Source organism: Nocardia sp. NPDC059177 (genome assembly GCF_042755165.1).
In the GTDB taxonomy this organism is placed as follows: Bacteria; Actinomycetota; Actinomycetes; order Mycobacteriales; family Mycobacteriaceae; genus Nocardia.
Window position 1 is genome coordinate 1 of record NZ_JBHZBX010000028.1, and the last position, 55797, is coordinate 55797.

62 protein-coding genes and 1 pseudogene are annotated in these 55797 nt (G+C 67.5%); 28 read left to right on the plus strand and 35 right to left on the minus strand.

The annotated features are described in order from the left end of the window. Window positions 1–237 precede the first annotated feature (237 nt). Genes ACFXK0_RS26205 through ACFXK0_RS26215 form a run of 3 tightly spaced genes read left to right on the plus strand, consistent with a single transcriptional unit; the run spans window position 238 to window position 2857 of the window. Window positions 238–1128, plus strand: a complete 891-nt coding sequence (locus ACFXK0_RS26205; RefSeq protein ID WP_379413599.1) for a metal ABC transporter solute-binding protein, Zn/Mn family — start codon at window positions 238–240, stop codon at window positions 1126–1128. An 11-nt stretch (window positions 1129–1139) separates the two neighbouring features. Further along, a complete protein-coding gene (locus ACFXK0_RS26210; protein WP_379413520.1) occupies window positions 1140–1976 on the plus strand; it encodes a metal ABC transporter ATP-binding protein in 837 nt (278 codons plus the stop codon). Then, window positions 1973–2857 carry a metal ABC transporter permease gene (locus ACFXK0_RS26215; protein ID WP_379413601.1) on the plus strand — a complete coding sequence of 295 codons (885 nt, stop codon included), beginning with the start codon at window positions 1973–1975 and terminating at the stop codon, window positions 2855–2857. The genes ACFXK0_RS26210 and ACFXK0_RS26215 overlap by 4 nt, the downstream gene beginning before the upstream one ends. On the opposite strand, the gene ACFXK0_RS26220 is transcribed toward ACFXK0_RS26215, so the two are convergent. After that, the gene (locus ACFXK0_RS26220; RefSeq protein WP_379413521.1) at window positions 2854–3870 is read right to left on the minus strand and encodes an Rpn family recombination-promoting nuclease/putative transposase; all 1017 of its coding nucleotides are present in this window, start codon (window positions 3868–3870) and stop codon (window positions 2854–2856) included. The two genes, ACFXK0_RS26215 and ACFXK0_RS26220, sit on opposite strands and share 4 nt — an antisense overlap. Before the next feature lie 758 nt (window positions 3871–4628). On the opposite strand from ACFXK0_RS26220, the gene ACFXK0_RS26225 reads away from it, so the two are divergent. The 11 genes and pseudogenes from ACFXK0_RS26225 to ACFXK0_RS26275 all read left to right on the plus strand — a co-directional run bounded on the left by ACFXK0_RS26225 (window position 4629) and on the right by ACFXK0_RS26275 (window position 13974). Further along, complete coding sequence (locus tag ACFXK0_RS26225; protein WP_379413523.1) at window positions 4629–5411, plus strand: hypothetical protein; 783 nt, start codon at window positions 4629–4631, stop codon at window positions 5409–5411. A 68-nt stretch (window positions 5412–5479) separates the two neighbouring features. Then, a complete protein-coding gene (locus tag ACFXK0_RS26230; RefSeq protein WP_379413524.1) occupies window positions 5480–6091 on the plus strand; it encodes a DUF3558 domain-containing protein in 612 nt (203 codons plus the stop codon). Between the two features lie 42 nt (window positions 6092–6133). Further along, window positions 6134–6556, plus strand: coding sequence for a hypothetical protein (locus ACFXK0_RS26235; protein WP_379413525.1), 423 nt, complete (start codon window positions 6134–6136; stop codon window positions 6554–6556). Next, window positions 6556–7788, plus strand: a complete 1233-nt coding sequence (locus ACFXK0_RS26240; protein WP_379413526.1) for a hypothetical protein — start codon at window positions 6556–6558, stop codon at window positions 7786–7788. The genes ACFXK0_RS26235 and ACFXK0_RS26240 overlap by 1 nt, the downstream gene beginning before the upstream one ends. Next, window positions 7785–8558 carry an ESX secretion-associated protein EspG gene (locus ACFXK0_RS26245; RefSeq protein ID WP_379413527.1) on the plus strand — a complete coding sequence of 258 codons (774 nt, stop codon included), beginning with the start codon at window positions 7785–7787 and terminating at the stop codon, window positions 8556–8558. The genes ACFXK0_RS26240 and ACFXK0_RS26245 overlap by 4 nt, the downstream gene beginning before the upstream one ends. 822 nt (window positions 8559–9380) lie before the next feature. Beyond that, window positions 9381–9710 carry a hypothetical protein gene (locus ACFXK0_RS26250; protein ID WP_379413528.1) on the plus strand — a complete coding sequence of 110 codons (330 nt, stop codon included), beginning with the start codon at window positions 9381–9383 and terminating at the stop codon, window positions 9708–9710. Between the two features lie 14 nt (window positions 9711–9724). Continuing rightward, window positions 9725–10504, plus strand: a complete 780-nt coding sequence (locus tag ACFXK0_RS26255; RefSeq protein WP_379413530.1) for a hypothetical protein — start codon at window positions 9725–9727, stop codon at window positions 10502–10504. Window positions 10505–10532: 28 nt separating this feature from the next. Continuing rightward, entirely contained in the window at window positions 10533–11105 is a 573-nt protein-coding gene (locus tag ACFXK0_RS26260; RefSeq protein ID WP_379413531.1) for a hypothetical protein, read from the plus strand. 113 nt (window positions 11106–11218) lie between these two features. Next, complete coding sequence (locus tag ACFXK0_RS26265) at window positions 11219–11797, plus strand: hypothetical protein (protein ID WP_379413532.1); 579 nt, start codon at window positions 11219–11221, stop codon at window positions 11795–11797. A 136-nt stretch (window positions 11798–11933) separates the two neighbouring features. Beyond that, window positions 11934–13104 (plus strand): annotated as a pseudogene (locus ACFXK0_RS26270) (acyl-CoA dehydrogenase family protein). Window positions 13105–13167: 63 nt separating this feature from the next. Beyond that, the gene (locus ACFXK0_RS26275; protein WP_379413534.1) at window positions 13168–13974 is read left to right on the plus strand and encodes an enoyl-CoA hydratase/isomerase family protein; all 807 of its coding nucleotides are present in this window, start codon (window positions 13168–13170) and stop codon (window positions 13972–13974) included. Here the strand turns inward: ACFXK0_RS26275 and ACFXK0_RS26280 are convergent, their stop codons facing one another. From ACFXK0_RS26280 to carD, 6 genes are all read right to left on the minus strand, one after another. Continuing rightward, window positions 13975–14253, minus strand: coding sequence for a DUF4190 domain-containing protein (locus tag ACFXK0_RS26280; RefSeq protein ID WP_379413536.1), 279 nt, complete (start codon window positions 14251–14253; stop codon window positions 13975–13977). Window positions 14254–14486: 233 nt separating this feature from the next. Continuing rightward, window positions 14487–15470, minus strand: a complete 984-nt coding sequence (gene rlmB, locus ACFXK0_RS26285) for a 23S rRNA (guanosine(2251)-2'-O)-methyltransferase RlmB (RefSeq protein ID WP_379413537.1) — start codon at window positions 15468–15470, stop codon at window positions 14487–14489. Beyond that, window positions 15470–16873: a cysteine--tRNA ligase gene (cysS, locus tag ACFXK0_RS26290; RefSeq protein ID WP_379413538.1), complete on the minus strand. Its 1404-nt coding sequence runs from the start codon at window positions 16871–16873 to the stop codon at window positions 15470–15472. Before cysS ends, rlmB begins: the two co-directional genes overlap by 1 nt. 99 nt (window positions 16874–16972) lie before the next feature. Continuing rightward, entirely contained in the window at window positions 16973–17446 is a 474-nt protein-coding gene (gene ispF, locus ACFXK0_RS26295) for a 2-C-methyl-D-erythritol 2,4-cyclodiphosphate synthase (RefSeq protein ID WP_379413539.1), read from the minus strand. Then, window positions 17443–18231 (minus strand): 2-C-methyl-D-erythritol 4-phosphate cytidylyltransferase, encoded by a 789-nt coding sequence (gene ispD, locus ACFXK0_RS26300; RefSeq protein ID WP_379413540.1) that lies wholly within the window; start codon window positions 18229–18231, stop codon window positions 17443–17445. Before ispD ends, ispF begins: the two co-directional genes overlap by 4 nt. A gap of 4 nt (window positions 18232–18235) precedes the next feature. Beyond that, on the minus strand, window positions 18236–18724 hold the full coding sequence (carD, locus tag ACFXK0_RS26305) for an RNA polymerase-binding transcription factor CarD (RefSeq protein ID WP_019044685.1): 489 nt from the start codon (window positions 18722–18724) through the stop codon (window positions 18236–18238). Between the two features lie 352 nt (window positions 18725–19076). On the opposite strand from carD, the gene ACFXK0_RS26310 reads away from it, so the two are divergent. After that, window positions 19077–19793: a hypothetical protein gene (locus ACFXK0_RS26310; protein WP_379413542.1), complete on the plus strand. Its 717-nt coding sequence runs from the start codon at window positions 19077–19079 to the stop codon at window positions 19791–19793. 81 nt (window positions 19794–19874) lie between these two features. Further along, complete coding sequence (gene radA, locus ACFXK0_RS26315; protein ID WP_379413544.1) at window positions 19875–21275, plus strand: DNA repair protein RadA; 1401 nt, start codon at window positions 19875–19877, stop codon at window positions 21273–21275. A gap of 144 nt (window positions 21276–21419) precedes the next feature. Here the strand turns inward: radA and ACFXK0_RS26320 are convergent, their stop codons facing one another. Both ACFXK0_RS26320 and ACFXK0_RS26325 read right to left on the minus strand, forming a co-directional pair. Then, the gene (locus ACFXK0_RS26320) at window positions 21420–22106 is read right to left on the minus strand and encodes a hypothetical protein (protein WP_379413545.1); all 687 of its coding nucleotides are present in this window, start codon (window positions 22104–22106) and stop codon (window positions 21420–21422) included. Between the two features lie 84 nt (window positions 22107–22190). After that, window positions 22191–22814, minus strand: a complete 624-nt coding sequence (locus ACFXK0_RS26325; RefSeq protein ID WP_379413546.1) for a carbonic anhydrase — start codon at window positions 22812–22814, stop codon at window positions 22191–22193. Window positions 22815–22904: 90 nt separating this feature from the next. On the opposite strand from ACFXK0_RS26325, the gene ACFXK0_RS26330 reads away from it, so the two are divergent. After that, window positions 22905–23774 carry an A/G-specific adenine glycosylase gene (locus ACFXK0_RS26330; RefSeq protein WP_379413548.1) on the plus strand — a complete coding sequence of 290 codons (870 nt, stop codon included), beginning with the start codon at window positions 22905–22907 and terminating at the stop codon, window positions 23772–23774. A 309-nt stretch (window positions 23775–24083) separates the two neighbouring features. On the opposite strand, the gene ACFXK0_RS26335 is transcribed toward ACFXK0_RS26330, so the two are convergent. Beyond that, complete coding sequence (locus tag ACFXK0_RS26335) at window positions 24084–24827, minus strand: alpha/beta fold hydrolase (RefSeq protein WP_379413549.1); 744 nt, start codon at window positions 24825–24827, stop codon at window positions 24084–24086. Between the two features lie 140 nt (window positions 24828–24967). On the opposite strand from ACFXK0_RS26335, the gene ACFXK0_RS26340 reads away from it, so the two are divergent. The 4 genes from ACFXK0_RS26340 (at window position 24968) to ACFXK0_RS26355 (ending at window position 26987) form a co-directional block, all read left to right on the plus strand. Then, window positions 24968–25291 (plus strand): antibiotic biosynthesis monooxygenase family protein, encoded by a 324-nt coding sequence (locus ACFXK0_RS26340; RefSeq protein WP_379413550.1) that lies wholly within the window; start codon window positions 24968–24970, stop codon window positions 25289–25291. A 224-nt stretch (window positions 25292–25515) separates the two neighbouring features. Beyond that, window positions 25516–25716 carry a CbtB-domain containing protein gene (locus tag ACFXK0_RS26345; RefSeq protein ID WP_019044677.1) on the plus strand — a complete coding sequence of 67 codons (201 nt, stop codon included), beginning with the start codon at window positions 25516–25518 and terminating at the stop codon, window positions 25714–25716. Beyond that, on the plus strand, window positions 25707–26495 hold the full coding sequence (locus tag ACFXK0_RS26350) for a CbtA family protein (protein ID WP_379413552.1): 789 nt from the start codon (window positions 25707–25709) through the stop codon (window positions 26493–26495). The genes ACFXK0_RS26345 and ACFXK0_RS26350 overlap by 10 nt, the downstream gene beginning before the upstream one ends. A gap of 36 nt (window positions 26496–26531) precedes the next feature. Beyond that, entirely contained in the window at window positions 26532–26987 is a 456-nt protein-coding gene (locus ACFXK0_RS26355; protein ID WP_379413553.1) for a hypothetical protein, read from the plus strand. A gap of 85 nt (window positions 26988–27072) precedes the next feature. Here the strand turns inward: ACFXK0_RS26355 and ACFXK0_RS26360 are convergent, their stop codons facing one another. The 4 genes from ACFXK0_RS26360 to ACFXK0_RS26375 form a co-directional block, all read right to left on the minus strand. Then, window positions 27073–27510, minus strand: coding sequence for an OsmC family peroxiredoxin (locus ACFXK0_RS26360; RefSeq protein WP_379413555.1), 438 nt, complete (start codon window positions 27508–27510; stop codon window positions 27073–27075). A gap of 49 nt (window positions 27511–27559) precedes the next feature. Further along, complete coding sequence (locus ACFXK0_RS26365; protein WP_379413557.1) at window positions 27560–28006, minus strand: SRPBCC domain-containing protein; 447 nt, start codon at window positions 28004–28006, stop codon at window positions 27560–27562. A 189-nt stretch (window positions 28007–28195) separates the two neighbouring features. Then, window positions 28196–29056: an ABC transporter permease gene (locus tag ACFXK0_RS26370; protein WP_379413558.1), complete on the minus strand. Its 861-nt coding sequence runs from the start codon at window positions 29054–29056 to the stop codon at window positions 28196–28198. Continuing rightward, window positions 29053–29946, minus strand: a complete 894-nt coding sequence (locus ACFXK0_RS26375; protein ID WP_379413560.1) for an ABC transporter ATP-binding protein — start codon at window positions 29944–29946, stop codon at window positions 29053–29055. The genes ACFXK0_RS26370 and ACFXK0_RS26375 overlap by 4 nt, the downstream gene beginning before the upstream one ends. A gap of 244 nt (window positions 29947–30190) precedes the next feature. Between ACFXK0_RS26375 and ACFXK0_RS26380 the strand changes: the two genes are divergently transcribed. Then, the gene (locus ACFXK0_RS26380) at window positions 30191–31627 is read left to right on the plus strand and encodes a sensor histidine kinase (RefSeq protein ID WP_379413562.1); all 1437 of its coding nucleotides are present in this window, start codon (window positions 30191–30193) and stop codon (window positions 31625–31627) included. Between the two features lie 63 nt (window positions 31628–31690). Next, on the plus strand, window positions 31691–32371 hold the full coding sequence (locus ACFXK0_RS26385) for a response regulator (RefSeq protein ID WP_379413563.1): 681 nt from the start codon (window positions 31691–31693) through the stop codon (window positions 32369–32371). Between the two features lie 15 nt (window positions 32372–32386). On the opposite strand, the gene ACFXK0_RS26390 is transcribed toward ACFXK0_RS26385, so the two are convergent. Further along, the gene (locus tag ACFXK0_RS26390) at window positions 32387–33031 is read right to left on the minus strand and encodes a VWA domain-containing protein (RefSeq protein ID WP_379413565.1); all 645 of its coding nucleotides are present in this window, start codon (window positions 33029–33031) and stop codon (window positions 32387–32389) included. 323 nt (window positions 33032–33354) lie between these two features. Here ACFXK0_RS26390 and ACFXK0_RS26395 point away from each other — a divergent pair, with 323 nt between their 5' ends. The 3 genes from ACFXK0_RS26395 (at window position 33355) to ACFXK0_RS26405 (ending at window position 34677) form a co-directional block, all read left to right on the plus strand. Further along, on the plus strand, window positions 33355–33819 hold the full coding sequence (locus tag ACFXK0_RS26395; RefSeq protein WP_379413566.1) for a YfbM family protein: 465 nt from the start codon (window positions 33355–33357) through the stop codon (window positions 33817–33819). A 146-nt stretch (window positions 33820–33965) separates the two neighbouring features. Further along, window positions 33966–34169, plus strand: coding sequence for a hypothetical protein (locus tag ACFXK0_RS26400; protein ID WP_379413567.1), 204 nt, complete (start codon window positions 33966–33968; stop codon window positions 34167–34169). 127 nt (window positions 34170–34296) lie between these two features. Next, on the plus strand, window positions 34297–34677 hold the full coding sequence (locus ACFXK0_RS26405) for a DUF1877 family protein (protein WP_379413568.1): 381 nt from the start codon (window positions 34297–34299) through the stop codon (window positions 34675–34677). 67 nt (window positions 34678–34744) lie between these two features. Here the strand turns inward: ACFXK0_RS26405 and ACFXK0_RS26410 are convergent, their stop codons facing one another. The 19 genes from ACFXK0_RS26410 to ftsH all read right to left on the minus strand — a co-directional run bounded on the left by ACFXK0_RS26410 (window position 34745) and on the right by ftsH (window position 53170). Beyond that, entirely contained in the window at window positions 34745–37315 is a 2571-nt protein-coding gene (locus ACFXK0_RS26410) for an ATP-dependent Clp protease ATP-binding subunit (RefSeq protein ID WP_379413570.1), read from the minus strand. A gap of 281 nt (window positions 37316–37596) precedes the next feature. Continuing rightward, window positions 37597–38544, minus strand: coding sequence for an esterase/lipase family protein (locus tag ACFXK0_RS26415; RefSeq protein WP_379413571.1), 948 nt, complete (start codon window positions 38542–38544; stop codon window positions 37597–37599). An 80-nt stretch (window positions 38545–38624) separates the two neighbouring features. Next, window positions 38625–39191 carry a DUF1772 domain-containing protein gene (locus ACFXK0_RS26420; protein ID WP_379413573.1) on the minus strand — a complete coding sequence of 189 codons (567 nt, stop codon included), beginning with the start codon at window positions 39189–39191 and terminating at the stop codon, window positions 38625–38627. A gap of 126 nt (window positions 39192–39317) precedes the next feature. Next, the gene (locus ACFXK0_RS26425; protein ID WP_379413574.1) at window positions 39318–39941 is read right to left on the minus strand and encodes an FHA domain-containing protein; all 624 of its coding nucleotides are present in this window, start codon (window positions 39939–39941) and stop codon (window positions 39318–39320) included. A gap of 191 nt (window positions 39942–40132) precedes the next feature. Then, window positions 40133–40495 carry an Lsr2 family protein gene (locus ACFXK0_RS26430; RefSeq protein ID WP_379413576.1) on the minus strand — a complete coding sequence of 121 codons (363 nt, stop codon included), beginning with the start codon at window positions 40493–40495 and terminating at the stop codon, window positions 40133–40135. 115 nt (window positions 40496–40610) lie between these two features. Next, window positions 40611–42077, minus strand: coding sequence for a lysine--tRNA ligase (gene lysS / locus ACFXK0_RS26435; protein ID WP_379413603.1), 1467 nt, complete (start codon window positions 42075–42077; stop codon window positions 40611–40613). A 117-nt stretch (window positions 42078–42194) separates the two neighbouring features. Beyond that, window positions 42195–42626: a rhodanese-like domain-containing protein gene (locus tag ACFXK0_RS26440; RefSeq protein ID WP_379413577.1), complete on the minus strand. Its 432-nt coding sequence runs from the start codon at window positions 42624–42626 to the stop codon at window positions 42195–42197. Then, on the minus strand, window positions 42626–43222 hold the full coding sequence (locus tag ACFXK0_RS26445; protein ID WP_379413578.1) for a cysteine dioxygenase: 597 nt from the start codon (window positions 43220–43222) through the stop codon (window positions 42626–42628). Before ACFXK0_RS26445 ends, ACFXK0_RS26440 begins: the two co-directional genes overlap by 1 nt. A 158-nt stretch (window positions 43223–43380) precedes the next feature. Next, complete coding sequence (locus ACFXK0_RS26450) at window positions 43381–44163, minus strand: type III pantothenate kinase (RefSeq protein ID WP_379413579.1); 783 nt, start codon at window positions 44161–44163, stop codon at window positions 43381–43383. A 20-nt stretch (window positions 44164–44183) separates the two neighbouring features. Then, on the minus strand, window positions 44184–44603 hold the full coding sequence (gene panD / locus ACFXK0_RS26455) for an aspartate 1-decarboxylase (protein ID WP_379413581.1): 420 nt from the start codon (window positions 44601–44603) through the stop codon (window positions 44184–44186). Window positions 44604–44617: 14 nt separating this feature from the next. Continuing rightward, complete coding sequence (panC, locus tag ACFXK0_RS26460; RefSeq protein WP_379413583.1) at window positions 44618–45574, minus strand: pantoate--beta-alanine ligase; 957 nt, start codon at window positions 45572–45574, stop codon at window positions 44618–44620. After that, complete coding sequence (locus tag ACFXK0_RS26465) at window positions 45574–46488, minus strand: Rossmann-like and DUF2520 domain-containing protein (protein WP_379413585.1); 915 nt, start codon at window positions 46486–46488, stop codon at window positions 45574–45576. Before ACFXK0_RS26465 ends, panC begins: the two co-directional genes overlap by 1 nt. Before the next feature lie 156 nt (window positions 46489–46644). Further along, entirely contained in the window at window positions 46645–47736 is a 1092-nt protein-coding gene (locus ACFXK0_RS26470; protein WP_379413586.1) for a DUF6779 domain-containing protein, read from the minus strand. 68 nt (window positions 47737–47804) lie between these two features. Further along, on the minus strand, window positions 47805–48278 hold the full coding sequence (locus ACFXK0_RS26475) for a DUF3180 domain-containing protein (protein WP_379413587.1): 474 nt from the start codon (window positions 48276–48278) through the stop codon (window positions 47805–47807). Further along, complete coding sequence (gene folK / locus ACFXK0_RS26480; protein ID WP_379413589.1) at window positions 48272–48811, minus strand: 2-amino-4-hydroxy-6-hydroxymethyldihydropteridine diphosphokinase; 540 nt, start codon at window positions 48809–48811, stop codon at window positions 48272–48274. Before folK ends, ACFXK0_RS26475 begins: the two co-directional genes overlap by 7 nt. Then, complete coding sequence (folB, locus tag ACFXK0_RS26485; protein WP_379413590.1) at window positions 48808–49230, minus strand: dihydroneopterin aldolase; 423 nt, start codon at window positions 49228–49230, stop codon at window positions 48808–48810. The genes folK and folB overlap by 4 nt, the downstream gene beginning before the upstream one ends. Continuing rightward, complete coding sequence (gene folP / locus ACFXK0_RS26490; RefSeq protein WP_379413591.1) at window positions 49227–50093, minus strand: dihydropteroate synthase; 867 nt, start codon at window positions 50091–50093, stop codon at window positions 49227–49229. The genes folB and folP overlap by 4 nt, the downstream gene beginning before the upstream one ends. Continuing rightward, the gene (gene folE / locus ACFXK0_RS26495; protein WP_379413604.1) at window positions 50090–50680 is read right to left on the minus strand and encodes a GTP cyclohydrolase I FolE; all 591 of its coding nucleotides are present in this window, start codon (window positions 50678–50680) and stop codon (window positions 50090–50092) included. The genes folP and folE overlap by 4 nt, the downstream gene beginning before the upstream one ends. Window positions 50681–50815: 135 nt before the next feature. Further along, on the minus strand, window positions 50816–53170 hold the full coding sequence (ftsH, locus tag ACFXK0_RS26500) for an ATP-dependent zinc metalloprotease FtsH (RefSeq protein WP_379413593.1): 2355 nt from the start codon (window positions 53168–53170) through the stop codon (window positions 50816–50818). Window positions 53171–53395: 225 nt separating this feature from the next. Here ftsH and ACFXK0_RS26505 point away from each other — a divergent pair, with 225 nt between their 5' ends. Then, on the plus strand, window positions 53396–54382 hold the full coding sequence (locus ACFXK0_RS26505; RefSeq protein ID WP_379413595.1) for a hypothetical protein: 987 nt from the start codon (window positions 53396–53398) through the stop codon (window positions 54380–54382). A gap of 3 nt (window positions 54383–54385) precedes the next feature. On the opposite strand, the gene ACFXK0_RS26510 is transcribed toward ACFXK0_RS26505, so the two are convergent. Then, window positions 54386–55243, minus strand: a complete 858-nt coding sequence (locus ACFXK0_RS26510) for a DUF1266 domain-containing protein (RefSeq protein ID WP_379413596.1) — start codon at window positions 55241–55243, stop codon at window positions 54386–54388. Between the two features lie 124 nt (window positions 55244–55367). Here ACFXK0_RS26510 and ACFXK0_RS26515 point away from each other — a divergent pair, with 124 nt between their 5' ends. Beyond that, a complete protein-coding gene (locus tag ACFXK0_RS26515; protein ID WP_379413598.1) occupies window positions 55368–55643 on the plus strand; it encodes a DUF2277 domain-containing protein in 276 nt (91 codons plus the stop codon). Window positions 55644–55797 lie beyond the last annotated feature (154 nt).

A 55797-nucleotide genomic window follows, 5' to 3' on the forward strand; every position in this document is an offset into this window, starting at 1 on the left:
TGGTTCGGCGCCTTTTGTTAGGCGACTATGTACAAATAACCGGCGCCTAACCGGCGGCCCCCAGGGGCCGCGACCTCGAGCGCGCCAGCGCTCCAAAAACACAGCGTTCACCGTCCTGGGACGCCAAACAATCAATCCCCGCCATCAACCCCAACCCACACCTGCTAATCTAAAACGGTAACGGTTTCCATTATGATCTAGGGCACACGTGCCTCGATAACAAGCACGGCCAGGAGCATCCGCGTGACCTCTCGATTCGCCCGCCACTGCGCAGTCCTCACCGCAGGACTAGCCACCGCGGCCGCCCTCACCGCCTGCGGCTCCCCCACCGAAGACGACGGCACCGTCTCGATCGTCGCCTCCACCAACGTCTGGGGCTCAGTAGCAAGCGCCGTAGCAGGCCCAGACGCACAGGTCACCTCGATCATCAGCGACCCAGCCGCCGACCCACACTCCTTCGAAACCTCCGCCACCGACACCGCCAAGATCACCGACGCCGACCTGGTCGTATTCAACGGCGGCCACTACGACGAGTTCATCGAGAAGGCCATCGACGGCAAAGACAAACGCACCGTCGAAGCGTTCGAGCAGCGCACGGACAAGAACGACGACAACGAACACCTCTGGTACGACATCCCCACCGTCGCCGCCGTAGCCGACCAGATCGCCACCCAACTGGGCGAGGTCGACACCGCCCACGCCGCCGCGTACACCGAGCGCGCGACCACCTTCAAGAACCAGCTGATCGGCATCAGCACCATCACCGTCGCCATCGCCACCCAGCATCCGAACGCGCCGGTCGCCCAGTCCGAGCCGCTCGCGCACTACCTGCTGGTCGCCGCGACCGCGCAGGACAAGACCCCGCACGAGTTCCAGGAAGCCATCGAGCAGGAGACCGACCCGGCCCCCGCCGCCGTCGCCGCGACCCGCGATCTGATCAGCGAGAAGCAGGTCAAGGCCCTGATCTACAACATCCAGACCCAGGACAAGATCACCCAGGACCTGCGCGCGACCGCGCAGGCCGCGGGCATCCCGGTCGTCGAGGTGACCGAGACGCTGCCCGACGGCGTCGATTACGTCCAGTGGCAGACCGCCAACGCCAAGGCACTAGCCGCGGCCCTGCGCTGAGGACACCACCGATGACCGAGATCACCGTCGCCACGCCCGCGCGTTCCGAAACCGCCGAGGCGGCCATCCGGCTGCGCGCGGCGACGCTGTCCTTCGGTGATCGGACCCTGTGGCGCGATCTCGATCTCACCGTCGCCCCCGGCGAGTTCATCGCCGTGCTCGGCCCCAACGGCTCCGGCAAGACCTCGCTGCTGCGGATACTGCTCGGCAGGCTGGGGCTGACCTCCGGTGCCGCCGAGGTCGCGGGCAGGCAGGCCGGTGTCGGCAATCCGGCCATCGGCTATGTGCCACAGCAGAAGACGATCGACGCCGGCGTGCAGTTGCGCGGGGTCGACCTGGTCGGGCTCGGCGTCGACGGGCATCGATGGGGGCTGGGCTGGCGTGGCCGTCGCGAGCGGGCACGCAAGGTCGAGGCGGCCGTCGCCGCGGTCGGCGCGCAGCGTTTCGCGCATGCCCCGCTGGAGAGTCTGTCCGGTGGTGAACAGCAGCGGCTGCGGGTCGCGCAAGCGCTCGTCGGCGATCCCTCGGTGCTGCTGTGCGACGAGCCACTGATCGGTCTCGACCTGGCCAATCAGCGCCGGGTCGCCGAACTGGTCGACCAGCGCCGCCGCGAACACGACACCGCCGTGCTGTTCGTGACCCATGAGATCAATCCGATCCTGCCGCTGGTGGACCGGGTGCTGTACCTGGTCGACGGCGAATTCCGGATCGGCACACCCGCCGAGGTGATGACCTCGGCGACGCTTTCGGAGCTCTACGGCACCGAGGTCGAAGTGCTGCGGGTGCGCGACCGGCTCGTCGTCGTCGGCACCGGTGACGACATGGACGCGCTCGGCGGTACCGCCTGATGGACAAGCTCACCAAGGTGTTCGAGCAGATGTTCGCCTTCGGCACCACCGCCGATCTGCTCACCTACGACTTCGTGCAGCAGGCGCTGCTGGCGAGCGCGCTGCTCGGCCTGCTCGCCGGGCTGATCGGGCCGCTGATCGTGGCCAGGCAGATGTCGTTCGCGGTGCACGGCACCAGCGAGCTCTCGCTGACCGGCGCGTCGGCGGCCCTGCTGGCCGGCGTCGGCGTCGGGATCGGCGCGATCGCCGGTTCGGTGGTCGCGGCCGTATTGTTCGGCTGGCTCGGTTCCCGTGCGCGGGAACGAGATTCGGTGATCGCGGTAGTTCTCTCGTTCGGCCTCGGCCTGTCGGTGCTGTTCCTGTGGCTGGCCCCCGACCGCGCCGGTTCCAAGTTCTCCCTGCTCACCGGCCAGGTCGCCAGCGTCGGCTACGACGGCTTGGCCCTGCTGCTCACCTGCACCGCCGCCGTGCTGACCGTCCTCGCCGTGATCTACCGCCCCCTGCTGTTCGCCAGCGCCGACCCCGAAGTCGCGGTGGCCCGCGGCGTCCCCGTCCGCGCCCTCTCGGTCGTCTTCGCCGTCCTGCTCGGCATCACCGCCGCCTTCGGCGTCCAAATCGTCGGCGCCCTACTCGTCCTGGCCCTGCTCATCACCCCCGCCGCCGCGGCCGCCCAACTCACCTCGAGCCCCCTACGCGCCACCGTCCTATCGGTGCTCTTCGCCGAAATAGCCGCCGTCGGCGGCCTCCTACTCTCCCTGGCCCCCGGCGTCCCCGTCTCCACCTTCGTCACCGGCATCTCATTCACGATCTACCTGATCTGCCGCCTCATCGGCCACCGAAACCGCCGCGTGACCCCCGCCCGCCGAGTCCCAGCCCCCTAACCGTCGTCCCGCACGAGAACTTCCTCGATCGTCGTCGCGGTCAGGATCCGCTCGGTCCACCGGTCCAGCTCAGCAATGGACGCCGACCGAACCCGCGTGCTCACCGAGCCGGGAACATCACCGAACTTGCAACCGAGCAGCCGCAGCAACGAGTCAGCTTTGCCACGGACCTCACCACGCGCCTCACCGCGAACCTCACCGCGGGCTACGTTCTTGGCCACGAGCTTTTCCAGAGTGGTCACAACAGCCTCCCTCACCTGCGGTTCCAGCCGATCCAGCAACGGATCGAACCTCTCCGGCTCGACATCACTGACACAACCAATGTACGTCATGACAGCGGTCAGATACCCCTGTCCATTCGGACCGTGGTACATCGCCGCCAGGTCGTCGACCAGCGAATACAGGCTTTCGACGACGTCTTCGCGACTGGCCACCTGCAAAGCGCGCAACACCACCAGCGCCGCCGGTGTCAACGACCGCTTCCGCAACTCCACCAGATCCACCGCGCCGACATCATCAACGACATACCGCATCCGCGGCACCAGATCGCCCAGCGACTCACGCAGCTCCGCCGACAGCGCGAACAGCTCCGAAAGATCCGTCGCCGCCCTCCACCGCCGCCCCTTCGGATGCGCGTACACCACCAACGGCACGATCATCGGCAACACCTCGGACTCCGCGTTGTCCCGCAGATACTGCCGCCAGATGTTGACCATGTACTCGGTCAACCGCAATGCCATCCACCTGTCCGACCGACTCTGATGCTCGATCAGGCAGTAGATGAACGCCAGACGCCCATCGACCCGCACCGAGAACAGCAGATCTCCGTACCGAGACTTCAGATGGTCCGATACAAACCCGGACGGCATCAGCGTCAACGTCGACCAATCCACCTGCGCGACAAATGCTTCGGGGAGCAGCGCGCGCAACTCCGATGCCGCGTTCTCCGGCGATCCGAAAAAGTGGCGGCACACCGCGTCGTGCGGACTGCCCGGTTCCCCTTCCATAGCCATACCGCATATATACACGATTTTCGGGAAAGTTGCTGCGTTCCAACAGATCCGGCCGCGCAGCTGGAGTGACACCCGGCCGCCTCCACATTTCCATCGCCAGCTCTGTTGCCGACCAATAGCTTTGGGGTGTAGCGTCGCCCACATAGTTCGGCCCCCGGGAGTGCTGTAACACTCTCCGAGGGCCTGGGTACGAAGCAGCATGCACCTGTTCGCACCGTGGGGAACACCCTACCTTGCGACACCTCGGCGCCTTCATTGCCGAGTAGTCATCCCGGAGCCAACGCTCCTGCGCCAGCCATCACTGTCTACGTTTCGCCATCTCAACCGACGAATCGGCCGACCAGTGAACGCCCACCGCGGTCGAGATGACCCCCGCTGCCTCTCCCCAGGCCCCCGGCGGCCCGCTAACGGTCGTCATCGACGAGCCCGACCAGGGGCGCTCCATCCCCGAACCCCAGCCGTCTGCGAGTACCACTGTCGTACGCCTCGCACGTACGCACCGTGTCGGCCGGGGAGTGCACACCTTCGACACGGTCCAACCAAGCCACGCGTCATTTCGACGCGGGGCCAGAAGTGTTGGCCGAGAGGGTCTATCGGGGCATGGTGATCGGGAGTTCCGGGGCAGGGGGTTTCGACACCGGCACACTTGTGTGCTCCGATCGGTTCAATCAGCGCCGCAGGCATCCGATTCGATCAGGTTTCACGGGTTGGTCGAGACCGTCCGTGGCACTGAACAGACAGCCTGTCATGATGACGGAATGGGAGGGGAGAACCAACGGCACGTCGATCCACGTATCCGAGCATTGACGCCCGAGCAGGTCGGCATCGACTTCCGTGAGAAGTACTGCCGCCCCGACGTGGATACCGACACCGTCATCGCCCAGCTGCGGGTGTGGAACACATATCTGGATCAACGTGCCGGACAACCAGTTCCCGCAGATCCTGAACAACAGTGGTTGATCGGCACCGCCCTACACATCACCCGCTGGCTGCAACAGGAACTATCGGATCGCACCGAATGGTTGAGGGCGCGCGAGCGTGCCGCCCAGCAGGTCGGGCAACGGCTAGCAACGATGCTCCGCACCCTCGGCGCCGCGATCAGCTTCATGGTCGACAACGCCGACGCGCTGGCCACACTCGCCGAAACCCTTGTTGCCGAAGGTTTCGACATGACACCGACCGGCATGATCGCGCTGCCCGACCACCCGCGCGATGCCGATCCCGAAACCGTCGAACGCCGACGGATCGAACTGTTGTCCACGCTCGTCCACCTCGTCCGCGAACGGGACACCGTCCAAGCCGAAGCCATCGCACAGATGCGCGCCGAACTCGGCGCCGGCGACACCGGCATCCCGTCGATCATCTCCGAATCCCAACGCTTCGGCATCGACCTGATCGCCCCCTTCCGCCAGCTCACCACCAACATGCCACCATCACCCCTACTCACCGCAATGGAACAGTTCATCAGCGACGCCGAACTCGCCCAGCACCTGATCGACGACCCCGACTCCGAGATCGACCTCTACCGCGCCTTCACCTGACCGCACCCGCCCGCGAGGCTTGACCCCCCCCCCGATGAAATTGATAGCTTCGTGCGGCATCAGCCCGGGTGGGGCTGCATACCGAAGGGCTACGGGTGGGGGCGGCGACGACACGCGGGGGCGGGCTCATCGCGCTGATCGGTGCGGTATTGATGGTCGCCGCGTGCGGACCATCCGAGGACGAACCAGCTCCGGCCAACACCTCGCCGACCTACGCCGCGGACGTACCCACCGGGTTCGATCCGTGCACACAGATCCCCGATGAGGTGATCAAGTCCGAGAATCTGGTGTCGACCGGAGAGTCGACGCTGGGCGGACCAGGGCGGCCGTACTGGCGTGGCTGCGGATGGGTCTACAAGGGTGGACGCGGTTACGGCACCTCCATACGCACCACGAATCTCACGCTCGAGATGATCCGGGCGCGCAACTTCACCGACGCTGAGGAGTTTGTCGTCTCGGGCGACCGTCAGGCGATCGTCTCGCGGCAGGGAACAAGCGATCCCGCTGTACCGGAGCTGGACGACAGCTGCACGGCGAATATCCATTTGGACGGCGGCAGCCTCGATATCGCGGTCAGCAACCCGAAGAAGTCATCGCCGGCGACCGCGCATATCCCCGCCTGCACTATCGCACGCACGCTGGCCGAGAAGATCGCGCCGAGCATCCCCGCCGGAGCCTGACCAGCCAACTGAACACCGGATCGACGCAAGGGGGAAGACTCGATGGCCGACACACCGCTGGGCCCGCTGATCACCGAAGCCAAGAACGGCAGCCTCACCGTCCGCATGGACCCCGAAGAGTTCGCCAAAATCGAATACGAATGCGCGGCTTTCCAGGCCACGATCAAACAGATCCAGACGAAGATCGATGATGTATCCAAGCTTCAGACCTGGGGTTTCGGCGACCACGCTGGCTCGCAGCTCACCTCCGCGACGACGATGGCCGAGCGGTTCCGGAAGAAGTCGAAAGGCCAGGAAGACGGCAACGACTTCCACACCGTCCTACAAGAACACTGGGACGCCGTCGAGGACATCCGCCTACTCCACGTAGCAATCCGCGACCGCTACATCGCCGAGGACGAATCCTTCGCCGCCCGCTTCACCGCCGAAACCGAACGCCTGGACCAACTCCCAGGAGGCCACTGATGGCCGGCACCGAAGGCGCGAAGATCCCCCCGAACACCGAACGCCCCAAAGGCCTACGGCACAACGAGATCCTCGACCGCTTCACCCCCGTCAACAGCGACCCCGCCTACGACGCCGCCGCCGTCTACTGGCAAGCCAAAACCGACTGGACCATCGGCCTGGAAACCTTCCGCACCCGCATGAACACCGCCATCGCCCAAGCCTGGGAAGGCAACGCCGCCGAAGCCTCCAAAACCGCCATCAACACCTACACCACCAAAGCCGACACCCTCACCGGCACCTTCGAAACCGTCGCCCGCCTCATCACCGACTCCGCAGGCTCAGCCGTCAACACCAAATCAGCACTCCCCGAACGCAAACCAGACCCCGACATCTGGGACATCAACGACCGCTGGATCAACAACGACGACTTCGAACGCGAACGCGCCGACGACGAAGAAACCGCCCAAGCCGTCATGACCGCCTCCTACGTCAACCCATTCGCAACCATCGACAACGGCCTACCCGTCCTGGACCACCCCACCAGCCTCGTCGACGACTCCTTCGTCCCCACCGGCGGCGGCGACGATGACGACGACACCGGTGGTGGTGGCGGCACACCCGACCAGAACACCGACGACGAAGACGACGACACCACCGGCGACGACACCACCCCGGAAGACACCACCGCCGACGACACCACCCCGGAAGACACCACCGCCGACGACACCACCCCGGAAGACACCACCGACGACGGCGACGACGACGAGACCGCCGACGATGACGATGACACCGGCGACGACACCACCGACGACAACAGTGACGGCGACACCAACCCGTCGAGCACCCAACCCGCCGGAACGACCCCGGCCACAACCCCCGACACCAAACCGACCACACCTAGCTCCCCCGGCAGCCCCGGCGGCGGCACCCCGGCCGCCACCCCCGGAACCACCATCAACCCAGGCCGCGTAACGCCGGGCATGCCCACCCTCACCACCCCCACGGCCAGCGTCGCCGCCGGGGCCACCGCCGGCGCTACCGGTCGCGGCATGATGTCACCGGGCATGATGGGCGGCGCAGGCGGGGCCCGCGGCAACGACAACGAATCGACCCGCGAGACTCCGGAATACTTGATCAACGAAGAGAACGCTCGCGAACTCATCGGTGATGTCCCCAATACGCCGCCTCAAGCGCTTGGCGCCCACTTCCCTTCCGCTCAAACCCGGCAGGCAGAAGGCGAGACGACGTGACTTCCTGGACCCTCGACCCCGACGACTTCGCCGTCCACTGGTACAGCGACGCCGTCGACCGCTTCCCTCGCCCACTCCACTACCTCTCCCGCTTCATGTACCAAGAAGATTTCGACAACCACCGCAACACACTCCTCGACAGCTGTAGCCGCTTGGACCTCGACAGCATCCGAGCCACGCTCGACGTCGCAACAACCGCGACCTGGCGCATCGAAATCTCTGGCAGCACCACAAAAACCCGCGACAACACCACGGCTGAATACCGAATCCATGCAACCCACAACGGCTTCCAGTCTGTTGTCCTGGACCAGATCATCCGCAATGGCAACGACGGACCCATTTCCGTCCATGTCGGACGCGCAGAATCCCTACCGCAACGCCTGATCAGCTACCTCCCCAAGCAGGCACCCGGGACTCTACCCGCTACCAGCTTCGCCACCCGCGATATCACACCACGCCACGATACGTACCTCGAAGACGTCGCGTACAATTCCCCCAACGAGCGCTACCGCCGATTCATCAACCGTCCCTCACATGGCGGCGGCTCAGCTGCTCTCTATCGCGGCAGCATCCTCGACCGTTCCACACCACAGCATTCCCTCGAATGGCGAGACTTCACCGACGACGGCCGTTACACAATGACCCGGGATCCGCACGAGGTCACCTTCAGCCCAGCAAGCATGAGCTCCCAAGGGGCCACGATCAGCAAATGGATCACATCCGAAGCCCGATTTAACGGATCGAATGACAACGAGTGGCCGCAGTGCTGAGACCGGCAATCCTATCGCGCATCATTTACCGCAATGGAGGATCCTCGTGACCAATAACGGATGGTACAACCATTACGACAATGATGACTATTGGGACGATGAGCCTCTGGAGGTAAAGCCCAAGGCCTCCCCCCATTCGACACCTGAAATTCACGCTGCCATGGACGGTCCGTCCGGACCTCGATCCGCAGCATTATATGGAACGACGCGACCACCAGCGCAGCGCACCACACCGGGGCAATCACCTACAAATCCGTTTCAGAAATCATCGTTGGTAGAGGTAAGGCTGACTCAGGACCGGCTTCCGACCGAAATTTTCGTAAGTCGTTCGTGGAAGACCCATTTCGATCCTATCGAATACGCAAGGTCGATCATGGATGCTTACAATTACGCCGTATTCGATCTGGCTATTAAAGTAATCGAGTCGGGAGTGGCCCCACCATCGTCGGTGCCAACTCTCAGAGAAGCAGCCCCACTTCTACTACAGACGCGTACTTACGATCAGTACAGGGATCTCCACACCCGGATATTCCGACTGCCAGTCTATAAGTACTACGGTTCCGGATCAAATGAGTTCGGCACTCCGGGTGTCGCCGTATCTGCCACACACTCACGGCTTGTAGCGATAGATATAGACCCACTGTGGGCGATCAATGGCACGAACGCCGACTACATTGCAACCGATGTCGTCGAGTGTTGTACCCGCGCCCGAATGTCGAAGCCCCAGCTAGTTCACGATGCATATCTCGACCGCGAGACCGACCAGGAACTAGCTGCCCGGCTGGTTCTTCACGAAAAGCAGCTATTGAGGAGTACGGACTAATGGGTGATAACCTGAAGGCGGAACTCGACGTGCTCGAGTTGGTCTCTAGAACATGGCTAACAGAGGTGGCTCCGGGCTTGCGGCAGGCCGCAGCGTCGATTGACCCACTAAAGTACACCGAAGTTCAATTCGGCACAATGTTCAATGGCGCGTGGAGTGCCTATTCGAAAGCTGCAGCTTATGTCCAGGATCGATTGAACGAGGGCGCGCCGGCTGCCGAGCAGCTCGGAAATGCACTCCATCAGGCAGTGGTCAGCTTCGGCGCACAGCAGGACGAACAGGCCGCAGCAACAAATAATATCGCTGGCGAGATCGGACTTCCGAATTGAGTCCCTATCCCGAGTTGACCGAACAGACCTTGACTTCAATTCGCATGGAGTTCAAGAGCAAGGTCGATGAGCTCGACGACATCCCGGACATGATTAATAATGCGTACGATAAGCTAAAGATCATATCCCTGGCATCTTACTGGTTTTATTCGGATAAGAGAGATGAAATCCAGGAGAAGCTGAAGGAAGTCATAGCCGAGATAAAGAAAGCCGTCGAAGGGATGTTCGCACCCTGGCTGTTCGTGGACTATGCTTCAAAGTGGCAACAAGTCGGAGCTGCCGTCAGCAAGGTGTACGGTATTCAGAATCGTGAGTCCAACAATCTGGAGGGGAACTGGGATGGAGACGCGTACAAATCATTCAAAGATTCCCGAGGTTTTCAAGCGACGGCGATGAATACAATTCAAGAGCTTTGCGAGAAGATCCATACGCAGCTTCTGATAATCGCTGAAGAGGGTAGGAATTTTTATAAGTCGGCAATCGACAACTTGGCGACCATCATCTCCGATGCCGGTACTTTTGCTGGAGAAGCGGCCACGACAGCCGGGGCCTCTGTTCCTTTCACGGTCGGAACCTTGAATAACGCCATCACCGCTACAGTGGAATTGACGGTTCAGGCAATCACCGACTTTGCCGAGGTTCAAACCAAAGTATGGATTGCTTCCAACGAACTGGAAAATATGATCAAGAGTCCCAAGGGCTTGGCTGTCAACGATGCAGGAAATGATGCGTGGCCGGGTCCGAACACGATCGAATACGACAATAAGGAAGACGGTTGGAAGTGGAACTCTTGAACCTGACCGACGACCTAGCCCTCTTGTCATGACGCGCGTCACCCCACGCTATTCCACACGGCGGCATTACCTGACAGGAGTAACCGTCCTGCTGGTTGCAGCGCTGTCGGCAGCCAGCGGATGCGGGCCAGAAGAGTCACCAGGAAACGGCGATGGAGGGGGTTCCTATTCACCTACAACCACTGTTATTGCCGCTGCGGATTGTTTCGAGCCCGTGATGCTCGGATCAGAAAACATAGACGAAAAGCGTATAACTGCGAAAATTAAAGAACTTCCGTTGCCGGCAGGTGCATGTTTCAGCGCAGTAGACGTATTGCCCCTGAAAGATAACCCCAATGAATTCACGGTGTATGTCGACCTTCGACTCCAGGGTTCGACTTCACCCGACGATTTGAGACCTGCCGCCACCGAAATTGCCCATTTCATCAAGACCGAGGACATAGGCGAGCGCACGGCAAGCTTGCGCGTGACAAATTGGGGTGCAAGCAGTCGGCTCTATGAATCGTATCTGATCGACGACAATTTCCAAGACCACCCGTGGGACGGCACGCCGTCTCACGGCGCCGAGTTGGCTATATGGGAGATCCACGAACAAGCGTGACTGTGGAAGGTGTGTCCGGGCTGATAACTTCTTGAAGTGGCTGGCATTGATCAACCATCCGGCAGCACAGTCGTCAACGAACGGTAGAGACCATTGGCCGATGTCAGTATCGGGTGGATTTGATCAACGATCCGATGATTGGAACCTTTCCAGTGAAGACGACTAAAAGGCGTGGATTAGAAATCTCATTCGCGACCATCGCACTACTCGCACTTGTCGGGTGTTCGGCGAGCACCCCCAGTCCCTCTACTGACTCGACTACCCGAGTCGGCACGCCAACTGCTGCTGCAGCCAAGTGTGTCACAATCGCGCCCGCCGTACCCTACAGCGCCGATGAACGACAGGTAGCAGATATCATCAGAAATGTCAGCTTGCCCGCCGACACCTGCTTGTTCGGCATCGATGTAAAAGATGTAGCAGACCAATCGGGAATGATTGGAATCCGGATAGATCTGACCGTTCAAGGGTCCACCGATCCAGCCGATCTCAGGCCGTCTGCAACCGATATCGCGCACGCGCTGAAGCGCGCGGATATCGCGGAAAGAACTGCAGAATTATCGGTCACCAATTGGGGCTTCCCCAAACCACCATATATGGACTTTCTCAACGACGAACACTTTCGTGACAACCCATGGGATGGAACCCCATCACGAGAGGAAGAAATGGCAAGATGGGAGGTTTTAAGCGTGTGACGGAGCCCTTGTGCTCCAGATCTGATCCACCGGAACAAGCCATTTCAATCGGCGATCAACGACCAACTCAGCCAGGCTTCCCGCCATCGATCCGAAATGCGGGTAGAGGCGGGGCCGGGCGGGCAGAATGGGCGGCATGGTCGACTTCACCGTGCCCGAGGGGCTCAGTGCGTTGCGGGATCGGGTGCGGGCGTTCGTGGTCGAGAAGGTGGTGCCGTTCGAGCGGGATTCGCGGGTGACTCAGCATGGGCCTACCGACGAGCTGCGGGCCGAGCTGGTCGCGCTGGCGCGTAAGGAACGGCTGCTCACCGTGCAGGCGGCGGTGGAGTTCGGCGGGCTCGGGTTGAGTCATGTCGAGCAGGCCGTGGTGTACGAGGCGGCGGGGTGGTCGACGTTGGGGCCGGTGGCGATGAATTGTGCCGCGCCGGATGAGGGGAACATGTTTCTGCTCGGGAAGATCGCCGAAGCGGAGCAGGTGGAGCGGTATCTGATGCCGTTGATCCGGGGTGAGCAGCGGTCGGTGTTCGCGATGACCGAGCCGGACGGGGCGGGGTCGGATCCGGGGCAGTTGCGGACCGCGGCGGTGTTCGACGGGGAGAACTTCGTGATCAACGGGCGCAAGTGGCTGATCACGGGGGCCGACGGGGCCAGGACCTGGATCATCATGGCCGACCTCGCCGAGAACCCGCACCTGCCGTCGGGGCCGACGCTGTTCGTCACCGACGGTGCCACCGAGGGCATCGTCATCGAACGGGTCATGAACACGATGGACCGCAACTATGTCGGCGGGCACGCGGTGGTGCGGTTCGAGAATCTCACGCTGCCCGCTTCGGCGGTGCTCGGGCGCACCGGACAGGCCCTGCGCTATGCCCAGCTGCGCCTGGCGCCGGCCCGGCTCACCCACTGCATGCGCGCTCGGCGCGGCCGAACGCGCGCAGAGCATCGCGCTAGAGCACGCGCGCACCCGCACCGCCTTCGGTAAACCGATCGGCGAACACGAAGGCGTGTCGTTCATGCTCGTCGACAATGCGGTCGCGCTGCATCAGTGCCGGTTGACGATCTGGCACAGCTGCTGGCTGATGGATCAGGGGCAGCAGGCCAGGCACGAATCGTCGATGGCCAAGTCGTATGTGTCCGAGGAGCTGTTCAAGGTCACCGACCGCTGCGTGCAGGTGCTGGGCGGGATCGGGATCAGCGACGAGACGGTGGTCGAGATGCTGTTCCGGGACATGCGCGCGTTCCGGCTCTACGACGGGCCGACCGAAGTGCACAAATACGCGATCGGGCGGCACCTGCTGCGCGAGTGACGCGGCGACGGGGACCACACGGTCTCCGGCCGCTGAGATCGGGCCGCTAGTACCATCCATCCCATGAGTTCGGAACTGCTCGTCGACGTCGCCGGCGGCGTCGCCGTGCTCACGCTCAACCGGCCGGCCCAGCAGAATGCCGTCACCCCGGCGATGGCCGCCGAGCTGAGCGCCGCGCTACGCCGCTGCGACGCCGAGGACGCCATCCGCGCCGTCGTCATCACCGGCACCGCTCCCGCGTTCTGCGCCGGGGCCGACCTGTCCGCGCGGGCGGGCGAGGCCAGCGCCACCCTCGATCCGCCGCCCTGGCAGGTCCGGAAACCGGTGATCGCCGCGGTGAACGGCCACGCGGTCGGCGTCGGACTCGCGCTGGCTCTGCAGTGCGACCTGCGGTACTTCGCGCGCGACGCGGTCTACGGGTTGAGCCAGGTGCGTCGCGGCGTACTCGCCGACGGTTACGCGCACTGGACGGTGCCGCGACTGGCCGGGCTCGCCAACGCCGCCGACATCATGCTGACCGGCCGCACCTTCGACGGTGACGAGGCCAAGTCGATGGGCCTGGCCAATGCCAGCCTGCCCGCGGGCGAGGTGCTGCCCACCGCCATGTCGGTGGCCCACGACATCGCCGGTGGACCCGCGCCGCTGCCGGTCGCGCTGTCCAAGCGGCTGATCTGGGAGAGCCTTGGCATGACCCCGGCCGTGGTCGGCCAGCTCGAATCCGAGCTCAACGCGCACGTGGCCAAGAGTGTCGACGGTGGCGAGGCGATGGCCGCGTTCCGGGAACGCCGTCAGCCGCACTGGACCGGCAGCATCAGCGCCGAATGGCCGGTCTGGGACGCGGGCCCCGAACGCCCCGGCCTGGCGGACTGACTAGAAGTTCCCGTTACAGGTACCGGCCAGGTACAGCAGCGCGATCAGGATCATCATGATGGTGCCGATGATGCCGGCGATCAACCCGATCAGCACCTGCGAGCGCCCACTGAGCGCACCGTAGGAGCTGTCGATCTCGTTGAGCGCCCGCCTGCCGAGTACCCACGCGACCGGCCCGAAGATCCCGCAGCAGAACGGGCTGAGCAGCCCGAGCACGAGGATCAGGTTCGCCTGCGGGTGCTCGACCGTCTCGCCGATCGGCTGATTGGGAATGGCCACGCATCGAATTCTACTGTGTCGGAGGGCCGCTGACGCTGTACTGCGTAGCGCAACCGTGAGTCGGTCGCCTACCGCACTACCAGCCCCGCACCCGCGACCCCGAGGAGCGGCGGCGCGTAGCGCCGGTCGCGGCCGGGTCGCCGGTCAGCGCTCGAAGCGCATGCGCCGCAGGCGCGAGTCTCGAGCGCTGACCGGCGACCCTGGCGGGGCCGCGACCTCGAGCGCGCCAGCGCTCAGATAACTCTGCGCTGTCGGGCGATGTCGGCGAGGACGACACCGGCCGCGACCGAAGCGTTCAAGGACTCGACCGGACCGGCCATCGGGATGCTCAGGATCGAGTCGCAGTTCTCGCGCACCAGCCGCGACAGGCCCTTGCCCTCGGATCCGACCACGACCACTGTCGGCACGCTGCCATCGAATTCGTCGAGCGGGGTGTCGCCGCCCGCGTCGAGGCCGACGATCTGGAAGCCCTGCGAAGCCCAGTCCTTCAGCGTGCGGGTCAGGTTGGTGGCGCGGGCGACGGGCAGCCGGGCCGCCGCGCCCGCGCTGGTACGCCACGCCACCGCGGTGACGCTGGCACTGCGACGCTGCGGGATGACCACGCCCTGACCGCCGAACGCGGCCACCGAGCGGATGACCGCGCCGAGGTTGCGCGGGTCGGAGATGTTGTCCAGCGCCACCAGCAGACCCGGCTCGCCAGAGGTCTTCACCCGGTCCATCAGGTCGTCGGGGTGGGCGTAGCGGTACGGCGGCACCTGCAGGGCCACGCCCTGATGCAAGCCGTTGGCGCTGAGCCGGTCCAGATCGGTGCGCGGCACCTCGAGGATCGAGATCCCCAGGTCGGCGGCGCGCTGCACGCTCTCGGAGAGGCGGTCGTCGTTCTCGGTGCCGACCGCCACGTAGAGCGCGGTAGCGGGCACGTCGGCCCGCAGGCACTCGAGCACGGGGTTGCGTCCGAGCACCAGCTCGGGGCCGTCGTCGGACTTGCGGCCCGCGCGCGGCACACCGGACTTACCGGTCGGACGACCCTGTGCCGCTTTGGCTTTGGCGGCCGCGGCCGCGCGTTTGGCGGCGGGATGCTTGGTGCGGGCCTCCGCGGGCGGGGTCGCGCCCCGGCCCTCGAGGCCGCGACGGCGCTTGCCGCCGGAACCGACGACGGCGCCCTTCTTGCTGCCGCCCTTCCTGATCGCTCCGCGTCGCTGTGAATTGCCTGCCATCAGTTCGCCTTTCCGCTAGATGCGCCCAGCGACCATTCCGGCCCCTGCGGGGTATCGGTGACATCGATACCCGCCGCGATGAGCCGATCCCGTGCGGCATCGGCTTCAGCCCAGTTCTTCTCCGCCCGCGCGCTCGCCCGGCGGTCCAGCTCGGAGCGGACCAGCACGTCGAGGGCCTCGAACGCCGCCGAGTTGTCGGCGGGGGTGTACCACTTGGCGTCGAGCGGGTCGGCGCCGAGGATCCCCAGCATCGCGCGGACCTGACCGGCCAGCTCGATCGCGGTCTCGTAGGCGCCCGACTCGAGTGCCCGGTTGCCCTCGTGCACCACGTGGTGGATTTCGGCGAGGGCCTTCGGAATCGCCAGATCGTCGTCGAGCGCGGCGGCGAAACCGTCGGTCCATTTGCCGACCGGCACGTCACCGGTCCGGTCCAGCACCCGCTGCACGAACGCCTCGATGCGCTGATAGGAAGCGACCGCGTCGTCGAGCGCCTTGTCGGAGTATTCGAGCATCGAACGGTAATGCGCGCTGCCCAGATAGAAACGCAATTCGACCGGGCGCACGCGCGCGAGCACATTCGGCACCGCGAGCACATTGCCGAGCGACTTCGACATTTTCTCGCCGCCCATGGTCACCCAGCCGTTGTGCAGCCAGTAACGCGCGAAACCGTCACCGGCGGCCTTCGACTGCGCGATCTCGTTCTCGTGGTGCGGGAAAATCAAATCCATTCCACCGCAATGGATATCGAATTCCGCACCGAGGTAGAACTCGGCCATCGCGGAGCATTCCAGATGCCAGCCGGGACGGCCGGGGCCCCACGGCGACGGCCAGCTCGGCTCACCGGGCTTGGCCGACTTCCACAGCGTGAAATCGCGCGGATCGCGCTTGCCGCGGGTGGGGGTCTCGCCCTGGTGCACGTCGTCGAGTTTGTGCCCGGACAGCTCACCGTAATTCGGCCAGCTCAGCACATCGAAGTAGACGTCGCCCTCGGCGGCATAGGCGTGCCCACGCTCGATCAGCCGCTCCATCAGCCCGACCATCTGGGTAACGTGGCCGGTCGCGCGCGGTTCGGCCGAGGGCGGCAGCACGCCGAGCGCCTCGTAGGCGGCGTCGAAGGCGCGCTCGTGGGTGGCGGCCCATTCCCACCACGGCCTGCCCGCCTCGGCGGCCTTGTTCAGGATCTTGTCGTCGATATCGGTGACATTGCGGATGAACCACACGTCGTAGTCGTGCGCGAGCAACCAGCGGCGCAGCACGTCGAAGGCGACGCCGCTGCGGACATGACCGATATGGGGCTGACCCTGCACGGTGGCCCCACACAGATACACCGAGGCACGGCCGGGGACCAGCGGGGTGAATTCCCGCAGGGTCCGCGTGTCGGTGTCAAAAAGGCGCAAGGTCACGGCGTTCGATCCTAGTCGGTGGGATGGGCGTGCGATTGACCGGCCGGTGCGTGCCGGGCGGGTCGAGCAGCGAGCGTTACGGCGAAGGCGTCCGGCCCGTCAGGGCTGCGGACACTCCGCCAGCAGACAGGTGGCGATGGCGGCGACACCTTCACCGCGACCGGTCAGACCTAGGCCGTCGGTGGTGGTGCCGGACACCGAAACGGGTGCGTCGAGTAATTCGCCCAGAACCTTCTGCGCCTCGGCGCGGCGCGGGCCGATCTTCGGGCGATTGCCGATGACCTGCACCGCGGCGTTGACGACGATGAAGCCTTCGTCGAGGAGCAGCCGGCGGACCTCGGTCAGCATGGCGGCGCCGGTGACCCCGGCCCATTCCGGGCGGCCGACGCCGAAGACCGCGCCGACGTCGCCGAGACCGGCGGCGGAGAGCAGGGCGTCGCACAGGGCATGCGCGGCGACATCACCGTCGGAGTGGCCCGCGCACCCGTCGGCATCGGGGAACAGCAGACCGGCCATCCAGCAGGGACGACCGGGCTCGATGGGGTGCACGTCGCTGCCGATGCCGACTCTCATCGCGCGACCGCCTGGTCGGGGTGATTCGCGGCGGTGGGCACCTCGGCGTCGGCCGGGCGCTCGGTGGCGGTGGCGAGGTCGCGCGCGCCGGGTGCTCGATCGGCGCACAGCGCATCGGCCAGACGCAGGTCGAGGGGGGTGGTGATCTTGAAGGCGAGCGGGTCACCGGCGACGGTGCGCACGGCGACGCCGAGGCGTTCGACCAGGGCAGCGTCATCGGTCGCGCCGACCTCGGTGGCATAGGCACGGCGCAGCAGGTCGGCGGCGAAGCCCTGAGGGGTCTGGATGGCGCGCAGGTGGGCGCGGTCGGGGGTGCCGGTCACCACGCCGGCGTCGTCGACCGCTTTCACGGTGTCGACGACCGGCAGGGCCGGGACGACGGCGGGACTGCCCGCGTGTAGCTCGGCGGCCACCCGCGCGATCAGCTCCGGTGGGGTGAGCGCGCGTGCGGCGTCGTGCACGAGATAGCACGCGGCATCGGGTGCGGCCGCGATGCCCGCGCGGACCGAATCGGTGCGCTCGGCGCCGCCGACCACGACCTGCACCGGCACAGGGGGCATCGAACCGCCGGGGAGTGAGGTGGTGGACAGCAGAGCGGACGCGGCATCGACCAGCTCGGCGGGCACGACAACAACCACCCGGTGCACCGCACCGGAGGCGATCAGCCCGTCGACGGCCAGCCGGACCATAGGTGTGCCGCCGACCGGGACGAACGCCTTCGGGGTGGATTCACCCAGGCGCACGCCACGACCGGCGGCAGGGACCAGTGCTACGACAGGTCGCACGTTCCTAGGAAGCCGCGGCGAGGACCTCGTCGAGCAGCGATTCGGCCTTGCCGTCGTCGGTGCCCTCAGCGAGCGCGAGCTCACCGACGAGGATCTGGCGGGCCTTGGCCAGCATGCGCTTCTCACCCGCGGACAGGCCGCGGTCCTGCTCACGACGCCACAGGTCACGCACGACCTCGGCCACCTTGTTCACATCGCCGGAGGCGAGCTTCTCGAGGTTGGCCTTGTAACGGCGGGACCAGTTGGTCGGCTCCTCCGTGTGTGGCGCGCGCAGCACCTGGAAGACGCGGTCGAGACCCTCCTGGCCGACGACGTCGCGGACGCCGACATATTCGGCGTTCTCCGCGGGAACCCGAACGGTCAGATCGCCTTGCGCGACCTTCAGGACCAGATACTCTTTCTGCACACCCTTGATGGTGCGGGTCTCGATTGCTTCGATCAGCGCCGCTCCGTGGTGGGGGTAAACGACGGTGTCTCCGACCTTAAAAATCATGTGTCCCGTGCCCCTTTCGATGTTCACAGTTTAACATGCGACTCGATAACGGCGCGATCAACTGTGCAGGTCAGGGCCACAACGAGGGCATCGTAGGGGTTGACAAGAAAGATTCGGTGTGCATTGCGTTGTGCCAGAACGGGTTAACCGCCAGCACAGCGAGCGATATCCGCGCGCCGCGCACCCGGCATCGCCGCGGCAAACCCGCGCCGGACACCGAACTGTTACTTCCGCGCCCGCGCGTCGCGAGCCCGGACGCCACCCGCGCGCGACGAACTACTACGCTGCCTAGTTACTACCCTCCGATCCGCCCTGTGGACGGAGTGAGCCCGGTCGACATGGAGGACAAACCGTGACTGCCCTGAAAGCTGTGACCGCCCCGTCGGCGCGACGTCGCATGGCGACGGTTGCCGCGCTCGCCGCTGCCGCGGGCATCGCCCTGAGCGGCTGCAGTGCCGGCCAGCACACCCAGACCTCGTCGCAGGCCGCCGCCATCAACGGCAACCACGCCGAGGTGGGCGAGATCTCGCTGCGCAACGTGCACATCATCTACCCCGCGACACCGGCCGAGCACGACAAGGGCGGCAAGGCGGTGCTCTCGCTGTCGATCATCAACGGCAGCGAGACCGTCACCGACGAGCTGACCAGCGTCAGCAGCGACCTCGGCCAGGTCAAGCTGACCGGTCCGGGCAACGATCCCAAGCTGGTGCTCGCACCGCAGCAGACCGTGTTCATCGGCCCGGTCGATGCCATCGAGAGCCCGGCCGCCGACGATCACCACGCCACCAGCGCCGCGCCGACGACCACGGCCGCCCCGACCACCTCGGTCGCCCCGACCACGGCCGGTCAGGCCGACGGCGACGAGCCGTCCATCGACCCGATCACCGAGCCGGGCACCATCGAGATCACCGGCCTGACCGAGAAGATCTACCCCGGCCTGACCTATACGGTCACCTTCAACTTCAAGGACGCGGGCACCGTGCAGGTGTCGGTCCCGGTCGACGCGGCCGCGACGAACCGGGTCGAGAACGGGATGTCGGGCCCGGCCCCCGAGGGCAGCGGTCACTGAGACCACCCAGCCGGGAAAGCCGTCGCGGTTCGCCGCGGCGGCTTTTTCTTTTTTGTCGGAGCCGGTCCGTAGGGTGCGCGTGTGGCCAAGACCAAAGCTGTCTACCGATGCACCGCGTGCTCCCACGAGGTGTCCAAATGGGTCGGTAAATGCCCGGATTGTGGCGCCTGGGGGACGGTGAACGAGGTGGCCGTCTCGGCGGCCGCCGCCGCGCCGGGGCGCCGGGCCATGCTGCCCAGCACCGCCGCCGCGCCGCTGTCGCAGATCGACGCCAAGATCACCCAGGCGCGCTCGACCGGGGTCAGCGAGCTGGACCGGGTGCTCGGCGGCGGTGTGGTGCCCGGATCGGTGGTGCTGCTGTCCGGTGAACCGGGCGTCGGCAAGTCGACGCTGCTGCTCGAGGTCGCCTCCCGCTGGGCCGCTCAGCGCCAGGAGACCGCGCTGTATGTCACCGCCGAGGAGTCGGCGGGGCAGGTGCGGCTGCGGGCCGACCGCACCGGTGCGGTGCACGACCGGGTGTACCTGGCGGCCGAATCGGATCTGTCGATCGTGCTCGGGCACGTGGAACAGGTGCGGCCGTCGCTGCTGGTGGTCGACTCGGTGCAGACCATGCTCGCGCCCGAGGTGGACGGCGTGATCGGTGGTGTCACCCAGGTGCGCGCGGTGACGGCGGCCTTGACCTCGCTGGCCAAGGCGAGCGGGATCGCGGTGCTGCTGGTCGGGCATGTCACCAAGGACGGCAATGTCGCCGGTCCGCGCACACTCGAGCACCTGGTCGATGTGGTGCTGCAGTTCGAGGGCGACAAGAACTCCACGCTGCGCATGGTCCGCGGCATCAAGAACCGCTTCGGCAGCGCCGACGAGGTGGGCTGTTTCGAACTGCACGAGGACGGCATCGCCTGTGTCGACGATCCGTCCGGACTGTTCCTGCACCACCGCACCGATACCGTCTCCGGTACCGCGGTGACCGTCGCGATGGACGGCAAACGCCCGCTGGTCGCCGAGGTGCAGGGGCTGACGGTCAAGACCGAGATCCCCCAGCCGCGCCGCGCGGTGAGCGGGCTGGACTACAACCGCGTCGCCATGGTGCTCGCGGTGTTGCAGAGCCGCGGGCGGGTCTTCCTCGGCAAGCACGACGTCTACGCCGCCACCGTCGGCGGGATGCGCCTGAGCGAGCCGTCCGCCGATCTGGCCATCGCCCTGGCGATCGCCTCCGCCGAGGCCGATACCGCGCTGCCGGCGGGCTGGGTGATCCTCGGTGAGGTCGGCCTGGCCGGTGAGGTCCGCAAGGTCACCGGGCTGTCCAGGCGGCTGGCCGAGGCCGAGCGATTGGGCTTCACGACCGCCCTGGTGCCCCCGGGTTCGGAGAAAACCAAGATCGGTTCCATGCGTATCCACGAGGTCGGCGATCTGCGTTCGGCGCTGCGACTGGCACAGCTCCGCAAATCCCGCGCAGCCCGCGAGCCCGTCGCGGTGGAATAGTCCGGGCAAACCGTGAATTCCGCGCCGATCGCGAATTCTGTCGGCAACATCCATTGACATCGCCGACGATCTTGCGAATCTTGCAAATCAGGTGAACCCGAACATGTGACCAACCGCGCACCCGCACAATGCGCGGCATTCGCCTCAGTCGGACAGGTTGAACGGTTCGGCGGCGCTGCGGATGGCGCCGAGCTGGGCCACCACCATGTAGGCACCAGCGGGCACCGGCAGCCGTTCACCGGCGCACTCGGGCTGCGAGGTGGTCCCGAACCAGCTGCCCTTGTAGGACAGCTGCTGGCCCGCGTCGAGCGTCTTCACTTCCGGCGGTCCATCGGGGTTGCAATCATTGCTCGCCCACAGCCTGCGCTGGCCGTCGAGGGTGAAGACGAGGAACTGCGGGCCGGCCCCGAGATCGCGGGTGCAGGCGGCCGAGGAGATATTGGTGATGACGGTGCCGAAGGCCGGCTGGTCACCGACCTTGTAGGTCGGCTGCCCGACGGTCACCTTGAGTGCGAGCGACTGATCCGAGCACGGCTGAGCGGCCGGCTGCTCGGCGACCGAGGTCGCCGACGCGGCAGTGCTGGTGACACTGCCGCTCGACGTGGCGCTCGCCGCGGACGACGCGCTGGTTGTCGTCGTGGACTCGGCCGCACTGCCCGATTCCGTGGTCGTCGGCTGCGCCACCGGATTCTCGCCGTTGGAGTCGCCGCCCCGCGCGACCATCATGGCGAGCCAGATCACGACCACGAGCGCGACGATGATGACGCCGATGGCCAGCGCACGGCGACGCCAGTAGATCTCGGGTGGCAGCGGTCCATTCGGTTCCAGCACGCCTCAACGGTAAGCGCAGCGCGCGGGGGCGCGCTCGATGACCTCGGCGTGTCGGGGGCCGGAGCTGTGGCGCGACGTCACGTTCTAGTGGATTTCGCCGATATTTCCGACGGTGCTGCGCAGCTGAGCGCGCCCGTCCTCGAGCTTGTAGGTGACGCTCGCGATCGCCAGCTGCCCCGTGGCGACACGCTGGGAAATGATCATCGACCGCTGCATGAGCAGCCGCGAGGTCTCCTCGACATGCCGCGCTTCGAATTCGTCGACCGCGTTCAGGCCTTCGCGACGGCCGATCAGGATGGACGGGGTGACCCGCTCGACGATGCTGCGGATGAAGCCGCCGGGGACCTCACCGCCGTCGAGCGCGTCGATGGTGGCCTTCACCGCGCCGCAGCTGTCGTGGCCGAGGACCACGATCAGCGGCACATTGAGCACCTCGACGCCGTACTCGATCGAGCCGAGCACCGAACTGTCGATCACGTGACCGGCGGTCCGCACGACGAACATGTCGCCGAGGCCCTGGTCGAAGATCAGTTCGGCGGCCACCCGGGAATCACCGCAACCGAACAGGATGGCGTGTGGGCTCTGCCCGCCGACGAGCTTGGCTCGATCGGCGGCGCCTTGGCTAGGATGCATCAGATCGCCGGTGACGAAGCGCTCGTTGCCTTCGCGCAGTGACTTCCAGGCACTTATCGGATTAGAACCAGGCATACCGACCATTGTGCACAGACTGGCGGTTACCAGCGAGTCCGGGTCGTTACGCGTCGGCAAATTGTGCCTGGCGGAGGTGGAACGGGAACAGTGAGTATCGACGCCGAGGTCCTGCTGGATTGGTTCACCGACACCGCGCGCGAACTGCCCTGGCGCGCACCGCAGGCAACCGCCTGGCACATCCTGATGAGCGAGATCATGCTGCAGCAGACCCCGGTGGCGCGGGTCGAGCCGATCTGGCGGGAATGGGTGGCGCGCTGGCCGGTGCCCTCGGCGATGGCGGCGTCCTCGCAGGCCGAGGTGCTGCGCGCCTGGGGCAAGCTCGGCTATCCGCGCCGCGCGCTGCGACTGCACGAATGCGCACGGGTACTGGCCACCGAGCACGGTGACGTGGTGCCCGCCGAGGTGGCGGTGTTGCTGAGCCTGCCCGGTATCGGCGACTACACCGCCCGCGCGGTCGCCTGCTTCGCCTACGGTCAGCGAGTCCCCGTGGTGGACACCAATGTTCGCCGCGTGGTGTCCCGCGCGCTGCACGGCCGCGAGCCGGGCAACCCGTCCTCGCGCGATCTCGCCGAGGCCGAGGCCCTGCTTCCCACGCCTGTCCCCCGCGCCGCGAAGTTCTCCGCCGCCCTGATGGAACTCGGCGCCCTGGTGTGCACGGCCCGCAACCCCGGCTGCGCCAGTTGCCCGCTGCCGCACTGCGCCTGGGTCGCCGCCGGCAAGCCCGCCGCCACCGTGCCGCGCAAGGTGCAGAAGTACGAGGGCACCGACCGTCAGGCACGCGGACGGCTGCTCGACGTGCTCCGCGACGCGTCGGGCCCGGTCGAACGCGTCCGCCTCGACCTGGCCTGGACCCGCGACCCCGGTCAACGGGCCCGCGCGCTCGACTCGCTGCTGGTCGACGGCCTGATCGAACAGACCGAGAACGGGCTGTTCGCCCTGGCGGGCGAAGCCGACTGACCGGCGGGCCGCCCGAGTGCGCGCGTCGCTGTCCGCTGGGGCAATCGGCACGCCCACCCGAGCCCCCCACGCACGAACATCACTGATCAGTCGCGCCAATCACCGCGGCCACTGGCCCCCGCGCGCGAGCGTCGCTGTCGCCGTCACAGCGGCGCGCATACGGATGGGGGTCACTGTGTCCGCGATCCAGCGGGCCCGGGTCGGCCGGCTGCGGTTCGGACCAGTGGACTTGGCTCGGCCGACCACCGGTGCCGTGCGGCGGTTCACCGAGGACAACCGGGGGCACGGCGTGCCTGGCTGCTGCTGTGCTCAGCCGAGCACGCGGGCGAGGAATCCGCTCACCAGCTCGCGATACTCATCGGGCCGCTCGTCGTGCACGAGATGCCCGGCTCCCGCGACCCACGCGTATTCGGCGCGGGGGTGTACCTCGGCCATGGTCCGCATCTGACCGGGTGGGGTGATGGTGTGCTCGCCTTCGATCAGCAGCACCGGCATCGTCAACGACTTCCATTCGGTCCAGAAATCGCGGGTGCCCCACTCCTCGGAGATCGCGCGGAAGGTGTCGACCTCGCCGTGCAGGCGGTAGCCGTCCGGCGCGGCGGTGAAGGCGCGCAGGAAATACCGGCCTGCGACCGGGCCGAAGTAGTCCAGCACCGCCCGCTCGTCGGGGAACGGCTGTGGCCAGGAGTGGATGAGTTCGGCCCAGTGCGCGGCGGTGCGGCCGGTGAAATCGGGGGCGATGTCCTCGACGACGAGCGCGCGCACCCGCTCGGGATACGTGGCCGCGAAGACCCAGCCGTGGATCGCGCCCATCGAGTGCCCGATGACCACCATCGGCTCGGTGATCGCGGCGGTGAGCCCGGCCAGATCGGCGACGAACGCCTCGGTGGTGAGCTCGGCAGGCGGCACCCGGCCGTGTCCGGCGGCGTCGACGGTGTAGAGATGGCCGCGCTCGCGCAACCAGGGCAACTGATCGGTCCAGGTGCGCGCACTGCCCATCAGCCCGTGCAGGAGCAGGATCGGGACGCCGGTCCCACCTTCGTCGTACAACACCCTGCCGATTGTGCACGGTCGGTTCTCGGCCGCCTCGATCTGGACTGACCAGAGGGTGCGACGAAGGAGTACCCGGCGGGAGGGAAGATCGAGGGAACAGGCCGAGAACCCGCGGCGCCAGCCGCCAGTAATACTGTGTCATGGCTGTTGTGAAGATCAATGCGATCGAGATCCCCGAAGGTGCCGGTCCCGAGCTGGAGAAGCGGTTCGCCGCGCGGGCGCACGCGGTGGAGAACTCCCCCGGTTTCCTCGGTTTCCAGTTGCTGCGCCCGGTGGCCGGTGACAACCGGTATTTCGTGGTGACGCAATGGGATTCGGAAGAATCCTTCGCCGCCTGGCGCGACGGTCCGGCCCGTGCGGCGCACGCCGGGCACGGTAGCGACGGCGAGCGTCCCAAGCCGGTGTCGACCGGTGCCTCACTGCTCGAGTTCGAGGTCGTACTCGACGTGCCTGCGAAGGGCTGACGTCGGCGTTTCCGCTGGACATGCGGATGCGCGTATTGACGTGGACGCCCCGCGACTGTCACAGTTCGAGGGAAAACATACGCGAGGGTGCGCGGTAATCCGGTGAGATTCCGGAGCGGTCGCGCCACTGTTTCCACGTACCGGGTCCCCGGTGCCGGAGAGCCAGACACCGGCACCTTCGCACCACTTCGACCATGGGACGCGTATCCCTGAGGAGGACCCGAATGGCTATCGCGCATTCACCCAGCCGGTCTACCGGCCTCGACACCCTGGCAACCGTGCTCGTCACGGTCGGCGTCGTCCTGCTTGCCCTGCTCGCCCTGTACCTGGTCGGTTTCGATCAGGGGGCCGTCTCGCGTAGCGGGATGTTCCTGCACGAGCTGATGCACGACGGACGTCACCTGCTCGGTGTGCCGTGCCACTGATCGGATCGTTCAAGACCCTGCTGTTGCGTGGCCTGCTGGCCGGCCTGATCGCCGGCCTGCTGGCCGCCACAGTGGGCTATTTCGTCGGCGAGCCCCAGGTGGACGCCGCGATCGCCATCGAAGAAGCTGCCGCCGCCCCCGCCGAACACGGGCACGAGGCGGCCGAACCGCAGGGCCATTCGCACGGTGACGAAGACGAACCGCTGGTCAGCCGGTCCGGGCAGAAGGCGGGGCAGTTCCTCGCACTCGGCCTGGCCGGTATGGCTTTCGGCGCGTTGTTCGCCGCCGCGGTGAATACCGGACGCCGGTTCACCACGCTGACCGGACCGCAGTTGTCGCTGCTCGCCGCGGGATTCGCGTGGGCGGCGATCGTGGCGGTGCCGTTCTTCAAGTACCCGGCGAATCCACCGGCGGTGGGCGACCCGGAAACCATCAACGAGCGCACCTGGCTGTGGGTCGCCGCGGTAGCGCTCGGCCTGCTCGCCGTCGCGGCGGCGGTCGCGGCCTACAAGGCGCTGGCCGGGCAGCTGGACACGCTCCGGCTGATCGTGAGTGTGGCGGCGTTCGTGCTGGTCACGACGGTCGGCTACATTCTGCTGCCCGGGGTGAACGAGGTGGCCGACGATTTCCCGGCGACGCTGCTGTGGCAGTTCCGGGTGGCCTCGCTGGCCGAGACCACCACGCTGTGGGTGTCGCTGGGTTTGGCCTTCGCCGCGCTCACCGAATTCGCCTCGCGGCGTAGCACTCCGGTAGCAGAGCAGGTCGCTACCGCGGGGTGATCCGCGCGAGCGTTCCGTGAAGGCAGTGTCGGTGTCATGACCGGCACTGCCTTCTCTGTTTCCGATGACCGTCCCCGCGCGGTCGCCGTGGCCTTCGGCGCACTGATGACCGCGCTCGCCGCCGGCGCCGCCGAGGGCATCGGGCGTGCGGTGCGCGGTGGCGACGAATTCGGCGCCACCGCGGCGGGCCTGCTCCCGCGCCTCGCCATCTATCTCGCTGTCGCCGCGGTCGCGCTGTACATGGTTCGCGGCAGCCGTGTCGCCCGTGCCGTCCTGAGCGTCGGTGTCGGTGTGGTCGGCTTGGTCTCGCTGATCATCGAGCCGCTGGCGGTCCTGCTGTCGACCGACGATTTCGCGGCATTGTTCGCCGGTTTGGCGCCGTCCTCGGCCGTCTTGGCCGGCTGCCGGACCGTGCACATCGTCGCGGTGTCGATCGCGATCCCGGCGATGTTCACGCCGGGCGCGCATCGGTGGTTCACCCAGCAGCGATGAACCACCGGCATTTTCGTGCAATCCGACCTCCGCGAGTCAGTATTCCGACTGCGCGGCGGCGAATTGCACGAAAATGCCGGTCCGATCAGACGAGTGCGGCGTCGAGCTCGATCTCGGGGACGCCGGTGAGCGCCTTGCTGACCGGGCAGCCGTTCTTGGCGGCGGTGGCCGCGGTACGGAAGCCCTCGGCGTCGAGGCCGGTCACGGCCGCGCGGACGGTCAGCTTGATCTTGCTGATCTGGAAGCCACCGGCCGGGTCCGGGGCCAGGGTGACGTCGGCGGTGACATCCAGGCTCTCCGGGGTGCCGCCCGCATTGGCGATCTCGGCCGAGAGCGCCATCGAATAGCACGACGAATGCGCCGCCGCGATCAGTTCCTCGGGGCTGGTGCCCTCGGCGACGTCGGCCGCGCGCCGGGGGAAGGTCACGTCGTACTTGCCCACACCCGAGCTGACCAGTTCCACCTGCCCGGAACCATCCTGCAGTCCACCTGCCCAGAGAGTGCGTGCGCTACGAGTCGGCATGACAATCCTTTCGATTCGGGAGTTGCGTCCGCTGACGAACCTACTCGGCTCAGGCGACGGTGCCGGTGACTTCGTCGAGGCGCTCGAGCATCTCCGGCCAGACCTGCTGGTGCAGATCGCGCACCGCCTCGCTGGGGAAGCCCGAGTGCCGTAGGCGCAGGCGGATGCCGCGGGGCTGCTTGAGGAATTCGGCCGCGACCACTGTCTCCACGCCTTCGGTGGCCGCGGTGACCCAGGTGAACTCGACCCGGCGGTCCGGTTCCAGCCGCAGGACGCGGCCGTAGTGCGGGTTGCGCTTGTCGGCCGTCCCGGTGTCGAAGTACAGGGGCTCGTCGACGCCGGGGCGCCCGAGGACCGATCCGGGGACGGCCAGCCACAGATCCAGGCCTTGCGTCCACGCCGCGTAGAGCAGGCTGGGCGAGGCTTTCATCACGCGCTCGACCGTGAGCTCGTGCGGTCGCGCAGACAGGTCCGGGGGGCGAACTGGCTGGTCCATCAGCCGACCTTACCGGCCAGGACCGCCCGATCGCCGCATCGGGTGTGCGCCAGCGTCACTCGGATGAGTTCGGTCCCCGCCGGTACCGTTCGCCGGGTGACGGGAACACCCGGCTCTGGCTGCGCTTCGGTGGCTACGTGCTCGGGCAGCTCGCGCGAGACCGCGCCGAATCCGGCCGGGTGGGGCTGATCAGGTGAGGTCGCGGCGGGTCGTCAGCCAGAGCGTCCCGCCGGCGAAGACCAGCACGTAGACGGTGAGCAGGGCGAGCGACTCACCTCGGGTGAGGATGTCGAGGACACCGGGAGTCGGCGGGCCGTCGACGGTCCGCATGGCGCCGGCCAGCGAACCGGCGGCGGTGCCGGGGAGCAGATCGGTGACTACCTCGACGGGGCCGAAGATGCCGGCCACCCCGCGCAGGAGGTTCTCCACCACCAGGACCCAGACCAGGCCGAGGCCGACGGCCAGTGCCGGCCCACGGGCGACCGCGCCGATGAACGCGCCAGCCAGGGTCCACATGCCCAGAATGGCTGTACCGGTGAGGATTCCGACGGCGGATTGCGAGAGCGAAGGCAGCACGACGGCCCGGTCCTCAGTGAGCGCTATGAGCGAGGCGACGCCGAGGTCGACGGCGAAGGCCACGCAGACCAGCGCGACCACCACGAGCAGCAGGCTCACCAGCAGCCCGCCGATCGCCGCCGGACGGCTCGGCCCCTGGGTGAACACGGTTTTCCAGGTCCCCCAGCCGTATCCGCTGCCGACGGCCAGCGCGCCGAGCAGCAGCATCAGCGCACCGCCGAACATGGCCATGCCCTGGGTGAAGACCTCGGGGACGGCGCCGGGCAGCAACTGGCCGAGCAGCACATCGCGGGGCAGGCCGTCCGACATGGCGCCGCTGTCCCCCGAGGTGTAGGCGAGGTAGTTGAACAGGTAGGCGAAGGTGAGATTGAGCAGTACCCAGGTGCCGAGCACGATCCAGAAGGCTGGCCAGCGGCCGAGGCGCACCGACTCCGCGCGCATGCTTGCCAACAGATCCTTTGTCGTACCGATCATTTCGCGACCTCCGTCATTTCGAAGAACACTTCTGCCAGGGATTTCTCGTCGACGCGCAGTTCCAGCAGGTCGGCGCCCGCCGCGACGACCGCGCGGGCGAGTTCCGGCGCGCGGGCGGCGGTGGTGTCGACGCGGATGCCGTCGGGCCCGGCCTGCGCCGGCGCGTCGGTGACCGCCCGGATCGCGTCCAGGGCGGCACCCGACGGTTCGGCACGCACCAGAAGAGTTGCAGTTCCGCGCAATTCGGCGACAGTCGACTCGGCGAGCAGACGCCCGTCGGAGATCACGCCGACCCGATGGCAGATCTCCTGCACCTCGGCCAGCTGATGGCTCGACAACAGCACGGTGTGTCCGTCGGCCGCGAGATCGACGATGAGCCCGCGCATTTCGGCGAGGCCGGCCGGGTCGAGGCCATTGGTCGGCTCGTCCAGGATCAGCAGATCGGGGTGGCCGAGCAGGGCCGCGCCGACGCCGAGGCGCTGCTTCATGCCCAGCGAATAGGTGCGGAATCGGTCGTCGGCGCGGTCGGCCAGACCCACCGTGGCCAGGGCCCGGTCGACCTCGGTGCCGGGATGGCCGCGATAGCGGGCGAGGACGCGCAGGTTGTCGCGACCGGAGAGGTACGGGTAGAAGCCGGGCCCCTCGATCAGCACGCCGAGCCGGCGCAGGACCGCCGGGTCGCCCGGGGTGCGGCCGAGCACGGTCGCGGTGCCGGAGCTGGGGCGGATCAGGCCGGCCAGCATGCGCAGGGTGGTGGTCTTGCCCGCGCCGTTCGGGCCGAGGAAACCGTAGATCTCCCCCGCGGCGACCCGCATGCCCACCGCGTCGACCGCGAGGTGCTCGCCATAGCGTTTGGTCAGGCCGTCGGTGACGACGATGGAATCGTTCATGCACCGAGAATCCTCGCCGTGGGTATGCTCGCGCATCCGTCGCGCGGCGCTGGTCGGCGTACGTCGCGCGGCCGACCCCCGCGACCCGGCCGGGTGCCGTACCGATGCCACGTTCGTCGACCGATGCCCGATATTCGCCCCGCGGCACTGTTTCACCGGCCGAAGTGGCCGCCGACCGGGTGCAGGCGGGAATTACGGGCGCAGGCCGACGCGGACGGGGCGGCTACGCAATAGGGTGAGAGAGGTGGGAACGTCTGCGAAGTGGGAGCGTGGCTCGGTCGTCGGTGACTGGGGCCTGGCAGTGGTTGTCGCGGTGATCCAGCTCGCCGGGAGTTCCGGCGCGAACGCGCATCAGACGGGGGTGCGTTCGCTGGACGCGTTCGCGTATCTGTTGCTGCTGGCCGGGCCGATCGCGCTGGGGTTCCGGCGGTTGCTGCCCGAGCCGGTGCTGCTGGTCGCGCTGCTCGCCGCGGTGTCCTACATTCTGCGCGACTACGGGTACGGGCCGATCTTCCTGTCGCTTGTCATCGCCTTCCTGACCGCCGCGATACACGGATCACGCTGGCGCACATACCCGTTGGTGGTGGTCGGCTTCCTGACGATGGTGTGGCCGGTGCCCGCGCTGCTCGGGCGGCACGCCGATGCCTGGCAGGTGTTCGGGCTACTCGCGTGGCTGGGTGTACTGGTCGGCATCGCCGAGGGGATCCGGCTGCGACAGGCCGTGGTGCTGGCCCGCAAGCAGCGCGCCGAGGCCGCCCGCCGCGACGAACAGGCCCAGGAAGCCAGGGCCGCCAGCGAGGAACGTCTCGCCATCGCACGCGAGCTGCACGATGTTCTCGCGCACAGTCTTTCGCTGATCAACGTGCAGTCCTCGGTGGCGCTCGAGCTCTTCGACCGCAAACCACAGCAGGCGGCAGCCGCGCTGGCCACCATCAAGACGACTTCGAAAGAGGCGCTGGCCGAGGTGCACACGCTGCTGCACGCGATCCGCAGCGGTGCGGCGGTCGCGTCCGCGCCCGAGGAGCCCGTCGCAATGGCTGCGGCCGCGGTGGATTCGTCCGCCGCCCCCGCCCCGCCACCGCGCCCCGCGCCACGGGCGCCCGCGCCCTCGCTCGACGACCTCGACACCCTGCTGGAACGTACCCGCGCGACCGGGCTCGTCGTGGAGACCAAGATCATCGGCACGCCCAAGAAGCTGCCCAGCGTGATCGACGTGGCCGCCGCCAGGATCATCCAGGAATCGCTGACCAACGTGATCCGGCACGCGCCGGGCGCCGCCGCCACCATCACGCTGCGGTACACACCGGAATCGGTCGACGTCACGGTCGACAACACCCGCCCCACCGGCACCGCCGTGCGATCCGGCCCCGGCGGGAACGGGATCATCGGGATGCGCGAGCGGGCCCACGCGCTCGGTGGGGCGCTGACGGCCGGACCGCGGCCCTCCGGTGGTTTCCGGGTCGCGGCGCGACTGCCCGCGGGTTCTGCACCGGCGCGGGCAGGCAGTAGTGGTGCCTCGTCCGCGAGCCGGTCCACGTCGAACGCAGCCACCGGCGAGACGGCGCTTCGGGCGGGCTCATCGGCCCGTATCGCCGACTCCGGCAACGGAATCCCCGCAGAGAACGGTCACGGGCCGAACGGGCGGGGGCGCGCCGGTGGGGAGAGCGAGGCCTCCGCATGAGGCGACCGTCATGACCGCGCGGCCTCGCCCGCCAGGGGCGGACCAGGACGCTAGGGGAACGACATGAACGACTCGCGGGATCACGGAATCCGGGTACTGGTCGCCGACGATCAGGCGCTGGTACGGGGCGGGTTCGTCGCGCTGCTGGACGCGCAGGACGACATCGAGGTGGTCGGCGAGGCCGACAACGGCGAACAGGCCGTGCGCATGACCCGCTCGCTGGTGCCCGATGTGGTGCTCATGGACATCCGCATGCCGGTCCTCGACGGTCTGGCCGCGACCCGGATGATCGCCGACGACCCGCACCTGGCCGAGGTCCGCGTCGTCGTCCTCACCACCTTCGAGCTCGACGAATACGTCTTCGAGGCCATTCGCGCCGGCGCCGCGGGTTTCCTGGTCAAACACACCGAACCGGCCGATCTGCTGCGCGCGGTCCGGGTGGTCGCCGAGGGCGACGCCCTGCTCTCCCCCGGCGTCACCCGCCGCCTGCTCGCCGAGTTCTCCACCCACGCCAAACAACCCCCACCGGCCGCCCTAGCCGAGCTCACCGACCGCGAACGCGAAGTGATGACCCTCGTCGCCGAGGGCCTCACCAACGCCGAGATCGGCGCCCGCCTCTACCTCAGCCCCGCCACCGCCCGCACCCACGTCAGCCGCATCCTCACCAAACTCGACGCCCGCGACCGCACCCAACTCGTCGTCCTCGCCTACGAATCAGGATTGGTCCGCCCGGGCTGGCAGTAGCGGCGCGGGCGGGAATCAGACCCCGGGGTTCGCCCCGCGGCGCTCCTCCTCGGTGAATTCGCCGCGCGGTGCGCCGGGCGCGGCGGCCTGGGCCCGGCGCGAGTAAGCGGCGGCCGCGCCGAACGCGCCTGCCACGCCTGCGGGCGACGCGGCGTAGGTGATGGCCTGACCGGGGGCGATGCCGAGGTTTGTGCCGATGGCGACCGCGTCCATGTTCGCGCCGAGGAACAGGAAGGTCCAGTCGTAGCGTTCCTCCTGCTGCTTGATCAGCGAGCGCACCGCCTCGTTGGTCCACTCGCGGCTGGAGTTCTCGTGTCCGTCGGTGAGGACGACGACGATCACCGTGCCCGGCCGCTCGTGCTCCGGCCGCGCGGCGAGTTCGGCGCCCACATCGGTGACCAGTTTGCCGATCGCGTCGTAGAGCGCCGTTCCCCCGCGCGGCACCAGATTCGGCGGCGGCACCTCGGCCAGCGGACGATTGGCGTAGACCACCTCGTAGCTGGTGTCGAACTGCGCCAGCGTCACGTCGATGGTCTTCGGCACGGCCCGCTGCTGCTCGAAATACGCGGCCAGCCCGCCTTCGGTATCGGCCTTGATCGTCTGCATCGACCCGGACCGGTCGAGCAGCACCGCGATCAGCGAGCGATCGGAATCCGTCATACCCACACCCCCGTGCTTGTTTTCGATGAACGATTCCCACCGTACGCCGAACCACCGACCCGCGAATGCCACCGCAAGCGGTCGAAAAGCCATCCCCAAGGCTCCGTTGCGCCGAGCGGCGCTGCTCGCCGAGACCCCGGACGCCGCCGACGGGCTCCTCGAATTACTGCACGGGCATGACGCAGTCCCTTGAAATAGTCGACGCCGCCTGAGGAAGACCGCCTCGGCTCGACCATCAGGTCGTTCGGCGGTGCAAAGGATTTGCCAAGGGCGGGCTTTTAGCGTGGCCGTCGTCAGCAAGCACTGAGGAAGGTGGCTCATCGATGGGCATGGTGTATACGTTCAAGCGGATCAGTCCGGCGGACGCGGCGCGGATTTCGGCGGATCCCGAGCTCGCATGGGATCTGCTCGAAGCGCATCGTCGAACCGACGACGAACCCTGCGGCGATCTGGACAAGGCGTGGGATGGTCTGCAGTATCTGCTCGCCAAGACCGAGGTGGGTATCGATCTGTTGCGTGAGGATCGGGGACGTCCGGACGACGAGACCTGCACGGTGGTCTGGACCGTCGAGGAGGTGGCCGGTGCGGCGCGCACGCTCGCGGCGACGCCGTTCGAGGTGCTGGCCGAGCATTTCGATCTCGCGGCACTGGACGAGGAGGGGATCTACCCGGATATCTGGGATACCGACTGGTGCGCCGATTATGTCCGGGAGCACTATGCCGGCCTGCGGGAGTTCTTCGCGCATGCCGCCGCGACGGAATCGGCGGCGGTCGCGCGGTTCGAGTAGCCGGGTCAGCGACTACGCGTGTGGCCGTACCCGTGATCGGGTCGCGCGGCCGATGTCCTCGAGCCGCCGGGCGAGCAGGCTCGAAGTATGAACATCACCGACAGCGCGACGACGCTGACCCTGCTGGCCGACCACTACGACGGAGGGTGGCATCCCTGGCCGTTCTTCTCGCGGTCCTGTTCTTCGCGCGACGCCGGTGCGCCGGTCGCGGCGGGGCCGTCGGCGCGCTGCGGACCGGGTTCGCGCGCGGCGAGATCAGCGAAGCCGACTACCGGGCCAGGCTCGCGGTATTGAACCAACCGCGCCGGGCCGATGCGCAGGCCATCAAACGGCCGGCTGTCAGCGGGTAGCCGTCGAGCGAGGGCCGGTGTGCGCTTCCACCGACCAGCGCACGAGCCGGCTCACCCGGTCTGTCGGTAGGCCCTGATACTTTCGTCGCAGCATCGACAGACAGGGGTGGGATCAGTGGGAATCGCGATGTCGTTTCATCCGGTCGGCGAGGACGACCTCGTCCGGGCACGGGCCGACGAGCAGTGGATCCGCGACGAGATCTTCGAGCGCGAACCGGCGCCCGACCAGCCGAGCGGAGGTGTGGACAAGGCCTGGCACGGCCATCTCTTCGGGTGGAGCGCCGAGCTGGTCGCCGATGCCGCCGAGCGGCTCGGCTCCGTCACCTTCGACCAGCTCGACGCGCACTACGACCCGGAACGCATGGACGCGGCGAGTATCTATCCGGGCTTCTGGGCGAGGGACCCGGACGACGGCCGCGATTACCTCGAGGGCAACCTGGTCGAGCTGAAGCAGATCTTCGCCTACGCGGCCGACCGTCGCTCCTGCCTCGTCCAGCACCTGGGCTGACCGGCCCGGAGACGACAAGAGCCCGCCCCCGGCGCGATGCCGGGGGCGGGCTCTGTCGTTCAGCCGATTACTCGCCGGAGGCGGCGGCCTCGGGGGCGGTGCCCTCGGCGGCGCCGGTCAGGACAACCTCGGGCTTGTCCTCGCCGGCGGGCGAGGCCTTGGTCAGCTTCGCCTTGCCGGTGAAGGTGAACTTGGCGTCCTCACCGAGGCCCTCGCCGTTCCAGCCCTCGACGTCGACCGTGATGATCTGGCCTGCGCCGATCTCGCCGAAGAGGATCTTCTCCGACAGCTGGTCCTCGATCTCGCGCTGGATCGTGCGACGCAGCGGCCGCGCACCCAGGACCGGGTCGAAACCGCGCTTGGCGAGCAGGCTCTTGGCCTGTTCGGTCAGCTCGATACCCATGTCCTTGTTCTTCAGCTGCTTGGCGACGCGGCCGATCATCAGGTCCACCATCATCACGATCTGCTCGCTGGTGAGCTGGTGGAAGACGATCACGTCGTCGATGCGGTTGAGGAACTCGGGGCGGAAGTGCTTCTTCAGCTCGTCGTTGACCTTGAGCTTCATCCGCTCGTAGTTCGAACCCTCGGCGTTGGACTGGGTGAAGCCCAGGCCGACGGCCTTGGAGATGTCGGAGGTGCCCAGGTTCGAGGTGAAGATCAGCACGGTGTTCTTGAAGTCGACCGTACGGCCCTGACCGTCGGTGAGACGGCCGTCCTCGAGCACCTGCAGGAGGGTGTTGTAGATCTCCTGGTGCGCCTTCTCGATCTCGTCGAACAGCACCACCGAGAACGGCTTGCGCCGCACCTTCTCGGTGAGCTGGCCGCCCTCCTCGTAGCCCACGTACCCGGGAGGGGCACCGAACAGGCGCGAGGCGGTGAAGCGGTCGTGGAACTCGCCCATGTCGATCTGGATGAGCGCGTCGTCGTCACCGAACAGGAAGTTCGCCAGCGCCTTGGACAGCTCGGTCTTACCGACACCGGACGGGCCGGCGAAGATGAACGAGCCGGACGGGCGCTTGGGGTCCTTCAGGCCGGCGCGAGTGCGGCGGATCGCCTTGGAGACGGCCTTGACGGCGTCTTCCTGGCCGATGATCCGCTTGTGCAGCTCGTCCTCCATGCGGAGCAGACGGGTGGTCTCCTCCTCGGTGAGCTTGAAGACGGGGATACCGGTCCAGTTGGCCAGCACCTCCGCGATCTGCTCGTCGTCGACCTCGGCCACCACGTCCAGGTCACCGGAACGCCACTGCTTCTCCCGCTCGGCGCGCTTGGCGACGAGCTGCTTCTCCTTGTCACGCAGGCGCGCGGCCTTCTCGAAGTCCTGCGCGTCGATGGCGCTTTCCTTCTCGCGGCGGGCGTCGGCGATCTTGTCGTCGAAGTCGCGCAGGTCCGGCGGCGCGGTCATCCGGCGGATGCGCATGCGCGCGCCCGCCTCGTCGATGAGGTCGATCGCCTTGTCCGGCAGGAACCGGTCGTTGATGTAGCGGTCGGCCAGCGTCGCGGCGGCGACCAGGGCACCGTCGGTGATGGACACCCGGTGGTGCGCCTCGTAGCGGTCGCGCAGACCCTTGAGGATGTTGATGGTGTGCTCGACGGTCGGCTCGCCGACCTGCACCGGCTGGAAGCGGCGTTCCAGGGCGGCGTCCTTCTCGATGTACTTGCGGTACTCGTCGAGGGTGGTCGCGCCGATGGTCTGCAGCTCGCCACGGGCCAGCTTCGGCTTCAGGATCGAGGCCGCGTCGATGGCGCCCTCGGCGGCACCAGCGCCGACGAGCGTGTGCAGCTCGTCGATGAACAGGATGATGTCGCCGCGGGTGTTGATCTCCTTGAGCACCTTCTTCAGGCGCTCTTCGAAGTCACCGCGGTAGCGGCTGCCCGCGACCAGGGAACCCAGGTCGAGGGTGTAGAGCTGCTTGTCCTTGAGGGTCTCGGGGACCTCACCGTTGACGATGGCCTGCGCCAGGCCCTCGACGACCGCGGTCTTACCGACACCGGGCTCACCGATCAGGACCGGGTTGTTCTTGGTGCGGCGGCTCAGCACCTGCATGACGCGCTCGATTTCCTTCGAGCGGCCGATGACCGGGTCGAGCTTGCCCTCGAGCGCGGCCTGAGTGAGGTTGCGGCCGAACTGGTCGAGCACCAGCGAAGTGGACGGGGTACCCGCCTCACCGCGCGAGCTGGAACCCTCGACGGGCTCCTTGCCCTGGTACCCGGACAGCAGCTGGATGACCTGCTGACGGACGCGGTTCAGGTCGGCGCCGAGCTTGACCAGAACCTGGGCCGCGACGCCCTCGCCCTCGCGGATGAGACCGAGCAGGATGTGCTCGGTGCCGATGTAGTTGTGGCCGAGCTGCAGCGCCTCGCGCAGGCTCAGCTCCAGCACCTTCTTGGCGCGCGGGGTGAAGGGGATGTGACCGGACGGTGCCTGCTGGCCCTGACCGATGATCTCCTCGACCTGGCTGCGCACACCCTCCAGCGAGATGCCAAGGGACTCCAGCGACTTCGCCGCCACGCCCTCGCCCTCGTGGATCAACCCAAGCAGGATGTGCTCGGTGCCGATGTAGTTGTGGTTGAGCATCCGGGCCTCTTCTTGGGCCAGGACAACGACACGCCTCGCGCGGTCGGTGAACCTCTCGAACATCGCTCCCTCACTCTCCTGCTCCGACATTCTGGCTACAGACGCCGCAGTGTGCTCAGTACAACCTAAGGCGTCGGACCGACAACTGTCGCTGCCAGCCTGCCATGAAGCCCAGGGGTTGCGGCCCCCACCATCCACTCTAGTTGGCAGCCGATTCCGCCGCCGCCGGTCCACCCTATTGATGACCGGCGGCAACATGGTCATTTACTCATAACGCGCACGTCGCGGCATTCGTTTCCCCCGGAGTTTTGCCTACAGCGAAATATGCCGGACGGGCGAGGAGCTCAGCCGGTGAAGGGTGGGACGAACTCGCACGGCGGTGTGCGCGGATGAGCCGGGTCGAGCGCGTTCAGGACGTAGGCCGCGGCGCGTGGGCTACCCGCGATGCCGAGGTGATCGGAGAAGTCGGTGGGGCATCCGTGCTGCACCACGATGTTCGTCGCGTTCGGAGCCTCGACCAGGCCGCTGGTGTACGGGAAGGCGATCTCGTCGTAGACAGTGGCGATATTGGTGTACTCGACATCCGGCGCGTACACACCGTCGGCGTTGAGCTCCGAGAGGAAGGCCGACCCGCCGACCAGTTGGGCGCAGGCGAGGCAGATGCCGCCGGAGACGGTCGCGTCAATCTCGTCGGGGGCTATCCCCAAGCGCTGACCGATAGCACGCACAACACTCATCTGGTCGCCGAACACTCCGAGCCATGGTCCGGCGATGGAGACGACCTTGTCCACCACCCGAGCACCCCCGAGCCGTTTGACGTAGTAGTTGGCGACCAGGCTGCCCTGGGAGTGGCTGACGATATCCACCTTCGCCGCACCGCTGGCCGCGCGCACCCGGTCCACGAAGGCACCGAACTCCGCGGCATTTTCCTGGATCGGCCGCATTCCACCCAGCGCCGAGAGCGGCCACGGCAGGTCGTAGGCACCGTAGGTCAGCGAATACACGCAGTAGCCCTCGTTGGCCAGCAGCGCGACGTAGGTGCCCCAGTTCGTCTGCGCGCCGCCCGCCGTGCCATGAGCGAGCACCACGGGATTCGGGTGCGCGGGCGACGGGACACAGCCGAAGTCGTTCGCGCCGGGCAGCGAACCGCCCGGGTTGGTCAGTTCCGGCACGATGCCGCCGAAGAAGTTGTAGTCGACCGGGTATTCGGCGGCCGCCTGGCCCGTCGAACCCACCCAGCCCAGCACCGCGGCAGCGGCGACGCCCAGTAACGATCGCGTCTTACGTCGCATGAACGACCCCCATCACTAGAACGTGTTCCGCTCATCATGGAACACGTTCTAGTGATCGCGGGCCGTTATCGGCGGGTCGATCAACGCGGCGCGTAGGCCTGCGCCTGGGTGACGGCGGGTCCGGCGGCCGCGGGCTCCGCGCTCGACTTGCCCTGCTGAACACCGGCCGCGAACAGCGCGCCGCACAGCACCAGGAACGCCGCGGTATGCACGACTGCGCGGACGATGTTCCAGCGCACCCAGCTCGCCTCGAAGTCCGCGCGCACCGCGGCGAGGTCGCCGATGGCCGACGGATCGCCCGCCGCCATGAGCGCGTCGTTGAGTGGCACGTTCAGTGCGACGGTGACCGCGAAGGCGATCACATTGAGCGCCAGGGCGATTCCGATCCAGATCAGGGTGGTGCGATGCTCGGCGCCCAGGCTCAGCACCGCGGCCAGCGCCGTGAAACCGACGGTGCCGAGGAAGCCGAGCATGAACCAGGGGTTGATGATCACGACATTGATCTTCTGCATGACATCGACGAGCGTGCGGGCATCGGCACGGCCCAGCGCGGGCATCACCGAGATCGCGTAGGCGTAGAAGACACCGGCGATCAGTCCGGTGCTGAGTACCGCGAAGACGATGGCGGTCAACCGGATTGCGTACATTGTGGCTCCTGACTCCCGATCGCGGAGCAGCGAATGCGTGCTCCGGCGTTGGAATCAAGTCAACCGTGGATCACCCTCCCGCGAACATGGTTCAGACGCTCGCCGGCCTACGCGGGCGTCGCGGGTTCACAGGTCGTGATCGGAGATCATCCCGCTCTGCATGGCCAGCGCGGCCAGGCGGGTGCGCTTCTGGTTCTGCGGCAGATCCTCGACGCCGAACTTCGCGAAAAGGGCGCGCAGATGCGTCTTGATGGCGTCGATGGAGAGGAACAATTCCTCGGCGATCTGCTGATTGGAGGCCGGCGTCGCGAAACCGGTGCCGTGTTTGTACGGGCGGCACAGCGCCACCAGCACGGCGCGCTGGGTATCGGTGAGCGAGCGCATGGTGGGAATGGCCGCCGCGGCGGCGTGCGTGGCATCGTCGACGACGCCACCGAAATCATAGAAATGCACCAGGGTGGTGCCGACCCGGATGCGGTCGCCGGGGCTGAGGCGGCGCCGGCCGATCAGCCGTTCGCCGTTGACGAAGGTGCCGTTGCGGGACAGGCCGTCGTCGATGATGGTCCAGTGCGCGCCGAGGTGCTCGACCGCGGCGTGCAAACGTGAGACTTCGGCGTCCCAACCGAGGACGAGGTCGGCTTGGACATTGCGACCGATGGTGAAGCGCTGCCGACTAGGCACCAGCGGCAATTCATGCTGGCGCCCGGTGTCATCGGTATACCGCAGGAACGAACTAACTGCCTCGGTCACTGTGTCGATACCTTACTTACCTCGGAGGCCCCCTTCAGCGTGCCCATTCTATCTCCCGGGGCCCCCGCACCCGGAACACACTGTCCACCAGCATCTTCCATACGCCTGAGGGGCCGACCCCGCCGCAGGAATCCTGCGGTGGAATCGGCCCCTCGGGCGCGGAGACGAACGGCGCGACGAGCGCCCGCCGGCTAGTTCTTGCCGACCTCTTTGTTGTAGGCCTCGGTGATGTCGGCGGAGATGCGGCCACGGGCCGACACCTTGTGGCCCTTGCGGCGGGCCCATTCGCGAATGGCGGCGCTCTGCTCGCGGTCCATGGAAACGCGGCTCTTGCCCTGCGGTGCGGGGGCGCCTGCCGCCTTCACCCGGCGACGGCCACTCACGCGACGGGCGTTGGCGACCCACTCGTCCAAGCCTTCGCGCAGGCGCGCAGCGTTAGCGTCCGACAGATCGATCTCGTACGACACCCCATCGATAGCGAACTCGATGGTCTCGTCCGCGATGGACTCACCGTCGACATCGTCGATCAGGCTAACGGTGACCTTCTTTGCCATGAGATGAACGTCCTCTCGAAATCGTCAAGCCTGCCTCCAGGCCGAATACCCGAGGCAAGAATACCCCGAATTGCGAAATTTCCAACACGAGACCTTCGCCTCGCAAATTGACTGGTCAGCGACCAGTCGGACGCACAATCGGGAACAGGATCGTTTCCCGGATTCCCAAACCGGTGAGTGCCATCAACAAGCGATCGATTCCCATACCGGTTCCGGTGGTCGGCGGCATGCCGTGTTCCATCGCGGAGAGGAAGTCTTCGTCGAGCACCATCGCCTCGTCGTCACCCGCCGCGGCAAGCCGCGCCTGGTCGACGAACCGTTCCCGCTGGATCACCGGATCGACCAACTCCGAATAGCCCGTGGCCAACTCGAACCCGCGAACATAGAGATCCCACTTCTCGGTGACGCCGGGCTTGCTGCGATGCTGACGGGTCAGCGGTGACGTCTCGACCGGGAAGTCCCGGACGAAAGTCGGCGCGTAGAGCTTGTCGCCATACGCATGTTCCCACAGTTCTTCAACTAGTTTGCCGTGACCGTAGCCCTTGCCGACGGGAATTTCCAGACCTACCCTATCGGCGAGCGCGAGCAATTCTTCGACAGTGGTTTCCGGGGTGACCTCGACACCGATCGACTCCGACAGCGACGGATACATCTCGACGGTCGTCCACTCGCCGCCGAGATCATATTCCGTTCCGTCTGCGAGTGTCACGCGCAGGGTGCCGAAAGCCTCCTGCGCGACTTCCTGGATCAATTCCCGCAGCATCGTCGCCGAGTCGTCGTAGGTGCCGTAAGCCTCGTAGGTTTCCAGCATCGCGAACTCGGGGGAATGGGTCGAGTCGGCGCCCTCGTTGCGGAAGTTCCGGTTGATCTCGAAGACCTTCTCCAGGCCGCCGACCACACAGCGCTTGAGGAACAGTTCCGGCGCGATCCGCAGGAAAAGATCCATGTCCAGGGCGTTCGAGTGGGTGACGAACGGGCGCGCGGCGGCGCCACCGTGAATGGTCTGCAACATCGGGGTCTCGACCTCGAGGAAGCCACGGCGCTCCAGCGCGGCCCGCAGCGCGCGGACCACGTTCACGCGGGTACGCGCCATTTCCCTGGCCTCTGGACGCACGATCAGGTCGACATAGCGCTGCCGGACCCGCGACTCCTCGTTCATCTCCTTGTGCGCCACCGGCAGCGGACGCAGCGACTTGGCCGCCATCGTCCACGACTGCGCCATGACGCTCAATTCGCCGGTGCGCGAGGAGATGACCTCGCCCTGCACGAAGACGAAGTCACCGAGGTCCACATCGGACTTCCAGGCGGCCAGTGCCTCGGCACCGACACCGTTGAGGCTGATCATCGCCTGCAGTTTGGTGCCGTCGCCCTCCTGCAGCGTCGCGAAGCACAGCTTGCCGGTATTACGGACGAAAATGACGCGGCCGGCGACACCGACCTGCAGACCGGTCTGGGTATCGGGTTCCAGATCCGGGTAGGCGACCCGGATTTCGGCCAGCGTGTGCGTGCGCGGCACCGCCACCGGATAGGCTTCGCCGCCTTCGGCTAACAGCCGTTCCCGCTTGTCCCGGCGAATCCGCATCTGCTCGGGGACATCACTGTCCACGGCGGAACTGACGGCGCGGCCGGTCTCGGCGGGGTTAGGGGTGCTCACATCCGATAACAGTAGCCTGCGCCGAAAACGGTTATGCGCGCTCCCCTACAGCGACGCCAGGGCATCGACCTCGCGGGCGAAGTGGGGTGCGCCGATACCGACAGTCAGCATTCCCGCCGACTTCAAAGCCTGGTATCCGCCGATCAGATCGGTGGCCCGGTGCAAACCCAGCTGCTGCAACGAGGCCGCGGCCAAACTCGAGGTGTAGCCCTCCGAGCAGAAGATGACCCATTCCACGTCGTGGTCTGCGGCCAGCGACAACCGCGCCGAGGACGTCGGATCCAGCCGCCATTCCAGGACATTGCGCTCGATGACCAGCGCGCCCGGCAGCGAACCCTCGCGCACCCGCTGCGCGGCGGGCCGGATGTCGACCAGAATCGCACCCCTGGCCAATGCGGCGGGCACGTCGTAGACATAGAGCCTGCGTAGCTGCGCACGCGCGTTCTCGAGCATCTGATCAATCGACGAAGGACTCATCACATGTCACCTTCGGGCTGGTCGGTGAGGACGGTGTTGGTGCGCCGCAAGGTGCCGTGACCGGTCACCTCGTAATACGACATCGCCGACAACGGCGGGGAATAGGCATGCACGCTCAGGGTCGGGTCGAGCGGGCCGACGGATTCGGCGGCGGCGGGCGCGCGCACCACATCGTGCACCCAGCCGATCGGGAACGACGCCTGATCACCCGCGGCGAGGGTGCGCCTGCGCAACTCCGAACCATTCCAGCGGAATTCGGAGAGCGCGCCGCTGAGCACGGTGAGCGCGCCGAGCGAACCGGCGTGATCGTGCAATTCGGTGGATTTACCCGGGGTCCAGCTGATCAGCCAGACATCGACCTCGTCGTCGTGCAGCAGCCGCGTCGCCCAACGCTGGTCGGCCGGCCAGATGCCGTCGGCGGGTAACAGGTGGTCGTAGCGGCCGGCCAGCACGTCTTCGGCGCCCTCGTCGGTGAGTCGCAGCAGGTCGGCCGGGCGCAGCCGGGTGGGCAGCGCCGAGGCGATCGCACGGTCGAGCGGAGGCGTCGCGGAGTAATCGTCGCGCGCGGAAGAAAGGGAAAGGACAGAAGAACGCATGAGCGAATCTCCAGGAGGTGTGAAACGGTCGAGGGGAAAACGTCAGCCTCGAACGGTCGAGGCAGCTAGCCTCGACAACACTCCTGGGCGCTCACACGGAAATTCACAAGCGTGAGTTTAGCAGGTCACGATCACCGCGGTCGACCATGACCTGCGTCTCACTTCTTGTTGCGCTCGTAGACGTGCCGCAGCCCGGTCAGCGTCAGGTGCGGCTCGTGGGAATCGATGGTCTCCGATTCCGGGACGATCAGCGGCGCGCCGGCACCGGTGGCGACCACGGTGACATCGCTGCCGGCGAAGGCGTCGAATTCGTCGCGGATGCGGTCGATCAGACCGTCCACCAGACCGGCGAAACCGAACACCGCGCCGGACTGGATGCACTCCATGCTGTTCTTGCCGAGCACCGAGCGCGGGCGGGTGAGCTCGACGCGGCGCAGTGCGCTGCGCTCCACCAGCGCCTCGGTGGCGATCTCCACGCCGGGCGCGATCACCCCGCCGAGGAACTCGCCCTTGGCCGAGACCAGGTCGACGCAGATCGCGGTCCCGAAATCGACCACGATCGCCGGGCCGCCGAACTGCCGGTAGGCGGCCAGGCAGTTGACGATGCGGTCGGCGCCGACCTCCTTGGGGTTGTCCACCAGCAGCGGGATACCGGTGCGCACACCGGGTTCCACCAGCACGTGCGGCACGTGCGCCCAGTAGCGCGCGAGCATGGTGCGCAGCTCGCGCAGCACCGGCGGCACGGTCGAGAGCGCGCAGACGCCGACCACCTGGTCCAGCTCGGCACCGACCAGGCCACGCACCTGCATGGCGAACTCGTCGGCGGTGAGCAGTGGATTGGTGTGGATGCGCCAGTGCCGCACCAGTTTCGCGTGGTCGCCGCTGCCGGAGATCAGGCCGAACTCGATCCCGGTGTTGCGGACATCGATCGTCAGCAGCATCTCGAGGCCCCCCGCCCTGCTCAGGCGAAGGAGAGCGAGCGCGGGGAGGTGAGGCCGGAGCCCTCGGGGGCGTGCGCCGGGTCCGAACCCAGTTCGACGGCGCGGTTGCGCTCGTCGACGAAGACCACCTTCGGGTCGTAGGCGCGCAGCTCGGCCTCGTCCAGCTGGCCGTAGGCGATCAGGATGACCAGGTCGCCGGGGTGCACGAGATGGGCGGCGGCGCCGTTGATCCCGATCACGCCCGAACCGCGCTCACCGGCGATCACATAGGTCTCCAGGCGGGCGCCGTTGTCGATGTCGACGATGCAGACCTGCTCGCCCTCGAGCAGATCGGCGGCGTCGAGCAGGTCCTGGTCGACGGTCACCGAACCGACATAGTGCAGGTCGGCGTGGGTCACCGTGGCACGGTGGATCTTGGACTTCATCATGGTGCGCAACATCGTCGTCGCCTTTCTCAGAGCGCCTGCGCGGCAGGCAGGGAGTTCGCGTCGGGGTGTCCGTCGATCTGGGCGCCGAGGACGATCGGGGCGTTGTCGATCAGCCGGGTGTCGCCGACCTTGGCCGCGACGAGGAGACGGGCATTGCCCGCGGTGGGCGCTGGACCGAGGTTGGCGTCGCGCAGTTCGAGGTAGTCCAGGTCGAGGCCGTCGACCGCGTCCAGCACACCGCGCGCGGCGGCCAGTACGGCTTCGGCGCCGAGCCCGGCGGCATGGCGGCCAGCGGCCAGCGCGGCCGAGAGCGTCAGCGCGGTTTCGCGCTGGGTGGCGTCGAGATAGCGGTTGCGCGAGGACAGCGCGAGGCCGTCGGCCTCGCGGACCGTCGGGTAGGCCACGATCGTGGCGTTCAGGTTCAGATCGCGCACCATCTGGCGGATCAGGGTGAGCTGCTGATAGTCCTTCTCACCGAAATACGCCTCGGAAGCGTTGGTGATGTTGAGCAGCTTGGCCACGACGGTGAGCATGCCGGCGAAATGCGCCGGCCTGCTGCCGCCCTCGAGCTCGGCGCCGAGCGGACCGGGCTGCACGGTGGTGCGCGGGCCCTCCGGGTACATGTCGTGCGCCGACGGCGCGAACACCAGGTCGACACCCTCGTGCCGCAGCAGCTCCAGATCCGCGTCCAGGGTGCGCGGGTAGGCGTCGAGATCCTCGTTCGCGCCGAACTGCAGCGGATTGACGAAGATCGACACGAGCACGACCTGGTTGGTCAGCTTGGCCTGGCGGACCAGCTTCAGGTGACCCTCGTGCAGGGCGCCCATGGTCGGCACGAAACCGATCGTGCGCCCGGCACCGCGCAGCGCCTTGGTCACGGTGGTGACCACTTCGGCGCTGTGGTGCACGGTCAGCGCACCGGGCCGGTAGGCGCCGCTCGCCCTGGCCCCGCCCTCGTGGTGGTGCACTTCTCGGGGTTCCATCAGTGGCCTTCCTTCGCGAGCAGATCCAGCAGCGCCGGATTGGTCTTGGCGAGCTCGGCGGTGCGCAGCGACAGGGCGCGGTAGGCCGCGGCCAGGCGCTCGTCCACCGACTCGAGTGCGGTCAGATGCGCGGCCACCGCGTCGACGTCGCCGCGCGCGACCGGGCCGGTCAGCGCGGCGGGGCCCCGGCGCAGGGCGTTGTCCAGCGCGGCCGAGACGAGCGGGGCGAGCAGCCGTTCGGGCAGGCCGCCGGGCTGGTCGTCGACCACCGGCTGACCGAGCAGCCCCGGCCCAGCTAGCGACTCGCGCAGCGCGCTGACCGCGTCGACGATGATCGTGACCAGGTGATTGCTGCCGTGCGCGAGGGCGGCGTGATAGAGCGTGCGCTGCTGCTCGTCGACCCGGACCGGCTCTCCACCCATCTCGATGACCAGGGCCTGGGCGATGGCGTAGCCGATCTCGTCGGCGGCGGTGACGCCGAAGCAGGCGTTGGCGAGGCGGTCGATGTCCTCGTCGTGGCCGGTGAAGGTCATCGCGGGATGGATCGCCAGACCCAGTGCGCCCTGGTCGGTCAGCGGCTGCAGCACGGCGATGCCGTTGGCGCCGGAGGTGTGCACGACGATGGTGCCCGGCCGGACGACACCGGCGCCGGCCAGCCCACGGACCAGCCCGGCCAGCTCGGCGTCGGGGACCGCGAGCAGCAGCAGTTCACTGCGGCGGGCGATCTCCTCGACCGGCAGGATCTGCGATTCGGGCAGCCGCGTCTGCGCCCGGTGCACCGAGGCATCGGAGATCGCGGCGACACCGAAGACCACATGGCCGGTGCGCTCGAGCGCGACACCGAGGGCCGAACCCACCCGTCCCGCCGAGACGATTCCCACCGTCAGTCGTGCGGGCGCAGGGTCGACACCCACGTTCGCGCCATCGGAATTGACACTTCTCGAGGTCAACGTTGTCCTCTCGATTCGCGTTCCAGTCCCGCGGGGCGGGTACCGGACGTTACGCATCGAGAATAGTTGGCGGTCGGCGCCGACCGCCACGGCCTGCCCCCGTGATCTATCTCTCGGCGATCAGCGGGATTCGGACTGCAGGTTGGCCATGATGTCGGCGACCGAGAGCCGGGTGCTGCCTTCGGACTCGGCGCGGCGACGGCGACGGGAACTGGTGCCGACCGTGGGAGCGGCGGGCTGGGCCTGCTCCGCGACTGCCTGCGACGGTTCGGGAGTCGGGAACGGGTCGGCGTTGGGCGCTGGGGTCTCGTCGATGCCGTCGGCGTTCAGGTGCCGGGTGTTCGGGGCGGAGAGCCGGGGCGGGGGTGTCTTGCCCGGGACGGACGCGGGCGGGACGAAGGCGGATTGGCCCGCCGGGGCGGTGAAGACCGGTTCGGGCACCGGCGGGGTGAACACGGGTTCGGCGACGGGCGCGGAGAACACCGGCTCGGCCGGCATCGTGAAGGCCTGATCGCCGTTCGACTGCTGGGCTTCGGCGTAGTCGTCGAGGGATACCGCGGAGGTCTCGGCGGTGACCGGATCGTCGTAGGGGTCGGCGAAATTGGCCGCGACCGGCGGCATGAAGACCGGCTTCAATGCGCTGGGCGGTTGCTGCCACGGGCCGAACCAGGCGGCGTTGGCATCCACCGGGCTATCCTCGAAATCCGCCTCCACATCATCGAAAGCGTCGAAACTGCCCGCGGGCAGCGCGTCGATGCGCACCGCGTCGGCCTGCAGGGCGATCTGTTCGTCGGGCAGCGCACCGTCGAAGAGGACTTGCAGGTTCTGGCGCAGCAGACTCAGCTCGGCTCGCAACGCCGCGATCTCGGTGGCGTCGGCGCCCACCTCGGCGCGGACCCGGGCCTCCACCCCCATCTCGTACTCGCGACGGGCGTTGATCTCGCGCTCGAGCTGCAACTCGTACACCGTCTGCAGATCACGAACCTTGGCCTTGTCGACCGCCGCGTCCTTGCGATAGCGGGTGGCAGCGAGCGCGCCGATCACCGCCGCCCACAGTGCCGCTACCAGGCCGATCCGGATGTATTGCACGTTTTCGCTGAAGATCAGGAAAACGCTGGATGTCAGGCCGAGCAGGATGAGGACGCCGATGAAGAGCTTTCCCGCGTCGTCCCGCCGTCGACGGGGCGTGGTGCTACGGGAGGGTGAAACCATGTGGGCCAGGGTAGCCGGGAATCGCTGGTCGGCGCACTGTGTTGTCCGGTGGTTCCATCTGAAAGTTGCTATGTGGTAGCCGGTTCGTCGGGTGGATCTTCCGGTGCGCGACAGCAGTACTCGAGCCACAATGCCGCAGCAACCAGGGCGGACCCGGCCAGCATCCCGACCACCGCGCCCGGCGAATCGGCGGCCGCGGCCGTCACGGTCCCGCGCTGTGGGAATACCCACAGCAGGAAGCCGAGCCACACACCGGCCGCCAGCGAACCCACCTGCAACGATGCCTTCGCCAGCGCGGCCGCGCGCGCGACATTGATCGGATGCAGTTCCGACGGTCCGTCGCCGATCTTCTCCTCGGCGATCTTGGCCTTGATCAGGAAACCCAGCGCCGCCTCGATCGCGGCGACCGGCAGCAGCGAGGCGCCCGCCGCCACCGAGATCGACGGGAAGGTCGAGTAGGCGAAACGGGTGGCGACCCAGGCGATGGCCGCGGCCAGCACCACGTTCAGCGCGAGGTCGAGCAGCCGGGTGGGTCTCAGCACGAGGGCGCGCTCTCGTCGGCCAGCACCAGCTCCGTGCGCACCACCCCGGCCCGCTCGGCCGGATCGAGACCGGCGAGCAGTCGCGCGATCGGGGTCGACGCGCCGTCCACGGGCAGCGTCGCCGTCGGCTGCACGTCGAGCCACGGGATCAGCACGAAGGCCCGGTTGTGCGCCTGTGGGTGCGGCAGGATCAGCGCGGGATCGGTGTCCCGGACGATCGTCACACCGGCTTCGTCGGTGCAGGTGACCACGTCGACATCGAGCGTGCGCGCACCCCAGCGCACCTCGCGCACGCGCCCGGCGGCCTGCTCGAGGTCCTGGCCGAAACGCAGCCAGGCGTAGTCGTCGAAGGCCGGGTCCTCGGCCACGAGCACGGCGTTGAGGTAGTCGTCCTGGTCGACGCCGCCCCACGGCGCGGTGGTGTACACCGGCGACACCGCGACCAGCCGCTCCCCGAGCGCGTCGACCACGCTGCGCAGGTGGGCGAGCCGGTCCCCGAGATTGGCGCCGATCGAGAGCACCGCGCGAGTCATCGACGCGGCTCCGGTGCCTGGGTGCGGTAGCGGGTCGCCACCACCCGCACATCGGCGAAGGTGTGCGGGATCGGGGCCGACGGCTTGTGCACGACCACCTCCACGGCCTCGATGCGCGGATCGGTCATCACGTCGTCGGCGATCTCGGAGACCACCGTCTCGATCAGATCGCGCGGTTCACCGGCGACGATGCGAACCGCGCGTTCGGCCAGGGCGCCGTAGTCGACGGTGTCGGCCAGGTCATCGGAGGCGGCGGCCGCGGCGAAATCGACCCACACGGTCAGGTCGACGACGAACTCCTGGCCGTCGCGGCGCTCGAAATCGAAGACGCCGTGCCTGCCGAAGACCCGCAGCCCACGCAGCTCGATCCGGGAGGACGCGGCCCGCCCGGCCGGCGGTGGCAGCAGTGGCGAATTCATCGGTGGCCTCCTCGGGCTGCGGTGGCGCTGCGCCACGCGTCGACGACGGCGATCGCGTCCAGCGAGGCACGCACATCGTGCACCCGCACTCCCCACGCGCCCTGGTTCGCGGCGATCGCCGACACCGCGGCAGTGGCGATCTCCCTGCCGTCCGGCGGACGCGGGCCGGACTCGTCGGCCAGCAGCGCGCCGAGGAAACGTTTGCGGGAGGCGCCGATCAGGATCGGCAGGCCGGTGACCAGCTCGGGCAGCGCGGCGAGCAGTTCCCAGTTGTGCTCGGCGTTCTTGGCGAAACCGAGACCGGGATCGAGAATCAGCTTGTCCGGGGCGACACCCGCGGCCACGGCCAGCTCGACCTGGGCATCGAGTTCGGCGCGCACCTCGGCGACCACGTCGTCGTAGTGGTCGGCGGGACCGGTGTGCCGGTAGTCCGCGCCTGCACGCCAGTGCATGAGGATCCACGGCACCCCGGCGGTGGCGACGACCTTCACCATGTTCGGATCGGCCCGGCCGCCGGAGACATCGTTGATCACCGCCACGCCTGCCTCGAGCGCCGCCTCGGCGACCTCGGCGCGCATGGTGTCGACGCTGGTCGGCACGCCTGCGGCGACGAGCCCGCGGATCACCGGGGCCACCCGGGCGGCCTCGGTGGCCGGATCGACGCGATCGGCGCCGGGCCTGGTCGACTCACCGCCCACATCGACGATGTCGGCGCCCTGGGCGTACAGCTCGATACCGTGCGCGATCGCCAGGTCGGGATCGAGGTAGCGACCGCCGTCGGAGAACGAATCCCCGGTCACGTTGACCACGCCCATGACCACACACGAGCGGCCGCCCCGCGCGATCACGACGGGTTCGCTCATTTGCGCAGGATGAGGTCCAGCGCCTCGGCACGCGAGGCGGCGTTGGTCTGCAACAGGCCGCGCACCGCCGAGGTGGTGGTGCTCGCGCCGGGCTTGCGGATACCGCGCATCGCCATGCACAGATGCTCGGCCTCGACCACCACGATCGCGCCGCGCGGGTCCAGCTTGCGCATCACCGCGTCGGCGATCTGGCTGGTCAGGCGCTCCTGCACCTGCGGGCGCTTGGCGTAGAGGTCGACCACACGGGCCAGCTTGGACAGGCCGGTGACCCGCCCGTGCGTGCCGGGGATGTAGCCGACGTGCGCGACGCCGTGGAAGGACACCAGGTGGTGTTCGCAGGTGGAGTACATCGGGATGTCGCGTACCAGCACGAGTTCCTGATGGCCCTCGTCGAAGGTGGTGGACAGGACCTGGTCGGGCTCGGTGTAGAGCCCGGCGAACATCTCCCGGTACGCGCGTGCCACCCGGGCGGGAGTGTCGAGCAGGCCCGGCCGGTCGGGGTCCTCGCCGACGGCGAGCAGCAGTTCCCGTACCGCCGCCTCGGCGCGCGGCTGATCGAAGGCACGGCCGGTCGCCAGTGCCGTCAGCTGCGACGGGCTCGTCGCGCCGAGCTCGCCTGCGGGATCGGCGCTCGACCCGTTACTAGACAACTTCTCCGCACCTCCACATGTCGACGCCGGTATTCGTCCGGCATCCGACGATCGAGCGTAGTTGGCCACCGGTCAGCGGCGGCCGTTCGGCCCTTCCCAGTCGTTGTTCTCCGGATCGGTACCGGGCGCCGGTGGCGTGGCGGGCTGCTCACCCCAGGCCTGGAATCCGTTGTCGGCGTGCCGGGGCTGCTCGGGCTGCGCCCACGCGCTGCCCTGGCCCTGCGGGGCCTGTGGCTGGGGCGGCTGCTGCGGTTGTTGCTGCTGCTCCTCGCGCGGCGGCCAGCCCGGCGCCGACCAGCCGGCCGGGGCACCGTAGTCGGGCCGGGACCCGTGGGTGCCGCCCTGCCGTGGGAACGCCTGGGTCGGCGCGCTGGGCAGCGGGTACCCGCTCGCGGGCGGCGCGGGCTGGTACTGCGGCGGGGCGGGGTGACCGTTGGCCGGCTCGAGCGGCGCACCGGCGGGCACCGGCGCGGGCTGGGCGGGCGGCCACGGCTCGCCGCGCTCGGCGGCCAGCTCACCCGGCGTCTTCACCGGCGGCTTGTCCGAGGGCGCCCGATCACCGAAATCATTGAACGCGGTGATCCGTGGCCGCTTCTCGACACCGGCGAGAACCTTCTCCAGGTCCTTGCGGTGCAAGGTCTCGCGCTCGAGTAGCGCGCTCGCCAGCGCGTCGAGCTGCTCGCGGTACTCGCTCAGGATCGACCAGGCCTCGGTGTGCGCGGCCTCGATCAGGTTGCGCACCTCCTCGTCGATCTCGCGGGCCACCTCGTGCGAGTAGTCGGCCTGGGTGCCCATCGACCGGCCGAGGAACGGGTCGCCCTGCTCCTGGCCGTAGCGGACCGCGCCCAGGCGCGCGCTCATGCCGTACTCGGTGACCATGCCGCGGGCGATCTTGGTGGCCTGGTCGATATCGGAGGACGCACCGGTCGTCGGCTCGTGGAACACCAGTTCCTCGGCCGCGCGGCCACCCATCGCGAACACCAGCCGGGAGATCATCTCCGAGCGGGTCATCAGGCCCTTGTCGTCCTCGGGCACCGTCATGGCGTGACCGCCGGTGCGGCCGCGGGCCAGGATGGTGACCTTGTAGACCGGCTCGATATCGGGCATCGCCCAGGCCGCGAGGGTATGGCCACCCTCGTGGTAGGCGGTGATCTTCTTCTCGTGCTCGCTGATGATGCGGCTCTTGCGGCGCGGGCCACCGATGACGCGGTCGACCGACTCCTCCAGCGATTCGCCGGTGATCAGCTGACCGTTCTCCCGCGCGGTGAGCAGCGCGGCCTCGTTGATGACATTCGCCAGATCGGCGCCGGACATGCCGACGGTGCGCTTGGCCAGGCCCTCTAGATCGGCCTCGGGCGAGATCGGCTTGCCCTGCGAGTGCACCCGCAGGATCGCGCGGCGCCCGGCCAGGTCGGGATTGCCGACCGGGATCTGCCGGTCGAAACGGCCGGGACGCAGCAGCGCCGGGTCGAGGATGTCGGGCCGGTTGGTGGCCGCGATCAGGATGATGTTGGTGCGGTCGCCGAAGCCGTCCATCTCGACCAGCAGCTGGTTGAGGGTCTGCTCGCGCTCGTCGTGACCGCCGCCGAGACCGGCGCCACGCTGGCGGCCGACGGCGTCGATCTCGTCGACGAAGATGATGCACGGGCTGTTCTGCTTGGCCTGCTCGAACAGGTCGCGCACGCGGGAGGCGCCGACACCGACGAACATCTCGACGAAGTCCGAACCGGAGATGGTGAAGAACGGCACACCGGCCTCGCCCGCGACCGCGCGGGCCAGCAGCGTCTTACCGGTTCCCGGCGGACCGTAGAGCAGCACGCCCTTGGGGATCTTGGCGCCGAGTGCCTGGTAGCGCGACGGATTCTGCAGGAAATCCTTGATCTCGTAGAGCTCCTCGACCGCTTCGTCGGCACCGGCGACATCGGCGAAGGTGGTCTTGGGCATGTCCTTGGTCAGCAGTTTGGCCTTGGACTTGCCGAAGCCCATCATGCCGCCGCGGCCGCCGCCCTGCATGCGCGACATCACGAACAGGAACAGGCCGACCAGCAGCACCATCGGGACGATGAACAGCAGCAGCTGGGAAAGCCAGCTCTCCTGCTTGACCACGGTGTCGTACTTCGCGCCGGACTGCTGCACAGCATCGAAGATCTGCGCCGAGGTCTCCCCGCCGCCCGGATACTTGGCGACGATCTTGGTGTTGTTGTTGGTCGCCTCGTTGCCGTTGTTCAGTTCGATGCGGAGCTGCTGCTCCTTGTCATCGATCTGGATGTTCTTGATGTTTTCCTTGTTCTCCAGCTGGCTGAGCGCCACAGAGGTGTCGACACTCTCCCAGCCGCGCGTGTCATCGCTGAGAAAGGTGAACAGCCAGATCATGAGCATGATGCCCGAGATGATCGCCAAAGTGCGAAACACTGTCTTGCGGTTCATAGAGCGTCGGCCGGACGGCCCAGTCCTTTCCGGTTATTTCTCCGGGTGTGCCTAGCGAAGCGTCGAGATCGGCGGGTTTCGGATGCGGACATGCCACGTTACCGCGTACGGTCTAGTTCGATACATCGCGCAGTTCGGCTGCTGGTGCAGTTGCACTGGTAAACGGCCGGAGAACGCAAGAGGTTCCCGAACGCTCCGACCGGGTTGTGGCAAGTGGCCACAATCATGTCATGCCCGCCTTATCGTGGGCGACGACACAACTACAGCGCAGGGGGTACGGACATCGTCGAGCTACGAACACCCACAGCGATTCTGCGCCACGGCGGTGGACGGCTCACCGTCCTGCGGCCGGGTACCGACGGCGAGCGGGTTCTCGATGTGCCCATCGCCGACCTGCTCAAAGTGCGGCTCAACCGCCGTGCCGACGACGCGGTGGTCATCGAGATCTACCTGCGCTATCCCACCCCGCTGCTGACCGGCGTGCCTGCCGACCGCACCCCGCTGCCGGTCCTGATCGCCGAGCACGACGTGCCGGCCGCCCTCGGCATCGTCGACCGGATCAACGATCAGATCATGGCGACCCAGCGCATCGACGTGGCCGCGCCCGACCTCACCCCGCCCGCCCCGGAATGGGGAAAGTCGGGTCCGACCCGCGCCGATGTGGAGCGGGCGGTGCGCCGGATGGCGCCGCGTAAAGAGGCCAGGTCGGCGATCAGCGCGCTGAACCGATACGTCACCCCGGACGAGTACGTACTCGAGACCGCCATCGCCGTCGCGGCCCCACCGGCGGGCTCGGGCCCCGGTCTGCTCGCCGCCACCACCACCCGGCTGCTGTTCATCGCGGTCGGCGCCGGTGAGCGCTACGCGCACGAGCTGGCCGTTCCGGCGATCCTGGGCGCCCGCACGGTCGAGGGCGCGCGGACCGCGCCGGGCGAGATCGACACCCGCCACGGCGGCTCCGGCATGGACGTCAGCGACGGCAACAGGACACTGCACTTCGCCGGGGTGGACCGGGCCGACACCGAACGCGTCACCTGCGCGGTGAACTTCGCCGTGCGCAGGCAGGCCGCCGACGGCGGTGCCGGGCCTGCCGATCCGGGCGTGTCGCAGCTCTACGGCGAATGGGAACTGCTGGTGGAACGGCATTCCCTCGGCATGGTCGACGACACCCAGTTCCAGCGCTACGGCCGCGGGATCCTGCGCAGCCTGTAGCACTCAGTCCGGTTCGGGCGCGTCGGCCTCGACCTGCTTGGCCGGCTCGTTGAGCTCGATCCGGCGCCACGGGCTGGTCGGCCGGGTCCACAGCCGCAGCAGTTCCATCCGCCGGTCGACGCCGCCGTTCTTGAGTTCGGCGAGGTCCTCGGTGGCCTGCCAGTAGGTCCAGCCGGTGAGGTAGGCGTCACCGAACTGGCGCCAGTTGCGGTAGCGGCGTTGCGCGGGCACCAGCGCGCGCATGGCGTACTCCCAGGCCACGTCGGCCTCGATGTAGCCGGCCGTGAAGGCCATCCGGGCCACCGCGACGACGCGGGCCAGATCCCAGGCGTGGATGTCGTTGGGTAGTGGGCGGGCCAGGTGCTCGGTGAAGCCGATCTTGATGGCCTGGGCCCAGATGTCGTAGTCGCGCACCAGCGCCTCGGGGTTGTCCATGCCGCGGAAGGAGCCGACCTGGCGCAGGAAGGCGCGGTGCCGGTCGGCGCGCTCGCCGAAACGGTCACGCTCACTGGCATTGATCGAGGCCATCACCAGCGGGTGCACCAGCGCGTAGAGCGGGGCGTGCATGCCCTCGAGCAGCTGTTCCATCGAGGCGCGGGCCTCGGTGCCGTCGGTGATGCCCCAGGCACCGGTGAGGGTGTCGATGGCCAGTTCGCGGCGGTCGCCGAGCGGGTGCTCGCGCTCGGGGCCGAGCAGCATCGCGTCGTGGAAGGCGTCCCAGCGGGTGGAGTAGAAGGCACCGAGGGACAGTGCCCTCAGTTCATCGTCGCTGACTCCGGCGCCGGACCAGTGATCTTCCTCGCGATCATCCAGTTCCGGGTAGGGAAAAGTGGTCAGCGCTGGTACTCCCCGAGCAGGCATGCGGCCGAGTCTAGTGCGGCCGGAGCCGTCGCGGGCGGACAGCGAACCCGCGTGCGTCACGAGATTTTCAGATCACTGCTTTCTCGACCTGCCGTGAGATGCCCCACAGGTCTATGGTTCTGACATGTGTAGAAACATCACCGTCTTGCGTGGTCTGGAGCCTGCCGCCACCGAGCAGGAGATCTACGCTGCCGCCTTGCAATATGTGCGCAAAGTCGGCGGCATCTCCGGACTGAGCAGCACCACCAAACCCGCGGTCGACAAGGCCGTCGCCGCCATCGCCGCGGCCACGACAACACTGCTCGCCGAACTCCCGGACCGGCGTGTTCCACCCCCCACGGAACCACCACTCCGCCGGATCGCGGCCAGAGATGCCGAATCGAACCCCACAGCAACTTGAATCGGTCACCCGACCGCATTCCCAGCCCCGCACATCCCGACCCCGAGGAGGGATCGCCGCGAAGCGGCGGTTCGCGCCCGTCCCGTCGATCAGGCGCCGTTGCGTAGGCGACGAAGGAGCAAGCAACGGTGCCTGATCGACGGGACCCAAGGGG

Coding starts and splice junctions, on each gene's coding strand:
- ACFXK0_RS26210 (WP_379413520.1), top strand. CDS start 1,140: ATGACCGAGATCACCGTCGCCACGCCCGCGCGTTCCGAAACCGCCGAG.
- ACFXK0_RS26220 (WP_379413521.1), bottom strand. CDS start 3,870: ATGGCTATGGAAGGGGAACCGGGCAGTCCGCACGACGCGGTGTGCCGC.
- ACFXK0_RS26225 (WP_379413523.1), top strand. CDS start 4,629: ATGGGAGGGGAGAACCAACGGCACGTCGATCCACGTATCCGAGCATTG.
- ACFXK0_RS26235 (WP_379413525.1), top strand. CDS start 6,134: ATGGCCGACACACCGCTGGGCCCGCTGATCACCGAAGCCAAGAACGGC.
- ACFXK0_RS26240 (WP_379413526.1), top strand. CDS start 6,556: ATGGCCGGCACCGAAGGCGCGAAGATCCCCCCGAACACCGAACGCCCC.
- ACFXK0_RS26250 (WP_379413528.1), top strand. CDS start 9,381: ATGGGTGATAACCTGAAGGCGGAACTCGACGTGCTCGAGTTGGTCTCT.
- ACFXK0_RS26260 (WP_379413531.1), top strand. CDS start 10,533: ATGACGCGCGTCACCCCACGCTATTCCACACGGCGGCATTACCTGACA.
- ACFXK0_RS26275 (WP_379413534.1), top strand. CDS start 13,168: ATGAGTTCGGAACTGCTCGTCGACGTCGCCGGCGGCGTCGCCGTGCTC.
- rlmB (WP_379413537.1), bottom strand. CDS start 15,470: ATGGCAGGCAATTCACAGCGACGCGGAGCGATCAGGAAGGGCGGCAGC.
- ispF (WP_379413539.1), bottom strand. CDS start 17,446: ATGAGAGTCGGCATCGGCAGCGACGTGCACCCCATCGAGCCCGGTCGT.
- carD (WP_019044685.1), bottom strand. CDS start 18,724: ATGATTTTTAAGGTCGGAGACACCGTCGTTTACCCCCACCACGGAGCG.
- ACFXK0_RS26325 (WP_379413546.1), bottom strand. CDS start 22,814: ATGCCTGGTTCTAATCCGATAAGTGCCTGGAAGTCACTGCGCGAAGGC.
- ACFXK0_RS26340 (WP_379413550.1), top strand. CDS start 24,968: ATGGCTGTTGTGAAGATCAATGCGATCGAGATCCCCGAAGGTGCCGGT.
- ACFXK0_RS26345 (WP_019044677.1), top strand. CDS start 25,516: ATGGCTATCGCGCATTCACCCAGCCGGTCTACCGGCCTCGACACCCTG.
- ACFXK0_RS26355 (WP_379413553.1), top strand. CDS start 26,532: ATGACCGGCACTGCCTTCTCTGTTTCCGATGACCGTCCCCGCGCGGTC.
- ACFXK0_RS26360 (WP_379413555.1), bottom strand. CDS start 27,510: ATGCCGACTCGTAGCGCACGCACTCTCTGGGCAGGTGGACTGCAGGAT.
- ACFXK0_RS26365 (WP_379413557.1), bottom strand. CDS start 28,006: ATGGACCAGCCAGTTCGCCCCCCGGACCTGTCTGCGCGACCGCACGAG.
- ACFXK0_RS26370 (WP_379413558.1), bottom strand. CDS start 29,056: ATGATCGGTACGACAAAGGATCTGTTGGCAAGCATGCGCGCGGAGTCG.
- ACFXK0_RS26375 (WP_379413560.1), bottom strand. CDS start 29,946: ATGAACGATTCCATCGTCGTCACCGACGGCCTGACCAAACGCTATGGC.
- ACFXK0_RS26385 (WP_379413563.1), top strand. CDS start 31,691: ATGAACGACTCGCGGGATCACGGAATCCGGGTACTGGTCGCCGACGAT.
- ACFXK0_RS26390 (WP_379413565.1), bottom strand. CDS start 33,031: ATGACGGATTCCGATCGCTCGCTGATCGCGGTGCTGCTCGACCGGTCC.
- ACFXK0_RS26395 (WP_379413566.1), top strand. CDS start 33,355: ATGGGCATGGTGTATACGTTCAAGCGGATCAGTCCGGCGGACGCGGCG.
- ACFXK0_RS26405 (WP_379413568.1), top strand. CDS start 34,297: ATGTCGTTTCATCCGGTCGGCGAGGACGACCTCGTCCGGGCACGGGCC.
- ACFXK0_RS26410 (WP_379413570.1), bottom strand. CDS start 37,315: ATGTTCGAGAGGTTCACCGACCGCGCGAGGCGTGTCGTTGTCCTGGCC.
- ACFXK0_RS26415 (WP_379413571.1), bottom strand. CDS start 38,544: ATGCGACGTAAGACGCGATCGTTACTGGGCGTCGCCGCTGCCGCGGTG.
- ACFXK0_RS26420 (WP_379413573.1), bottom strand. CDS start 39,191: ATGTACGCAATCCGGTTGACCGCCATCGTCTTCGCGGTACTCAGCACC.
- ACFXK0_RS26430 (WP_379413576.1), bottom strand. CDS start 40,495: ATGGCAAAGAAGGTCACCGTTAGCCTGATCGACGATGTCGACGGTGAG.
- lysS (WP_379413603.1), bottom strand. CDS start 42,077: ATGCGGATTCGCCGGGACAAGCGGGAACGGCTGTTAGCCGAAGGCGGC.
- ACFXK0_RS26440 (WP_379413577.1), bottom strand. CDS start 42,626: ATGAGTCCTTCGTCGATTGATCAGATGCTCGAGAACGCGCGTGCGCAG.
- ACFXK0_RS26445 (WP_379413578.1), bottom strand. CDS start 43,222: ATGCGTTCTTCTGTCCTTTCCCTTTCTTCCGCGCGCGACGATTACTCC.
- ACFXK0_RS26450 (WP_379413579.1), bottom strand. CDS start 44,163: ATGCTGCTGACGATCGATGTCCGCAACACCGGGATCGAGTTCGGCCTG.
- panD (WP_379413581.1), bottom strand. CDS start 44,603: ATGTTGCGCACCATGATGAAGTCCAAGATCCACCGTGCCACGGTGACC.
- panC (WP_379413583.1), bottom strand. CDS start 45,574: ATGGAACCCCGAGAAGTGCACCACCACGAGGGCGGGGCCAGGGCGAGC.
- ACFXK0_RS26470 (WP_379413586.1), bottom strand. CDS start 47,736: ATGGTTTCACCCTCCCGTAGCACCACGCCCCGTCGACGGCGGGACGAC.
- folK (WP_379413589.1), bottom strand. CDS start 48,811: ATGACTCGCGCGGTGCTCTCGATCGGCGCCAATCTCGGGGACCGGCTC.
- folB (WP_379413590.1), bottom strand. CDS start 49,230: ATGAATTCGCCACTGCTGCCACCGCCGGCCGGGCGGGCCGCGTCCTCC.
- folP (WP_379413591.1), bottom strand. CDS start 50,093: ATGAGCGAACCCGTCGTGATCGCGCGGGGCGGCCGCTCGTGTGTGGTC.
- ftsH (WP_379413593.1), bottom strand. CDS start 53,170: ATGAACCGCAAGACAGTGTTTCGCACTTTGGCGATCATCTCGGGCATC.
- ACFXK0_RS26505 (WP_379413595.1), top strand. CDS start 53,396: ATGTCATGCCCGCCTTATCGTGGGCGACGACACAACTACAGCGCAGGG.
- ACFXK0_RS26510 (WP_379413596.1), bottom strand. CDS start 55,243: ATGCCTGCTCGGGGAGTACCAGCGCTGACCACTTTTCCCTACCCGGAA.
- ACFXK0_RS26515 (WP_379413598.1), top strand. CDS start 55,368: ATGTGTAGAAACATCACCGTCTTGCGTGGTCTGGAGCCTGCCGCCACC.